Origin of the sequence: Pseudomonas sp. SMSB3, assembly GCF_052041965.1 — a bacterium.
In the GTDB taxonomy this organism is placed as follows: domain Bacteria; phylum Pseudomonadota; class Gammaproteobacteria; order Pseudomonadales; family Pseudomonadaceae; genus Aquipseudomonas.
Window position 1 is genome coordinate 1 of the sequence record NZ_JBKGGV010000010.1, and the last position, 57,234, is coordinate 57,234.

General features: G+C 63.9%; 47 protein-coding genes, 1 pseudogene and 1 riboswitch (1 of these 49 only partly in view). Of the genes and pseudogenes, 34 read left to right on the forward strand and 14 right to left on the reverse strand.

What is annotated here, in order from left to right; all coding sequences use genetic code 11:
- Positions 1-191: 191 nt before the first annotated feature.
- On the reverse strand, positions 192-4,145 hold the full coding sequence (gene putA, locus ACLEJW_RS16710) for a trifunctional transcriptional regulator/proline dehydrogenase/L-glutamate gamma-semialdehyde dehydrogenase (protein ID WP_440777920.1): 3,954 nt from the start codon (positions 4,143-4,145) through the stop codon (positions 192-194).
- A gap of 357 nt (positions 4,146-4,502) precedes the next feature.
- Here putA and putP point away from each other — a divergent pair, with 357 nt between their 5' ends.
- The 8 genes from putP to ACLEJW_RS16750 all read left to right on the forward strand — a co-directional run bounded on the left by putP (position 4,503) and on the right by ACLEJW_RS16750 (position 14,343).
- A complete protein-coding gene (gene putP / locus ACLEJW_RS16715) occupies positions 4,503-5,981 on the forward strand; it encodes a sodium/proline symporter PutP (protein WP_145189842.1) in 1,479 nt (492 codons plus the stop codon).
- Between the two features lie 150 nt (positions 5,982-6,131).
- Positions 6,132-6,968: a 23S rRNA (adenine(2030)-N(6))-methyltransferase RlmJ gene (locus tag ACLEJW_RS16720; protein WP_313645456.1), complete on the forward strand. Its 837-nt coding sequence runs from the start codon at positions 6,132-6,134 to the stop codon at positions 6,966-6,968.
- A 117-nt stretch (positions 6,969-7,085) separates the two neighbouring features.
- Positions 7,086-8,843, forward strand: a complete 1,758-nt coding sequence (locus tag ACLEJW_RS16725) for a carbamoyltransferase family protein (protein ID WP_145189848.1) — start codon at positions 7,086-7,088, stop codon at positions 8,841-8,843.
- Positions 8,827-9,957: a glycosyltransferase gene (locus tag ACLEJW_RS16730; protein ID WP_313301635.1), complete on the forward strand. Its 1,131-nt coding sequence runs from the start codon at positions 8,827-8,829 to the stop codon at positions 9,955-9,957. The genes ACLEJW_RS16725 and ACLEJW_RS16730 overlap by 17 nt, the downstream gene beginning before the upstream one ends.
- Complete coding sequence (locus ACLEJW_RS16735) at positions 9,957-10,853, forward strand: antimicrobial resistance protein Mig-14 (protein WP_440777921.1); 897 nt, start codon at positions 9,957-9,959, stop codon at positions 10,851-10,853. The genes ACLEJW_RS16730 and ACLEJW_RS16735 overlap by 1 nt, the downstream gene beginning before the upstream one ends.
- Positions 10,850-12,253, forward strand: coding sequence for a PIG-L deacetylase family protein (locus ACLEJW_RS16740; protein ID WP_440777956.1), 1,404 nt, complete (start codon positions 10,850-10,852; stop codon positions 12,251-12,253). The genes ACLEJW_RS16735 and ACLEJW_RS16740 overlap by 4 nt, the downstream gene beginning before the upstream one ends.
- 37 nt (positions 12,254-12,290) lie before the next feature.
- Positions 12,291-13,247, forward strand: a complete 957-nt coding sequence (locus ACLEJW_RS16745) for a glycosyltransferase family protein (RefSeq protein WP_313301630.1) — start codon at positions 12,291-12,293, stop codon at positions 13,245-13,247.
- Positions 13,248-13,251: 4 nt separating this feature from the next.
- A complete protein-coding gene (locus ACLEJW_RS16750) occupies positions 13,252-14,343 on the forward strand; it encodes a glycosyltransferase (protein ID WP_313458670.1) in 1,092 nt (363 codons plus the stop codon).
- A gap of 2 nt (positions 14,344-14,345) precedes the next feature.
- Here the strand turns inward: ACLEJW_RS16750 and ACLEJW_RS16755 are convergent, their stop codons facing one another.
- Positions 14,346-14,951, reverse strand: coding sequence for a toluene tolerance protein (locus ACLEJW_RS16755; protein WP_313301647.1), 606 nt, complete (start codon positions 14,949-14,951; stop codon positions 14,346-14,348).
- A gap of 628 nt (positions 14,952-15,579) precedes the next feature.
- Between ACLEJW_RS16755 and ACLEJW_RS16760 the strand changes: the two are divergent.
- The 3 genes and pseudogenes from ACLEJW_RS16760 to hldE all read left to right on the forward strand — a co-directional run.
- A pseudogene (locus tag ACLEJW_RS16760) lies at positions 15,580-15,936 on the forward strand (O-antigen ligase family protein); the annotation flags it as partial.
- 312 nt (positions 15,937-16,248) lie between these two features.
- Entirely contained in the window at positions 16,249-18,057 is a 1,809-nt protein-coding gene (gene msbA / locus ACLEJW_RS16765; RefSeq protein WP_440777957.1) for a lipid A export permease/ATP-binding protein MsbA, read from the forward strand.
- 129 nt (positions 18,058-18,186) lie between these two features.
- Positions 18,187-19,608 (forward strand): bifunctional D-glycero-beta-D-manno-heptose-7-phosphate kinase/D-glycero-beta-D-manno-heptose 1-phosphate adenylyltransferase HldE, encoded by a 1,422-nt coding sequence (hldE, locus tag ACLEJW_RS16770; RefSeq protein ID WP_145189869.1) that lies wholly within the window; start codon positions 18,187-18,189, stop codon positions 19,606-19,608.
- Between the two features lie 36 nt (positions 19,609-19,644).
- On the opposite strand, the gene ACLEJW_RS16775 is transcribed toward hldE, so the two are convergent.
- From ACLEJW_RS16775 to ACLEJW_RS16790, 4 genes are read right to left on the reverse strand one after another with little or no spacing between them, the layout of a single operon-like run.
- On the reverse strand, positions 19,645-20,613 hold the full coding sequence (locus ACLEJW_RS16775) for a metal ABC transporter ATPase (protein ID WP_145189872.1): 969 nt from the start codon (positions 20,611-20,613) through the stop codon (positions 19,645-19,647).
- A gap of 49 nt (positions 20,614-20,662) precedes the next feature.
- On the reverse strand, positions 20,663-21,475 hold the full coding sequence (locus tag ACLEJW_RS16780) for an aldo/keto reductase (protein ID WP_145189875.1): 813 nt from the start codon (positions 21,473-21,475) through the stop codon (positions 20,663-20,665).
- Positions 21,472-22,647 (reverse strand): NAD(P)/FAD-dependent oxidoreductase, encoded by a 1,176-nt coding sequence (locus tag ACLEJW_RS16785; RefSeq protein WP_440777922.1) that lies wholly within the window; start codon positions 22,645-22,647, stop codon positions 21,472-21,474. Before ACLEJW_RS16785 ends, ACLEJW_RS16780 begins: the two co-directional genes overlap by 4 nt.
- A gap of 46 nt (positions 22,648-22,693) precedes the next feature.
- Entirely contained in the window at positions 22,694-23,026 is a 333-nt protein-coding gene (locus ACLEJW_RS16790; protein ID WP_145189881.1) for a DMT family transporter, read from the reverse strand.
- Positions 23,027-23,111: 85 nt separating this feature from the next.
- On the opposite strand from ACLEJW_RS16790, the gene ACLEJW_RS16795 reads away from it, so the two are divergent.
- Together ACLEJW_RS16795 and waaA are read left to right on the forward strand one after the other, a co-directional pair.
- Positions 23,112-24,002 carry a LysR family transcriptional regulator gene (locus ACLEJW_RS16795; RefSeq protein ID WP_145189884.1) on the forward strand — a complete coding sequence of 297 codons (891 nt, stop codon included), beginning with the start codon at positions 23,112-23,114 and terminating at the stop codon, positions 24,000-24,002.
- 11 nt (positions 24,003-24,013) lie between these two features.
- Positions 24,014-25,285 carry a lipid IV(A) 3-deoxy-D-manno-octulosonic acid transferase gene (waaA, locus tag ACLEJW_RS16800; protein ID WP_440777923.1) on the forward strand — a complete coding sequence of 424 codons (1,272 nt, stop codon included), beginning with the start codon at positions 24,014-24,016 and terminating at the stop codon, positions 25,283-25,285.
- 39 nt (positions 25,286-25,324) lie between these two features.
- Here waaA and ACLEJW_RS16805 read toward each other — a convergent pair whose 3' ends face one another.
- A complete protein-coding gene (locus ACLEJW_RS16805) occupies positions 25,325-26,758 on the reverse strand; it encodes a TolC family outer membrane protein (protein WP_145189890.1) in 1,434 nt (477 codons plus the stop codon).
- A 162-nt stretch (positions 26,759-26,920) separates the two neighbouring features.
- Positions 26,921-27,027: riboswitch (TPP riboswitch) on the forward strand.
- Between the two features lie 154 nt (positions 27,028-27,181).
- On the opposite strand from ACLEJW_RS16805, the gene thiC reads away from it, so the two are divergent.
- Complete coding sequence (thiC, locus tag ACLEJW_RS16810) at positions 27,182-29,062, forward strand: phosphomethylpyrimidine synthase ThiC (RefSeq protein WP_440777924.1); 1,881 nt, start codon at positions 27,182-27,184, stop codon at positions 29,060-29,062.
- 105 nt (positions 29,063-29,167) lie between these two features.
- Positions 29,168-30,451 carry a putative hydroxymethylpyrimidine transporter CytX gene (gene cytX, locus ACLEJW_RS16815; RefSeq protein WP_440777925.1) on the forward strand — a complete coding sequence of 428 codons (1,284 nt, stop codon included), beginning with the start codon at positions 29,168-29,170 and terminating at the stop codon, positions 30,449-30,451.
- Here cytX and ACLEJW_RS16820 read toward each other — a convergent pair.
- Entirely contained in the window at positions 30,420-31,166 is a 747-nt protein-coding gene (locus ACLEJW_RS16820) for an RsiV family protein (RefSeq protein ID WP_313458656.1), read from the reverse strand. The genes cytX and ACLEJW_RS16820 overlap by 32 nt on opposite strands.
- Before the next feature lie 185 nt (positions 31,167-31,351).
- Between ACLEJW_RS16820 and ACLEJW_RS16825 the strand changes: the two genes are divergently transcribed.
- The 9 genes from ACLEJW_RS16825 to ACLEJW_RS16865 all read left to right on the forward strand — a co-directional run bounded on the left by ACLEJW_RS16825 (position 31,352) and on the right by ACLEJW_RS16865 (position 40,574).
- Complete coding sequence (locus ACLEJW_RS16825) at positions 31,352-31,969, forward strand: NUDIX domain-containing protein (RefSeq protein WP_313295695.1); 618 nt, start codon at positions 31,352-31,354, stop codon at positions 31,967-31,969.
- A complete protein-coding gene (locus ACLEJW_RS16830; RefSeq protein WP_145189905.1) occupies positions 31,960-32,412 on the forward strand; it encodes a DUF1249 domain-containing protein in 453 nt (150 codons plus the stop codon). Before ACLEJW_RS16825 ends, ACLEJW_RS16830 begins: the two co-directional genes overlap by 10 nt.
- Before the next feature lie 13 nt (positions 32,413-32,425).
- Complete coding sequence (gene cpdA, locus ACLEJW_RS16835) at positions 32,426-33,226, forward strand: 3',5'-cyclic-AMP phosphodiesterase (RefSeq protein WP_440777926.1); 801 nt, start codon at positions 32,426-32,428, stop codon at positions 33,224-33,226.
- 146 nt (positions 33,227-33,372) lie between these two features.
- Positions 33,373-33,981 carry a YqiA/YcfP family alpha/beta fold hydrolase gene (locus ACLEJW_RS16840; protein WP_145189908.1) on the forward strand — a complete coding sequence of 203 codons (609 nt, stop codon included), beginning with the start codon at positions 33,373-33,375 and terminating at the stop codon, positions 33,979-33,981.
- A 35-nt stretch (positions 33,982-34,016) separates the two neighbouring features.
- Positions 34,017-35,921 (forward strand): DNA topoisomerase IV subunit B, encoded by a 1,905-nt coding sequence (gene parE / locus ACLEJW_RS16845; RefSeq protein ID WP_313295703.1) that lies wholly within the window; start codon positions 34,017-34,019, stop codon positions 35,919-35,921.
- Entirely contained in the window at positions 35,918-36,904 is a 987-nt protein-coding gene (locus ACLEJW_RS16850) for an esterase-like activity of phytase family protein (protein ID WP_313458647.1), read from the forward strand. The genes parE and ACLEJW_RS16850 overlap by 4 nt, the downstream gene beginning before the upstream one ends.
- On the forward strand, positions 36,901-37,419 hold the full coding sequence (locus tag ACLEJW_RS16855) for a retropepsin-like aspartic protease family protein (protein WP_145189917.1): 519 nt from the start codon (positions 36,901-36,903) through the stop codon (positions 37,417-37,419). The genes ACLEJW_RS16850 and ACLEJW_RS16855 overlap by 4 nt, the downstream gene beginning before the upstream one ends.
- Positions 37,420-37,429: 10 nt before the next feature.
- A complete protein-coding gene (gene parC / locus ACLEJW_RS16860) occupies positions 37,430-39,688 on the forward strand; it encodes a DNA topoisomerase IV subunit A (RefSeq protein WP_440777927.1) in 2,259 nt (752 codons plus the stop codon).
- Between the two features lie 175 nt (positions 39,689-39,863).
- Positions 39,864-40,574: a PqiC family protein gene (locus tag ACLEJW_RS16865; RefSeq protein WP_145189922.1), complete on the forward strand. Its 711-nt coding sequence runs from the start codon at positions 39,864-39,866 to the stop codon at positions 40,572-40,574.
- Positions 40,575-40,669: 95 nt separating this feature from the next.
- On the opposite strand, the gene serB is transcribed toward ACLEJW_RS16865, so the two are convergent.
- Positions 40,670-41,884 carry a phosphoserine phosphatase SerB gene (gene serB, locus ACLEJW_RS16870; protein WP_313458642.1) on the reverse strand — a complete coding sequence of 405 codons (1,215 nt, stop codon included), beginning with the start codon at positions 41,882-41,884 and terminating at the stop codon, positions 40,670-40,672.
- 135 nt (positions 41,885-42,019) lie between these two features.
- Here serB and ACLEJW_RS16875 point away from each other — a divergent pair, with 135 nt between their 5' ends.
- Positions 42,020-43,474 (forward strand): histidine kinase, encoded by a 1,455-nt coding sequence (locus tag ACLEJW_RS16875; RefSeq protein ID WP_440777928.1) that lies wholly within the window; start codon positions 42,020-42,022, stop codon positions 43,472-43,474.
- A gap of 75 nt (positions 43,475-43,549) precedes the next feature.
- On the opposite strand, the gene asd is transcribed toward ACLEJW_RS16875, so the two are convergent.
- The 3 genes from asd to ACLEJW_RS16890 are packed head-to-tail and all read right to left on the reverse strand — an operon-like array spanning position 43,550 to position 46,816.
- A complete protein-coding gene (gene asd / locus ACLEJW_RS16880) occupies positions 43,550-44,413 on the reverse strand; it encodes an archaetidylserine decarboxylase (protein ID WP_145189931.1) in 864 nt (287 codons plus the stop codon).
- Between the two features lie 14 nt (positions 44,414-44,427).
- Entirely contained in the window at positions 44,428-45,237 is an 810-nt protein-coding gene (locus tag ACLEJW_RS16885; protein ID WP_440777929.1) for a rhodanese-like domain-containing protein, read from the reverse strand.
- A 43-nt stretch (positions 45,238-45,280) separates the two neighbouring features.
- Complete coding sequence (locus tag ACLEJW_RS16890) at positions 45,281-46,816, reverse strand: HDOD domain-containing protein (RefSeq protein ID WP_440777930.1); 1,536 nt, start codon at positions 46,814-46,816, stop codon at positions 45,281-45,283.
- Between the two features lie 130 nt (positions 46,817-46,946).
- Between ACLEJW_RS16890 and motA the strand changes: the two genes are divergently transcribed.
- On the forward strand, positions 46,947-47,798 hold the full coding sequence (motA, locus tag ACLEJW_RS16895; protein ID WP_313295723.1) for a flagellar motor stator protein MotA: 852 nt from the start codon (positions 46,947-46,949) through the stop codon (positions 47,796-47,798).
- Positions 47,799-47,801: 3 nt separating this feature from the next.
- On the forward strand, positions 47,802-48,830 hold the full coding sequence (motB, locus tag ACLEJW_RS16900) for a flagellar motor protein MotB (RefSeq protein WP_313295725.1): 1,029 nt from the start codon (positions 47,802-47,804) through the stop codon (positions 48,828-48,830).
- 49 nt (positions 48,831-48,879) lie between these two features.
- On the opposite strand, the gene rsgA is transcribed toward motB, so the two are convergent.
- Entirely contained in the window at positions 48,880-49,911 is a 1,032-nt protein-coding gene (rsgA, locus tag ACLEJW_RS16905) for a small ribosomal subunit biogenesis GTPase RsgA (protein WP_313295727.1), read from the reverse strand.
- 126 nt (positions 49,912-50,037) lie between these two features.
- Between rsgA and orn the strand changes: the two genes are divergently transcribed.
- On the forward strand, positions 50,038-50,580 hold the full coding sequence (gene orn, locus ACLEJW_RS16910) for an oligoribonuclease (RefSeq protein ID WP_145189948.1): 543 nt from the start codon (positions 50,038-50,040) through the stop codon (positions 50,578-50,580).
- Between the two features lie 124 nt (positions 50,581-50,704).
- The gene (locus ACLEJW_RS16915; protein WP_145189951.1) at positions 50,705-51,316 is read left to right on the forward strand and encodes a trimeric intracellular cation channel family protein; all 612 of its coding nucleotides are present in this window, start codon (positions 50,705-50,707) and stop codon (positions 51,314-51,316) included.
- Positions 51,317-51,346: 30 nt separating this feature from the next.
- Here ACLEJW_RS16915 and queG read toward each other — a convergent pair whose 3' ends face one another.
- Complete coding sequence (gene queG / locus ACLEJW_RS16920; protein WP_440777931.1) at positions 51,347-52,411, reverse strand: tRNA epoxyqueuosine(34) reductase QueG; 1,065 nt, start codon at positions 52,409-52,411, stop codon at positions 51,347-51,349.
- 64 nt (positions 52,412-52,475) lie between these two features.
- Between queG and ACLEJW_RS16925 the strand changes: the two genes are divergently transcribed.
- The 5 genes in view from ACLEJW_RS16925 to miaA are tightly spaced (at most 11 nt apart) and all read left to right on the forward strand, a layout consistent with a single transcriptional unit that may run on beyond the window.
- Complete coding sequence (locus ACLEJW_RS16925; RefSeq protein WP_313295732.1) at positions 52,476-53,336, forward strand: NAD(P)H-hydrate dehydratase; 861 nt, start codon at positions 52,476-52,478, stop codon at positions 53,334-53,336.
- Positions 53,333-53,797, forward strand: a complete 465-nt coding sequence (gene tsaE, locus ACLEJW_RS16930; RefSeq protein ID WP_409520668.1) for a tRNA (adenosine(37)-N6)-threonylcarbamoyltransferase complex ATPase subunit type 1 TsaE — start codon at positions 53,333-53,335, stop codon at positions 53,795-53,797. The genes ACLEJW_RS16925 and tsaE overlap by 4 nt, the downstream gene beginning before the upstream one ends.
- 11 nt (positions 53,798-53,808) lie before the next feature.
- The gene (locus ACLEJW_RS16935; RefSeq protein WP_145189963.1) at positions 53,809-55,239 is read left to right on the forward strand and encodes an N-acetylmuramoyl-L-alanine amidase; all 1,431 of its coding nucleotides are present in this window, start codon (positions 53,809-53,811) and stop codon (positions 55,237-55,239) included.
- On the forward strand, positions 55,236-57,134 hold the full coding sequence (gene mutL, locus ACLEJW_RS16940) for a DNA mismatch repair endonuclease MutL (RefSeq protein WP_440777932.1): 1,899 nt from the start codon (positions 55,236-55,238) through the stop codon (positions 57,132-57,134). Before ACLEJW_RS16935 ends, mutL begins: the two co-directional genes overlap by 4 nt.
- A 1-nt stretch (position 57,135) precedes the next feature.
- On the forward strand, positions 57,136-57,234 hold the beginning of the coding sequence (miaA, locus tag ACLEJW_RS16945; protein ID WP_145189969.1) for a tRNA (adenosine(37)-N6)-dimethylallyltransferase MiaA. 873 nt of this gene lie beyond the right edge of the window; 99 of the gene's 972 nt are visible here — the first part of the coding sequence; the start codon lies at positions 57,136-57,138; its stop codon lies off the right edge, out of view.

Consider the following 57,234-nt stretch of genomic DNA (forward strand, 5'->3'; position numbering starts at 1 on the left):
CGACAGGTGCGCGCGACCGCTTAGGTGGTACGACGCAATATCGCGCCATGCGCCAATAACTGGATCTGGGGAGTATTGCTGGTGTCCTCGGAGGTCATGAAGGGATGGAGTCTATGGTGGATGCGTCGTAAGATCATACGTCCATAAAAAAGGAGAGCCGAGGCTCTCCTTTCGCATCACAACCATCGGCCTCAGCCAATGGTCATCAAGCTGGCATTGCCGCCCGCAGCAGCGGTGTTGACGCTGACCGCGCGCTCGATCACCAGGCGCTCCAGGGCAATCTGGTGGTCACCGCTGGACAGGCCGTGCACACCGACGATGGCGCCGGCACGCTTGGATACCTGATGACAGACCGCACGCAGCTGGTCGGAGTCGCCATGGTGGATGACGGCGTCGAAGGCCACTTCATCCTTGGTCCAATCGCCTACCAGCTTGACCTTGGCCTGCAACTCCTTCGGCAAGCGGGCGCGCAGGGCCTTGCCAGGTTCGGCATCGGCCCACAGCGCCGAGCTGCCTACCGCCAGCACCGCCGCGAACTGCGCCAGCAGGTCGGCTTCGTTGTCGGCCAGGCACAGCACGTGCTCGCGCGGCAAGATGGTGTAGCTGTTGCGCTCGCCGGTCGGGCCAGGCAGCAGGCGGGCGATACCGCTCTGCGACTGGCTGGCGAATTGGCTGCACAGGGCGGACAGGTCTGCCTGCTGGTTGCTCTCGGCCCATGCCTTGAGGCTGTGCAGCGGTTTGACCAGTTGCTCGTGCAGGGCACGGTCAGGCTGGCCTGCGCCGTCTTGCTGCTGGAAGTGGCGGCCAATCGCGTCGGCCGGACGGGTCGACAGCAGGCGGTACAGGTACAGCGGGCCGCCTGCTTTCGGGCCAGTGCCGGAGAGGCCTTCACCACCGAATGGCTGCACGCCCACCACTGCGCCAACGATGTTGCGGTTGACGTACAGGTTGCCGGCGTTGGCGTTCTCCACCACCTTGGCGATGGTCTCGTCGATGCGGGTGTGCACGCCGAGGGTCAGGCCGTAGCCGGAGGCGTTGATCTGCTCGATCAGCTGGTCCAGGTTGCGGCGGTTGTAGCGCACCACGTGCAGCACCGGGCCGAAGATCTCGCGTTTGAGCTCGTCGAAGCTCTCCAGCTCGATCAGGGTCGGCATCACGAAGGTGCCACGCTTGATCTCGGCGCTATCGGCGATGGCCACCTGGTACACCGGGCGACCTTTTTCGCGCATGCCTTGGATGTGTTTTTCGATACCAGCCTTGGCTTCTGCGTCGATGACCGGGCCAATGTCCACGGCCAGACGATCCGGGCAACCCAAACGGCTCTCAGCCATGGCGCCCTTGAGCATTTCGATCACGCGGTCGGCGGAGTCTTCCTGCAGGCACAGCACGCGCAGCGCCGAGCAGCGCTGGCCGGCGCTGTCGAACGCCGAGGACACGACGTCGATGACCACCTGCTCGGTGAGCGCCGAGGAGTCGACGATCATCGCGTTCTGCCCGCCAGTTTCGGCAATCAGCGGAATCGGCCGGCCCTGGTTGTCCAGGCGACCCGCGACGTTGCGCTGCAGCAGGCGAGCGACTTCGGTGGAGCCGGTGAACATCACGCCTTTGACGCGCTCGTCACCGACCAGCCCGGCACCGACGGTTTCGCCGCGACCTGGCAGCAGTTGCAGCACGCCTTCAGGGATGCCGGCTTCCAGCAGCAGGCGCACGGCCTGCGCGGCGATCAGCGGGGTCTGTTCGGCCGGCTTGGCCAATACCGGGTTGCCAGCGGCCAGGGCAGCGGCCACCTGGCCGGTGAAGATCGCCAGTGGGAAGTTCCACGGGCTGATGCACACCACCGGGCCCAGCGGGCGGTGGGCGTCGTTGCTGAAATCGTTGCGCGCCTGCACCGCGTAGTAGCGCAGGAAGTCCACCGCTTCACGCACTTCGGCGATGGCGTTGGCGAAGGTCTTGCCCGCTTCGCGGATCAGCAGGCCCATCAGCGGCTGGATCTCAGCCTCCATCAGGTCGGCGGTGCGCTCGAGGATGGCGGCGCGTTCCGCAGGCGGCGTGGCCTGCCAGATCGGCGCGGCGTTTAGCGCGCACTGGATGGCATTGTCGACGTCGGCAACCGTCGCTTCCTGGACATGACCGACCACGTCACGGTGATCGGCTGGGTTCAGTACCGCTACAGCGGCGCCCTCGCTGGCCGCGCAGGCCAGCAGTGGGGTGGCCCGCCAGTCGTTATGGGCGGTGGCGAGCATGGCGCACGACAGCGACGCCAGGCGATGTTCGTTGGCCATGTCGATACCGGCCGAGTTGGCCCGGTCGCTGCCATACAGTTCACGCGGCAGCGGGATGCGCGGGTGTGGCAGGCCGATGCTGCCTTCCTGGGTGCCCATGCGCTCGATGCTCGCGACGGGATCGGCGACCAGTTCCTGGATCGAGATCGAGTGGTCGGCGATGCGGTTGACGAACGAGGTGTTCGCGCCGTTTTCCAGCAAGCGGCGCACCAGGTAGGCCAGCAGGGTTTCGTGGGTGCCGACCGGCGCATACACGCGGCACGGACGGTTCAGCTTGCCTTCCGAGACCTTGCCGACCACTTGCTCGTAGAGCGGCTCGCCCATGCCGTGCAGGCACTGGAACTCGTACTGACCTGGATAGTAGTTCTGCCCGGCGATGTGGTAGATCGCCGACAGCGTATGGGCGTTGTGGGTGGCGAACTGTGGGTAGATGGCTTCCGGCACTGCCAGTAACTTGCGGGCGCACGCCACATAGGAGACGTCGGTGTACACCTTGCGGGTATAGACCGGGTAGCCTTCCAGGCCTTCGACCTGGGCGCGCTTGATCTCGCTATCCCAGTAAGCGCCCTTGACCAGGCGAATCATCAGGCGATGACGGCTGCGCTTGGCCAGGTCGATCACATAGTCGATCACATACGGGCAGCGCTTCTGATAGGCCTGGATGACGAACCCGATACCGTTCCAGCCCGCCAGGGACGGCTCGAAGCACAGGCGTTCGAGCAGGTCGAGGGACAGCTCCAGGCGGTCTGCCTCTTCGGCATCGATGTTCAAGCCGATGTCGTACTGCTTGGCCAGCAGGGTCAGCGACAGTAGGCGCGGGTACAGCTCTTCCATCACCCGCTCGTACTGGGCGCGGCTGTAGCGTGGGTGCAGCGCCGAGAGCTTGATGGAAATCCCTGGGCCTTCGTAGATGCCGCGGCCATGGGATGCCTTGCCGATCGAATGGATGGCCTGCTCGTAGGACGCCAGGTATTTCTGCGCGTCGTGTTCGGTCAGCGCAGCTTCGCCGAGCATGTCGTAGGAGTAGCGGAAGCCCTTGGACTCGAAGCGAGTGGCATTGGCCAGGGCTTCGGCGATGGTTTCACCGGTGACGAACTGCTCGCCCATCAGGCGCATGGCCATGTCCACGCCCTTGCGGATCATCGGCTCGCCGCTTTTGCCGATGATGCGGGTAAGCGAGGAGGTCAGCCCAGCTTCGTTATGGGTCGAGACCAGCTTGCCGGTCAGCAGCAGGCCCCAGGTCGCGGCATTGACGAACAACGACGGGCTGTTACCCAGGTGCGGATGCCAGTTGCCGTTGCTGATCTTGTCGCGGATCAGCGCATCGCGGGTGCCTTTGTCGGGGATGCGCAGCAGGGCTTCGGCCAGGCACATCAGGGCCACGCCTTCCTGGGACGACAGGGAGAACTCCTGCAGCAGGCCCTGGACGATGCCAGCGCGGCCGCCGGTGCTCTTCTGGTTGCGCAGTTTCTCGGCAATGCCGGCGGCCATCTTGTTGGTCGCCTCAGCCTGAGCGGTGCTCAGGCGCGCCTGCTCGAGCAGCATCGGCACCACTTCTTGCTCGGGGCGGCGATAAGCGGCAGTGATCGCCGAGCGCAGCACCGACTGTGGCAAAATGCTTTCAGCGAATTCGAGGAAGCACTGGTGCGCATGATCGGGTTGGACCTCGCCGGCATCGTCGCTGCCGGTTCCGGCCTGGCCATTGAGTTCGGTCAGGGTAGCGCCACCCTCGAGCTTCTCCAGGTAATTGAAGATCGCTTGCTTGATCAACCAATGCGGCGTGCGGTCGATAGACTGCGCAGCTGCTTTGAGTCGCTCACGGGTAGGGTCGTCGAGTTTGACCCCAAGGGTGGTCGTCGCCATTTCTTATCCTCATTATTGCCACGGTGGTGGCTTAAGCTGGCGCCAAGATTAGCGGGAGCGGATTTTGGGTGCAACCAGGTGCAACCGTATTTTTTCGAAGAAAAGGTGCAACTCGTCTGACATATTTTCCTACAGACTAAAAACGCCGCTTTACGGTGCGTTTTCTTATTAAAAGGTCAGGTTTTGCTCCGATTAGGCGCATAAAACCACTTTTTCCAGGAAAGCACCTAACAGGTGCAACTTGCCGACGAAAAATGGTTGCACCGGCTTTGCGTTGTTGAATAGCATTCGCCGCCTGGGTGCAACCGTCATCGAGGCGGTTGTGCATGAGATAAAAACAAACGCCAGGACACACGCATGGGCAATCCACTTACGATCACCTTCGTGATCTACATCGCGGCAATGGTGCTGATCGGCTTCGCCGCCTATCGCTCCACCAAAAACCTTTCCGATTACATTCTCGGTGGTCGCAGCCTTGGCAGCGTCGTCACCGCGCTTTCTGCCGGTGCCTCCGACATGAGCGGCTGGCTGCTCATGGGCCTGCCAGGCGCCATCTACTTTGCCGGCTTGTCCGAGGCCTGGATCGCCATCGGCCTGACCGTCGGCGCCTACCTTAACTGGCTGTTCGTCGCCGGACGCTTGCGCGTACAGACCGAACACAACGGCGACGCGCTGACCCTGCCGGATTACTTCGCCAGCCGCTTCGAAGACAAAAGCGGCCTGCTGCGCATCATTTCGGCCGTGGTGATCCTGGTGTTCTTCACCATTTACTGTGCCTCGGGCATCGTCGCGGGCGCCCGCCTGTTCGAAAGCACGTTCGGCATGTCTTATGAAACCGCGCTGTGGGCCGGTGCTGCGGCGACGATCGCCTATACCTTCATCGGTGGCTTCCTGGCGGTCAGCTGGACCGACACCGTGCAGGCCTCGCTGATGATCTTCGCGCTGATCCTCACGCCGATCATCGTGCTGATCTCCACTGGCGGTTTCGACACCACCTTCATGGCGATCGAAGCGCAGAACCCGGCCAATTTCGACATGCTCAAGGGCGCAACCTTCATCGGCATCATTTCGTTGATGGGTTGGGGCCTGGGCTACTTCGGCCAGCCGCACATCCTGGCGCGCTTCATGGCCGCCGATTCGGTGAAATCGATCGCCAAGGCGCGTCGCATCTCGATGACCTGGATGATCCTGTGCCTGGCCGGCACCTGCGCTGTGGGCTTCTTCGGCATCGCCTACTTCTCGGCACATCCTGAGCTGGCAGGCCCGGTCAGCGAAAACCATGAGCGGGTATTCATCGAACTGGCCAAGATCCTGTTCAACCCATGGATCGCCGGTGTGCTGCTGTCGGCCATCCTGGCGGCGGTCATGAGTACCCTGAGTTGCCAGCTGCTGGTGTGCTCCAGCGCACTGACCGAAGACTTCTACAAAGCCTTCCTGCGCAAGGGTGCCTCGCAGCGTGAGCTGGTCTGGGTCGGTCGCTTGATGGTGCTGGCCGTGGCGTTGATCGCCATCGCCCTGGCAGCCAATCCGGAAAACCGCGTGCTGGGTCTGGTGGCTTATGCGTGGGCAGGCTTCGGCGCCGCCTTCGGCCCGGTGGTGCTGATTTCGGTACTGTGGAAAGGCATGACGCGCAACGGCGCGCTGGCAGGCATCGTGGTCGGTGCGCTGACCGTGATTCTGTGGAAGCAGATCGACGTCTGGGGCCTGTACGAAATTATCCCAGGCTTCCTGCTGGCGAGCATCGCCATCGTGCTGGTAAGCAAGCTGGGCAAGCCATCGCAGGCCATGTTGCAGCGCTTCGAAACTGCTGATGCGGCGTATCACGCCGAGAAGTAACGCGCGCTGAAGCACGCCGGCTGGCTGGCGTAGGGCCTGCACTGACCTTCAAGCAGTGCAGACCCTGCAGGGCCGGCGTGCGCAGATCGACAGGCAGGCCTGACTCCGCCTGCAAGGCAAGGTAAACTTGCCGTCTTCGCAGGAGTTGCCATGAACTATCGTCACGCCTTCCACGCCGGCAACCACGCCGACGTGCTCAAACATATCGTGCTGACCCGCCTCATCGCCCTGATGTCGCGCAAGGAACAGCCTTTCGCCTATATCGACACACACGCAGGCCTGGGTCTGTATGACCTGCAAGGCGACCAGGCCAGCCGCACCGGCGAATACCTGGAAGGCGTTGCACGTCTGTGGAATCGCGATGACCTGCCGCCCATGGCCGATGACTACCTGCGCATCATCAAGCGCCTGAACGCCGACGGCGAGTTGCGTTACTACCCAGGCTCGCCTGAGCTGGCCCGCCGTCTGATGCGTCAGCAGGACCGCGCCCTGCTCAATGAGAAGCACCCCGAAGACGGGCCGCTGCTCAAGGAGAACATGAAAAAAGACCCACGGGTGATCGTCCACCTGGGCGAAGGCTGGCATGTGCCCAGGGCCTTGCTGCCGGTTCAGGAAAAGCGCGCGATCATGCTCATCGACCCGCCGTTCGAGCAAGCCGATGAACTCAAGCGCTGCACCACCTCCATGAAAGAGGCGATCGGCCGCATGCGGCAGACGGTCGCGGCGATCTGGTACCCGATCAAGGATCAGCGCACCCTCACGCGTTTCTACCAGGACCTCACCAGCACCGGCGCGCCGAAGCTGCTGCGGGTCGAATTGTATGTGCATCATCAGGACAGCCCGCAGGGCCTGAACGGCTCCGGCCTGGCCATTGCCAACCCGCCATGGGGGCTGGAAGAAGAGTTGCGCGAGCTGCTGCCATGGCTGGCCAGGGAGCTGGCGCAGACGGCCGGTAGCTTCCGGATGGACTGGCTGATCGCCGAGTAGGCCGCAGCCCTCGCAGAGGCATGCGCACACTGCGCTTTGCGTTATAATCCCGCCCTTTAGCCGCCAGCCGCCCATGAGGCCGCTGGCGCATCTCTACCGAATGAAGAGGCTAATCCCTTGGCATTGACGATCCTTGGCCTGTCCGGCGCCCTTAGCCATGACCCTTCCGCGGCCTTGTACATTGACGGCAAGCTGATTGCCGCCGCCGAAGAAGAGCGCTTCGTGCGTGACAAGCATGCAAAGAACCGCATGCCCTACGAGTCGGCGAAGTTCTGTCTGGAGCAGGCCGGCATCAAGCCTTCCGACGTCGATGTGGTGGCCATTCCGTTTGCCCCGATCAGTCTGTTCGGCAAGGCCCGCTGGCATTACGCCAAGCGCTACTGGTACGCCCCGGACCGTGCGCTCGACGCCATCCTGATGGGCAACCGCCGCTACAAGCGCTACCGCAAGAAGATCGTCTGGTGCCTGGAGCAACTGGGCTTCGACCCGAAGAAGATCAAGATCGAACCGGTCGAGCACCACCTGGCCCACGCTTCGAGCGCGTACCACTGCTCCGGTTTCAAGGAAAAGACCGCGATCCTCGGCATCGACGGCAAGGGCGAGTACGCCACCACCTTCTTTGGCTACGGCGAAAACGGCAAGATCCACAAGATCAAGGAGTTCTTCGACCCGGATTCGCTGGGCGGTCTGTACGGCGCGATCACCGAATTCCTCGGCTTCGAGATGCTCGACGGCGAGTTCAAGGTCATGGGTATGGCGCCGTACGGCGACGCCAGCAAGTATGACTTCTCGCGCCTGGCCAGCTTCGAAAACGGCGAGCTGGTGATCAACACCGACTACGCCAACGTGATCGGCCTGCGCCGTCATAAAGAGAAGGGCAAGGGCTTCTACTTCTCGCCCAAGCTGATCGAGTGGCTGGGGCCCAAGCGCGAAGGCGACATCGCCGACGAGCCGTACATTCATTACGCAGCCAGCATGCAGGCGTTGTTCGAAAAGATCGCCCTGCAGATGATCGATCACTACCTGGGCGACACCCTGCGCGAAACCGGCAAGCTGGCATTCGCTGGCGGCTGCGCGCTGAACGTCAAGCTCAACCAGAAGATCATCGCCCGGCCTGACGTCAAGGAGCTGTTCGTGCAGCCGGCCTCCGGCGATGCCGGCACCGCTGTAGGCGCCGCAGCCTATGTGTCGCATGCCCGTGGCGTGCCGGTGGAAAAGATGGAGCACGTCTACCTTGGCCCTGCCTATTCCAACGAAGACGTGATCGCCGCCTGCGCCCGTCACCCGCACGCGCCGAAGTGGCGCAAGCTCGACGACATGCCCCAGCGCATCGCCAAGATCATGGTCGACGGCAATCCGGTGGCCTGGTTCCAAGGGCGTATGGAGTTCGGCCCGCGTGCCCTCGGCGGTCGTTCGATCATCGGTTGCCCAAGCGTGCCGGGCGTGGCCAATCGCATCAACGAGCAGATCAAGTTCCGCGAGCGCTGGAGACCCTTCTGCCCGTCCATGCTGGACACTGTCGCACCACAGATGATCAAGGTCGATCACCCCGCACCCTTCATGACCTTCACGTTCGAAGTGGCAGAAGAGTGGAAAACCCGCGTGCCGGAAGTCGTCCATGAGGACGGCACCTCCCGCGCTCAGGTGCTCAAGCGCGAGTACAACCCACGCTACTACGACATGATGAAGGCGCTGGAAGACCTGACCGGCAATGGCGTGTCGCTGAACACGTCGCTCAACCGCCGTGGCGAGCCGATGATCTGTTCGCCGACCGACGCACTGAACATGTTCTTCGGTTCCGACCTGCAGTACCTGATCATGGAAGACATCCTGGTCGTGAAGGACGGCGCCAGCGCCTATGACCAGCCGCTCTGAAGCGCGCGTCCTGCAGTTCTGCCATGGTTACGACGGGCCATTCCTCGATTGCGCCCGTCAATATGCCAGTCTGTTCCAGGGCAGCGGCTACAAGGTCACTACCGTGTTCCTCACCGGCGCCGCCGACCCGCAGGTCGCGGCGGGCTGCGCTTCGGACGAGGTGTTGTTTCTCGAATTTAGCTCCAAGGCCGTGCGCGGCCTCAAGCTCGGTGCCATCCGCGCCCTGCGCCGGATTGTCGCTGAACGCCGTTTCAGCTTCTGCATCGCCCACCGTTTCAAGCCGATCTACGTGGCCCTGCTCGCCACGCGCTTGCCGGTGATTGGTGTGCACCATGCCTTCGGTGATTACCAGCGCAAGGGGCGGCGGCTGTTCGCCAACTTGTTTCGCAAGCGCCTGAGCCTGCTCGGGGTGTCTGACGCAGTGCGCGACGACATGCGCCGCTGCCTTGCGCAGTGGCCGGCCGAGCGCATCCAGACGCTTTACAACCGTATCGACATCGACGCCCTGCAAGCGGCGCTGGTGCCGCGTGCAGAGGCGCGTCAGGCCTTGGGCCTGGACGCCCAGGCCTGGGTGGTGGGCAATGTCGGGCGCCTGCACCCGGACAAGGACCAGGCCACCTTGCTGCGCGGCTTCGCCCAGGCATTGCCAGACCTGCCTGCCGGCGCCCGCCTGGCGATCCTCGGCAAGGGCCGGTTGGAGGACAGCCTCAAGGCCTTGGCGACGCAGCTGGGCATCGCCGATCACGTGCTGTTCCTTGGCCAGGTGCCGGATGCCCGGCGTTATTTCCAGGCGTTCGACGTGTTCGCCCTGAGTTCGGACCATGAGCCATTCGGCATGGTCCTGCTCGAAGCCATGGTCGCGGGGGTGCCGGTCCTGGCCACCGCCTGTGGCGGCGCGCGCGAGGTGGTCGAAGGGGTCGGTGTGCTGTTTGCGCTTGGTGATGCCGGGCAGTTGGCTGCGGCCCTTGCACATATGGCCGAGCTTGATGAGCAACAGCGCGCGACGTGCGCTGCGTTGATGCTGCAGCGCCTGCGCGAGCGGTTTTCCGACCAGGCAGTGCGCGAGATGTTCTGGCGCCTGCCGCAGGTGCGCGGGCTGACGGAGAAAGGCTGATGCTCAATCATTTCCAGGCCTTTCGCGAACGCGGTTGGCAGGCCATCGATGCGCCGACCTATGCGGCGGCGTGGGCACGTTTTGGCGGCAGCGTCGCCACTCACCCTCTGGTGGTCGAGCAGCTGGCCGAGCTTGCGCAGATTCCCGTGCGCTACTTGGGCTGGTATCGCGCCGGTGAACTGCAAGCGGCCATTCCCACCTGGGGGCGGCACCTGGCGCTGTCCAAGGAGGTGCTCAAGCGCGCCGGCAAGAAGGCCCTGTTCGACCTCGGCAACGCGGAGATCATCCTGCCAGCTGCAGCCGACGCTGGGGCGCCACTGCGCCATGCTGCGCGCTACCTGTCGCAGCTGAACCAGGGACGCTTCGACGGCCTCAAGGCGCAGCAAGAGCAACTGGCCATGGCCCGTGCGCCTGAAGAGCTGTCGAAGAAGTTCCGCTACAACCAGCGCCGCGAGTTACGCTTGCTCGAAGAAGCCGGCGGCGTGGTACGGCCGATCAGTAATTTCACCGCGCCGCAGATCGCCGCCATGTACTGCGATCTGTTCGCCCGCCGCTGGGGTTTCCCGGCCACGGGCGCCGAGCGCATGGCCGATGTGTTGGCGCGCCTGCAGTCATTGCTGATCGGCTCGGTGCTGCTGCTCGACGACAAAGCCATTGCCATCCAATTGGTGTACCGGGTAGAAGCGCCGGAATGGGTCAGCGTCGAGTACATCAATGGCGGCGTCGATCCCGAGACCAAGGCGTTCAGCCCCGGCAGCGTGTTGAGTTTTCTCAATACCCAGGCCGCCTGGGAAGACGCGCGCGCGCGCAACAAACCGCTGCGCTTTTCATTCGGCCGTGCCGATCGTGAATACAAGGACCGTTGGTGCAACCCCGTACCGGTATTTCAGGCGTGAGCCGCAAGCAGCAGTTGCTCAAGCGCTACCGGCGAAACAAACGCCTGGGCGTGATCGTCTGCGCCCTGGCATCACTGGTGCTGGCGCTCTTCACCTGGTGGTGGCTGGCGCTGCTGTTGCTGCCGCTGCTGTGGATCGCGCATGAGGCCTGGTTCGCCGATCATCTGTTCTACACCCCGGGCGAGGACTATCGCTACCGTTTTGGCGAGCTGACCCGCGAGGCCGATGTCGAACTGCGCGATGGCCTGCTCACTGTCGACTCGCCGCTCCAGGGTGATGAAACCCTGGTGCTTGAAGTGCGAGTGAAAAGTGGCTGGCTCGGCCGGTTTCTCGACCCTCGTGTCGAGTTGACATGCACAGACGACAACGACCGGCAAACCTTCGAGCGCGGCGTGGACGGGCTGCGTTTTCTCAACCTCACGGGTTTCGCAGCGGCTTTGCAGGCGGGCACCTTGCGCCTGCGCGGGCGTCATTGCCGCCTGCTGGGAAAGCCGCGGTTGTGGATAACGCCTGGGGTCGAGTTGCAGCGCCGCCGAATCATGGTGATCGCGCCCCATGCCGACGATGCCGAGCTTGCTGCCTACGGTTTGTACAGCCAGGCGGACGTGGCCTGGATCGTGACGCTCACCGCGGGCGAAATCGAGGCTGAGCATTACCAGCAGATGGGCTTGGGCAAGGCCGAGGCGGCACGCCTCAAAGGTCGCCTGCGGGCCTGGGACAGCGTTGTCGTGCCGCGCTGGGCCGGCGTACCGGAGTCACGCTGCGTACAGCTGGGCTACTTCTGCCTGCAATTGCCCGCCATGCAGGCTGCGCCTGATCAGCCGTTCGCCTCGCGCGAGGCAGACATGCAGGATATTCGTCCGTTCAGGCAGTTCAATACCTTCTCACTGCCCGGCGACAGCAACGGCGCGCCGACCTGGCGCAATCTGCTTGCCGATCTGGCCGCGTTGCTGGAAATGGCCAAGCCCGACGTGCTGGTCATGCCGCACCCGCAACTCGATCCACATCCCGATCATCTGAGTGCCCAGGCGGCGGTCATGCAGGCTTTGCAGGGTTTAGCCTGGCAGCCGCGGACCCTGTTGTACTACGCCAATCACCTGCATGACAACGACCGCTGGCCCATGGGCGACAGCGGCGATGGCGTCGCCCTGCCGCCGCAATTGAGCGCCGAGCAGGCCTGGGCGCCCTGTGTCTTGCCGCTGGACCTGGCAACCCAGCGCGACAAGGCGATGGCGTTGGGCATGATGCACGACTTGCAGCCCCGTATGCCGTTCAAGCGTCGCCTGCGTCGGCTGTTGCAGCGCTGGCTGGCTGGGCGCCGAGCATCGCCGTATGGCGAAAACGAATTCTTCCGCAAGGCGGTACGTCGTCATGAACTGTTCTGGCGCCGTGAGCTGTGACCCGGACCGCGATGGCGCCGAGCGCCCAAGGAAAGCAATGAAGGTTCTATTCCTGGTACAGAAGGAACAACGCGCGATCCTCGATCGCCTGTATGACGGCGTCGCGGCCAATTGTGAATGCGACCTGCGCTGGTTGAGCAGTGACGAGCAGCGCAACCTGCGCCGCTATTTCAAGGACGAAGTTCAGGCCGAGCGCTACGACCGGATCATCTTCTTCCTGCGCTTCAAGCAGGAGATTCGCCAGGCAGCATTCATTCGCACGGTGCCCAACCTGGTCATTCTCGAGCATGACGCCTACCAGAATTACATCCCATGCAAGTACACGGGCAAGTTCAGCGCGCATTATCGCAAGCTGCCTTGGGCGCGGGTGATCAGCTCTGGCTACACGGTCAGCCAGCGCTTGCGCGAGGAAGGCTTCGATGCGGTATTCGTGCCCAAGGGCTATGACGAGCAGCTGCTCACTGACCAGGGCCGCGAGCGGGACATCGAGCTGGCCTTCGTCGGCAGCACCAACAGCGTGGCCTACAGCGGGCGCAAGGCCTTGCTGGACGAGCTAGGCCAGCTCGAGAACCTGGTGGTGACACGAACCAAGTCAGGCGAAGACTATTGCAACACGCTCAACCGCATCCGCTTCTTCGTCAGCGCCGACGTGGGCATGGGCGAGTACATGATCAAGAACTTCGAAGCCATGGCCTGCGGCTGCGTGTTGTTGGCGTATGATCAAGGCGAGCAGGAAAACCGTGCCTTGGGGCTTGAAGACATGCACAACGTCGTGTTTTACCGGGACATCCCGACACTGCGCGGCAAACTGCGCATCCTGCGCGAAGATCCAGCGTTGGCCGCGCGGATCGCCGCCAACGGGCGCGAACTGGCGGTCACGCGATTCAGTTTCGCCGCAGTGGGGCAGAACATCGTCGAACACATGCGCCCGGCGCTCAGGCCTCACCCGCCTTTGTCTGCCTGGCAGCGCCTGCGGTTGAAGCTAGGCGTGTGAATTCATGAATATCGTCAACATCATGTGGGCCGGCGGTTCGCCATACATTTCCATCCACAACGTGCACCATCAGGTGCTGACCCATGCAGGGCCAGACGCGTCCATCAGCAACTGGCTCTTGCGTGAAGGCGAGCTACGCCATGGACAGTGTGCAACGCGTGAATGGCGCATGCCTCAACGTGCACTCAAAAGCAAACCTGTGTGGCGACTGTTGCGGCCCTGGCTGCGCCTGCGCATGCAGCGCGCATTGCAGGACGTCGACGCCGATGTCGTGCTGCTCGACGGTATCGGCGTAGCCCGCCTGGTGCTACCGCTGCTGCATCGGATGCCCACGCTGCGGGCAAGCGTGCTGTTCCATGCCTGCACCGAATTGAACAGTGCCGACAAATTGCTGCTCAGGGGCTTGCCCGCGCAGCGTCTGCGCCTTGCCGCGGTCTCGCAGACCTTGGCCTGCACGCTGCAAAGCGACCTTGGCCGCCCGGTTCAAGCCTTGCGCGTGGCGTTCGACCCACAGGTGTTCCGCCGCGAGCTGCTCAGCCGCGAGCAGGCACGCGCCGTCCTCGAATTGCCGCAGGACGGCAGGCTACTGCTCGGTGCGGTAGGGCGGCTGGTGGAAAGCAAGGGCTTCGAACTGTTGATCGAAGCATTTGCAGCAGGTGCTTCGACGCGACCTGAGGTTCAGCTGGCAATCGTCGGTGAGGGGCCGCTCTATGCCAGGTTGCAAGCCCGCATTGAGGCATTGGGGCTGGTCGGCCGGGTGCACCTGTGTGGCTATCACGACCAATTGCAGCAGCTGTACCGGGCGTTCGACTGGCTCATGGTGCCGTCGCGGGCTGAAGGCCTGGGGCTGGTGGTGCAGGAAGCCGTCATCGCCGACGTCGCCGTGGCGTGTAGCGACCTGCCCGTGTTTCGCGAGCAACTGCAGGCTGGCGGTTACTATTTGCCGGTAGGGAGTGTGGCGCAGTGGGCACAGGCTATCGGCCGTTGCGATTCCGCCAATGCCCAGGCAATGGCCGCCATGCAACGTCAGGCGCTGGCCCCTGATGCGGCATGGCAGGCATTCTGCGATGGCTCACAGCGCCTGCTGCGCGGTTGAATTCAGCGGGCCAGCAAGGCGGCTTCGAACTTGCCCAGCGGGAACTGCTCGCCCAGGTTTTCCCGCTCGATGTAGCGCACCATGTGCTGAACATTACGGCGGATCATGCGCGCAGACAGGGGCGGGCGCAAAAAGCGCATGTCCGCTACATCGATCAGGCCCAGGTGCTGGTCTGGGGTGACTACTACGTTACCTAGATGCAGGGACCGGAAATACACGCCATTTCTATGCAATTGGCTGATCAGCGTGATCAAGCGCGGTAAATAATTGTCCCAGCTAAAGTCGTTGTTCCGAGACATCTGCAACAAGGTGCGGCCGGGCAGCGGTCGATACAACACCGCCGTGCGGCCAGGTTGATCCAGTTTATACTGGCTGATCACGCGCAAGGTCGGTATACCCAGTTGCGCCAGCCGCGCGGCGTTGTCGACAAATCGTTGCGAGTATGGGCGCAACAACGCAGATGAAATCAGACGCTTCCTACGAAATACCTTAAGGAAATTACCATCGCCAAGCAGGTAGACTTTGGCGCCATGGCTGTCGGCCTCCAGTATCTGGGCGCCGAGTATCAGCTGATCGAAGTCGACCTGATTGAGCCGAGAGCATTGCATGGTTGAGCCTTCTCGTCTGGCGAACAAAAATGACCGGCAATAATGCCGAAAATAACGCTTGAACACCATCTATGGTGTCTGAGACTAAGCAGGAGTAAGGATGTCGTATCAACAAAACTGGGCGCGAGCCTGGTTAGGCCTTGGGTTGATCTGGTTCCTCGGGGCGATCGCCCTGGCCCCGAGCAACAAGGTCTATCAGCAAGGACTGGTCGCGTTCCTGTGGTTGCCCACCCTGCTGCTGGCATGGTCGGCGCGAAATGTACTGCTCGAGGCCTGGCGGCGACAGCCAGGCCTGTGGACCAGCGTATTGTTGTTGATGGCCTGGGGCTGGATCAGCCTGGCCTGGTCGCCTGCTGAGGACATAAAGCGCGAAGCCAAGCGGCTGTTGTACATCCTTATTTTCCTGGCGGCGTTTCCCATTCTTGGCCAAGCCGGGGAGACCCGAATCAGGCACCTTTTGCAGATCGGCAGTGGCTTGCTGGCGGTCGCGGCCTTCATTTCCATCTATCATTTCTACCGGACTGAAGCCAATCCACTGCTTTCACGACTTGAGGGCATTGGTGAAATTTCGCACCCCATTCTGGGCGCCTATGTCGTAGGGGCAGCCGCCTTGCTGTTGCTTTACCAGATGCCAGGCCGTCGGCTCCTGCAGCTGGGCTGGCTGGCGGCCATAGCTTGCTTCGGCGCGTTCGTCATCCTTAGCCAGAGCCGCGGTGCTGCTCTGGCACTCGTGATAACCGTAGTGCTCGCGCCTTTCTGGCTGCGGGACAAGCACAGCCAGGTGCTGGCCGTGGGGGCGCTGCTTGTCACCGCATTGGCCTTCTATGGCATGTACGATCTGCTGACGGTGCGGGGCGCGTCTTTTCGTCCGGAGATTCTCTGGCAATCCTTGAGAATGGTCGCCGCTCACCCACTGACCGGCCTTGGCATCGGCGCGGACTACGACGTCACTGTTCCAGCACTGGGCATGACGTTTGACCATACGCACAACATGTTCACCCACGTTGCGGTGGAGCTGGGCCTGCCCGGCATGCTGCTGTGGGTTGGCGTGTGGCTGTTCGCGCTGCTCGAAATTCTTCGTTCGAGGCACTTGCTGCTCGGTAAGATTCTGCTTGGCCTTTGGGTCTACTCGAGCATGGCGATGCAGTTCGATGCTGCCAGCCTGACCGCAACACCGCGTGCAGAGTGGTTCATCAGCTGGTTGCCCGTGGGCCTGGCCATGTTGTTGCCCTGGGTACGTGCCGAAAATGACGCCTGTGATAAAATTCGCTGTTCATCCCGAACAGTGAGACCCACGATGTCCGAAACACCCCGACCGGCGGAGCGCAGCTCCAGCCTGAAGATCTACTTCCGGCTGTTGAGCTATGTGAAACCCTATGTCGGCATTTTCCTGCTGAGCATTGTCGGTTTCGTGATCTTCGCCTCGACTCAGCCGATGCTGGCCGGCATTCTCAAGTACTTCGTCGACGGGCTGAGCAATCCGCAGGCGGTGCTGTTCCCCAATATCCCCTATCTGCGCGACCTGCAGCTGCTGCAGGCCGTGCCGCTGTTGATCATCCTGATCGCGGCCTGGCAGGGGCTGGGCTCGTTCCTCGGTAACTACTTCCTGGCCAAGGTGTCGCTGTCGCTGGTGCATGATCTGCGCGTGCAGTTGTTCAACAAGCTGCTGGTGCTGCCCAACCGCTACTTCGACAACCACAACTCCGGCCACTTGATTTCACGGATCACCTTCAACGTGACCATGGTCACCGGCGCTGCCACCGATGCGATCAAGGTGGTGATCCGCGAAGGCTTGACCGTGGTTTTCCTGTTCGGTTACCTGCTGTGGATGAACTGGCACCTGACGTTGGTGATGGTCGCCATCCTGCCGGTGATCGCGTTGATGGTCAGCGTCGCGAGCAAGAAATTCCGCAAGCAGAGCAAGAAGATTCAGACGGCGATGGGGGATGTCACGCACGTCGCATCCGAGACTATCCAAGGTTACCGGGTGGTGCGCAGCTTCGGCGGCGAAGCGTACGAGCAGCAGCGCTTCGACAAGGCCAGCCAGAGCAACACCAACAAACAACTCAACATGACCAAGACGGGTGCGCTGTATACCCCGCTGCTGCAGCTGGTGATCTACAGCGCCATGGCCGCGTTGATGTTCCTGGTGCTCTATCTTCGCGGCGACTCCACCGCCGGTGACCTGGTGGCTTACATCACCGCAGCGGGCCTGTTGCCCAAGCCCATTCGGCAACTCTCGGAAGTCAGCTCGACCATTCAGAAAGGCCTCGCAGGTGCCGAGAGCATCTTCGAGCAGCTCGACGAAACGCCCGAGGTCGATTCCGGCACGGTCGAGAAAGCACGCGTCGAGGGCCGCCTCGAGGTACGCAACCTGAGCTTCACCTACCCGGGCACTGATCGCCAGGTGCTGAGCGACATCAGCTTCGTTGCCGAGCCCGGACAGATGATCGCCCTGGTCGGCCGCTCGGGCAGCGGCAAATCGACATTGGCGGCGTTGATCCCGCGCTTCTACCACCACGACCAGGGGCAGATCCTGCTCGACGGCGTGGAGATCGAGGATTACCGCCTGCGCAACCTGCGTCGCCACGTGTCTCAGGTGACCCAGCATGTCACCCTGTTCAACGACACCGTTGCCAATAACATCGCCTACGGCGACCTGGCCGGGGCGCCACGGGCTGATATCGAGGCGGCAGCGGCCGATGCCTACGCCAAGGAATTCGTCGACCGTCTGCCCAACGGCTTCGACACCGAGGTCGGCGAGAATGGCGTGCTGCTGTCCGGCGGCCAGCGCCAGCGTCTTGCGATTGCCCGGGCGCTGTTGAAGAACGCGCCGCTGCTGATTCTCGATGAGGCCACCTCGGCCTTGGATACCGAGTCCGAACGGCACATCCAGGCTGCCCTCGACCACGTCATGCAGGGGCGCACCACGTTGGTGATCGCTCATCGGCTGTCAACCATCGAGAAGGCCGATCAGATCCTGGTCATGGACCAGGGGCGTCTTGTCGAGCGCGGCACGCACAGCGAGTTGCTTGCGGCTAATGGCCATTATGCGCGCCTGCACGCAATGGGCCTGGATGAGCCGGCCAACGCCGACATCACCTGACTGACTTCGCTCGGGGCCGCGCAGGCCCCGATTGTCAGCGGGTTTTTTCAAGGTGTATCTGGCTTTAAAGCCGCTGCCTGCCCTGTGTTAATATCCCGTCCCTGTTCATTATTTCCATATGGGTTGCCCATGAAGTTGTCCCTGCCGCGATTCGATCAAGCCCCGGTACTGGTGGTCGGCGATGTCATGCTCGACCGCTACTGGCATGGCGGTACTTCGCGTATCTCGCCAGAAGCGCCAGTGCCGGTGGTCAAGGTCGATCAGATCGAAGATCGCCCAGGCGGTGCGGCCAACGTTGCCTTGAACATCGCAGCCCTTGGCGCCCCCGCTTCGCTGGTCGGCGTCACCGGTCAGGACGAGGCCGCCGACAGCCTCGCCAACAGCTTGCAGGCCGCGGGCGTGCGCTCGGTGTTCCAGCGCATTGCGCACCAGCCGACCATCGTCAAGCTGCGAGTCATGAGCCGGCACCAGCAACTGTTGCGCATCGATTTCGAGGAGCCGTTCGCCACCGACGCCCTGTCTCTGGGCGCGGAAGTCGACACGCTGCTCGAAGGCATCAAGGTGCTGGTGCTGTCCGACTACGGCAAGGGCGCGCTGAAAGACCACCAGAGCCTGATCCAGGCCGCTCGGGCCAAGGGCATCCCGGTGCTGGCCGATCCCAAGGGCAAGGATTTTTCCGTCTACCGCGGCGCCAGCCTGATCACGCCGAATCTCAGCGAGTTCGAAACCATCGTCGGTCGTTGCGCCGATGAGGCCGAGCTGGTCGCCAAGGGTCTGCAGTTGCTGCAAGACCTGGACCTGGGCGCGCTGCTGGTCACCCGTGGCGAGCATGGCATGACCCTGCTGCGCAGCGGCCACCCGCCGCTGCACCTGCCGGCTCGGGCCCGCGAAGTGTTCGATGTCACCGGTGCCGGCGACACCGTGATCTCTACCTTGGCTGCGGCCATCGCCGCAGGCGAAGACCTGCCGCACGCGGTAGCCTTGGCCAACCTGGCTGCAGGCATCGTGGTGGGCAAGCTGGGTACTGCGGCCATCAGTGCCCCGGAGCTGCGCCGCGCCATCCAGCGCGAAGAAGGCTCCGAGCGCGGTGTATTGGGCCTGGAGCAACTGCTGCTGGCCATCGACGATGCCCGGGCGCACAAAGAGAAGATCGTCTTCACCAACGGCTGCTTCGATATCCTGCACGCCGGGCATGTCACCTATCTGGAGCAAGCCCGGGCACAGGGCGATCGCCTGATCGTCGCGGTCAATGACGACGCTTCGGTCAGCCGTCTCAAGGGGCCAGGCCGGCCGATCAACAGTGTTGACCGACGCATGGCGGTGCTGGCGGGATTGGGTGCAGTGGATTGGGTGATCAGCTTCTCAGAAGGCACGCCGGAAAACCTGCTGAGCCAGGTCAAGCCCGACGTCTTGGTCAAGGGCGGCGACTACGGCATCGACCAGGTGGTGGGCGCCGATATCGTCAAAGCCAACGGTGGCACGGTAAAGGTGCTGGGGCTGGTGGAAAACAGCTCTACCACCGCGATCGTCGAAAAAATCCGCAAGCATTGAGGCTACACGGGAGGGGCTGCATTGCAGCCCCTTCATTCATTTGTGCAGGGATGTTCGGGCACGCTGCAGCAATGCCCGGGCCTTGTCGCCAATACGCTTGAGGTGCGACGCGCGTTTAGCCCGGCTTTCGATCAGGCCCTGCTGCCTGAGCCAATCCTTCCAGCGAATGCGCTCGTCTCTGACCACCCAGCCATCCTGTTGCGCGAAGCTTTCAGCCAGGTACAGGCCGCGCGTGCTGGCGGGCAGCAACTCGTCCTTTCTAAGCGTATACAGCTCAGCCAGCGGCCGGCCGTCCTGCAGCGGCATCAGGTACAAGTCTGGCCGCTTGCGGTTCAGACGTGCCACCAGCTGGTCGCCCTCGAGGCGCTCATCGACATGGAACAGGCTGAGTTTCTTGGCATCGCGCGGCACCTGCAAGCGCAGGTCATAGATCAACTGCAACGAAGCAGTGGGCAGGTGCACGTAGGCCCGCGGGCGCTCCAGCAAGGTGAGATTGGCAGCCTGCACGGGGCGCGCCGCGCCGGACTGCGGCGCCAGCTGGAAATGCGGCGTCTCGCGGTAATGCAGGGCGGCGCTGTAGGGCGCCGGCAGCCACGTGTCATTGAAGCGTCCACTCAGCCAGCCCTCCGGGGTTTCCAGCAGGCACTCTTCTGCAACCTCCTGCACGGCGGTGTGCAGCGGCAGGTTCAATTCGTGCGCCGGCACGTAACCGGAAATCAGTTTCAGCACCACATCGCCGCGGTCCTGCCGGCGTTGGCGCACCAGCACCCAATAGTCGCGGTTTTGCCAATGCAAGGTGAGGCGCACCGACACACCCAGGTTGGCCAGCTCGACCACGAAGCGCTGGGGGTCGGCCAGTTGAATCGCCTTGCGCCGCTGCTGGGTCTGAGCAAAGTTCAGCGGCATGCCGATGCTCTGGTAGGTCAGCCCGTCGGCGCTGGCCTCCACATGCAGGGGCAGGGTCTTGAAGTTGCTCGGGTTCTTGCGGATCAGCGTTCGCGCCACGAGGCTCCTCCTTGCTTCGGGTCAGTGCCTCGGCCGGTGGCCGGAGCACTCATTGCCGGCCCAGGATGCGGGCGACGACGCCCACGTTGTGGGCCAGGTGCAATGGGTTGATGGTGCCGACGATAGCACTGCTGACGCCCGGGTGGGCGAACAGCAGCTCGAAACTGGCCTGCACGGGATCGATGCCGGGTGCCAGGCAGATATGTCCACTGGCCAATGCCTTCTTCACCAGGATGGCCTTGCCGTGCTCGGCAGCGTAGTCGAGCACCGGGCGCTCTGCCTGTTCGTTGAGGTTGTAGGTGACCATGGCGCAATCGCCCTGCTGCAGCGCCAACAGCCCGCCAGCGGCCGTCTTGCCAGAGAACCCGAAGCCGAGAATCTTGCCCTCGCGCTTGAGCTCGGCCAGGGTCTGATAGACCTCCTGCTGCTCGAGGATGGCCAGGTCGTTGCCATCGGAGTGCACCAGCACCAGTTCGATGCGGTCGGTTTCCAGGCGCTGCAGGCTGCGCTCCACCGAAAGTCGGGTATGGGCGGCGCTGAAGTCGAAATGCGATTGCCCGACGTCGAACTCCTCGCCCACCTTGCTGACGATCACCCATTCATCGCGCTGGCCGCGCAGCAGCGGCCCGAGGCGCTCCTCACTGCGGCCATAGGCCGGTGCGGTGTCGATCAGGTTGATCCCCAGTTCGCGGGCCTGGGCCAGCAGCAGGCGAGCCTCGTCATCGTCGGGGATGGTGAAGCCGTTGGGGTATTTGACGCCCTGGTCGCGGCCCAGCTTGACCGTGCCCAGGCCGAGGGGCGACACCTTCAGACCGGTGCTGCCCAGCGGGCGCCGTAGGCCATGCAAGGTTGGCAGGGTCATGGCAGCAGTTGCTCCCAGGCTGGCACGCCCACGCTTGGCCGGGGCAGGCCGCTCAGGTCCGGCTTGGCCGCGGGGTGGATACCGTCGCGTTCGAGGCTGGCCAGAACCCGGTCGCTGAAATCCGGTGCCAGCGCCAGCTTGGTCGGCCAGCCCACCAGCAACCGCTGCTGCTCGGCCAGAAACGCGTTGTCCGGGCGCACCAGGCCAGATTGTGCCGGCTCGGCGCGATCGACGCGCAGGGTGGCCCAGCGCACCTGGCTCTGATCGATCCAAGGCAGCAGGCTGGCGACTTCCTTCTGGGCCGCCGCGATCTGCGCTGCAGGCTCGCGGGCAACGCCGTCGGCCTCGGCCAGATCGCCACCGAGGTACCACACCCATTGGCCGTCGGCGGCCGGGTGAGTGGTAACGGTCACCCGTGGCTTCGGTCCACCGCCCAGGCAATGGGCATACAGCGGTTTGAGGTTGGGACCCTTGGCCAGAACCATGTGCAGCGAGCGGGTCTGCATGGCGGGTTGCTCCAGGCCCAGCGCCTGCAGCAGATCGCGCGTGCCTGCCCCGGCGCTGAGCACGATGCGTTGCGCGCGGATCTCGCGGCCATCGACACGCAGACCGACCAGCGCGTCGCCCTCGCGCAGCGGCTCGACGCGCTCGCCTGCCAGCAGGCTGTCGCCGGCGAGTTGCGCCAGGTTGGCCAACAGGCTGGGCACGTCGATGACCAGTTCGGCCAGGCGATAGACCTTGCCCTTGAAGCCCTGGGCTTGCAACGCCGGTGGCAACTGCTCGCCCTTGACCTGGTCGACCCGACCGCGCACGGCTTTGCTGGCGAAGAAGCTGGTCAGGTTGCCGGCCAGTGTACCGGGCGACCACAGGTAGTGGGCGTCGGACAACAGGCGGGTGTGGGTCAGGTCCAGCTCGCCGCTGCCGGCGATGGCTTCGCGCCAGCGCCGGGGCATGTCGGCGATGGCCTCCGAAGCCCCGGTCAGAGCGCCGTGCAAGGCATATTTGGTACCGCCGTGGATGATGCCCTGGGACTTGACGGTCTGCTCGCCGCCAAGGGTCGAGCGCTCTACCAGCACCGTGGAATAGCCCAGCCGGCGCAGCCGTGCATTGAGCCACAGGCCTGCGACCCCGGCGCCGACGATCAGCACGTCAGTGGTAATGGCAGATGGCATGGCGGTACCTCGAAATGTCAGTCAGGCGGCAAGTATACAGACTGCCTCAGTGCCCAGCAGTTTTGGAGAACAGCTGAATCACCACCACGCCACCCACGATCATGGCCATGCCGAGCATGGCCGGCATGTCCAGTTTCTGCCCATAGAGCACCAGCGCCGCCACGCTGATCAACACGATGCCAAGGCCTGACCAGATGGCGTAGGCGATGCCCACCGGAATGCTGCGTACCACCAGGGTCAGCATCCAGAAGGCGATGGCATAGCCGACCACCATCAGCAGCAAGGGGAGTGGTGTGCTCAGGCCCTTGACCGCTTTCATGGAAGCCGTGGCGATGACTTCGGCGCAGATGGCAATGGCGAGATAGGTGTACGCATTCATGACGGATTCCTCGGTTATTGGCCGGCATTCTAGTAAGTTCCTGATTGCGGTAAAGTCATTACCTATCAGAACTGGAGATAGGTTGATGGCCGAGCAATGGAACTTGGAGCAGCTGCGGATCTTCCTGCGCGTGGCCGAATTGCGCTCGTTTTCGGCCGTGGCCCGCGAGCAGCGCAAGGCGCAGTCGGCGATCAGCCAGGCAGTCGCGCTGCTGGAGGCGGACCTCGGCGTGACGCTGTTCGAGCGCAGCAGTGGCCGGCAGCCGAAGTTGACTGCAAACGGCGCAGCGTTGCTTGAAGATGCGCGCGAGCTGTTGCGCCAGTGCGAGCGTCTCGATGGCCGTGCGCTGGCGTTGATGCGCGGCCAGGAGGCGCTGCTCAGGGTGGCCCAGGACGAAGCCATGCCCTATCAGCCGGTCATCGACAGCCTCGACGAGCTGGCTAGCCGCTATCCCTCCCTGGAAGTGCAACTGGCCAGCGGCGCGCAAGGGGATGTCGCACGTAAGCTGGCCGAGCGCCGCGCCGACCTGGGGTTGTTCTTTCATCATGAGCGCATGCCTGCCGCGCTGGAGCGGCGGGCCTTGGGCAGTGTAGAAATGGTTACGGTGTGCGCCGTCGACCACCCGCTCGCTGGCGAGCGCCGGGTCACTCGGCAACAGCTGGCCCGGCATCGTCAGCTTCTGATCACCCCGCAGCAGAGCGGCTACCCCGGCGGCGAGGCGATCAGCCCGCAGGTCTGGCGCGCCGACAGCTTCTACGCCATGGCCGAGTTGCTGATGCGCGGCCTGGGCTGGGCCTGGCTGCCCAGGCATGTGGTGCAGTACCCGACCTACCAGGCCCACATGGTCGAGCTGGACAGCGAGTGGCGGCCACCGGCGCTGGTGGTGGAACTGGCCTGGCGACGCGACGAGCCGCTCGGCCCTGCCGCGCAATGGTTGGCCGAGCGCTTTGCAGTGCATTTGCGTGCGATCGGGTAAACTTCGCCGCCATGAACAGAACGCTCTATACCTTGTTGTTCCACTTGGGCCTGCCGCTGCTGGCGCTGCGCCTGTACCTGCGTGCACGCAAGGCACCGGCCTATGGCCAGCGCATCGCCGAGCGCTTCGCCTGGCAGATGCCGCCGATGCGTCCGGGTGGCATCTGGGTGCACGCGGTATCGGTGGGTGAAAGTATCGCCGCCGCCCCCATGGTACGGGCACTGCTCAAGGCCTACCCGCATCTGCCCATCACCCTGACTTGCATGACGCCGACCGGCTCCGAGCGCATTCGCGCGCTGTTCGCCGACGAGCCACGGGTCCAGCACTGCTATCTGCCCTACGATCTGCCCTGGGCGGCCGGGCGCTTCCTCGACCACGTGCAGCCCAAGCTGGGCGTGATCATGGAAACCGAGCTGTGGCCCAACCACATCCACCAATGTGCCAAGCGCGGCATTCCTGTAGCGCTGGCCAATGCACGCCTGTCCGAGCGCTCGGCCCGTGGCTATGGGCGTTTCGCCGGGCTGACCCGGCCGATGCTCGCTGAGATGAGCCTGATTGCCGTGCAAACCGAAACCGAGGCCCAGCGTTTTCGCGACCTGGGCGCGCGACCCGAGTGCGTGCAGGTGACCGGCTCGATCAAGTTCGACCTGAACATCGCCGCCGACCTGCGGCCCCGTGCCCAGGCCCTGCGCGCAGCATGGGGCGCCGAGCAGCGTGCGCTGTGGATCGCTGCCAGCACCCATGAGGGTGAAGATGCATTGATTCTGCAGGCCCACCGGCAACTGCTGCAGGTGCATGCCGATGCGCTGCTGATCCTGGTGCCGCGCCATCCCGAACGATTCGACGCGGTGCACAGCCTCTGTGCCGGGCAATTTGCCACCATCCGGCGCTCGGCCAGTCAGCCGGTGACCGCGCAGACCCAGGTGTTGCTCGGCGATACCATGGGCGAGCTGCTGTTTCTGTATGCCCTTGCCGATGTCGCTTTCGTCGGCGGCAGCCTGGTCGCCACGGGCGGGCACAATCCGTTGGAGCCAGCCGCGCTGGCAATGCCGGTGATCATGGGGCCGCACGTGTTCAATTTCCTCGAGATCAGCGCCATGCTGCGAGCGGCAGGAGCGCTGCAGCAGGTCGACGACGCCGAGGGCTTGGCCGAGGCAGTGCGGCGCCTGATCGAGCTGCCGCAAGATGCCCAGCGCATGGGCGCGGCGGGCAGGGCGGTGATGCTGGCCAATCAGGGCGCGTTGCAGCGCCTGCTGGAGGGCTTGGCTCGGCTCATGCGCTGAATCCGAGAGTGCGCAGCCCCGCACCCCCTGCCGTTGGTTTCAGGGGCGGCGCTCGAAGTTCTTGGCAGCCGCCGCTGCCAGGTCCGGTGGCAGAAAATCCTTGTCCGGGTTGTAGTCGGCTTTCAGGTAGCGTTTGAGGTCCTGCAAGTCTTGCGGGCTGAGTGTGCCCGCAGCCTGCTTGAGGCTGAGATTGTCGAGGATGTAGTCGTAGCGGCTGTTGTTGTAGTCACGTACCGATGTGTACAACTGGCGCTGCGCATCCAGTACATCGACGATGTTGCGGGTGCCGACCTGGTAGCCGATCTCGGTAGCCTCCAGGGCGCTCTGGTTGGAAATGATCGACTGCTTGCGCGCCTGCACCTGCTCGACGTCGGTGTTGACCGCCCGATGCAGGTTGCGCGTGTTCTCCACCACCTGGCGGCGCAGGCTTTCGCGCTGCTGCTCGCTCTGGCTCAGGCGCTGATAGGCCTCGCGCACCTGCGAGCTGGTCAGCCCGCCACTGTAGATGGGGATGTTGAGCTGCAGGCCGACGCTGGTCTGTTCGACGTCACCGCTGTAGCGCACGCCCAATTGCGAGGGGTTGCTGAAGCCCAAGCTGTCGTTATCGCCCTTCTGATACTTGGCCACGGCGTCCAGGGTTGGCGCATGACCGGCCTTGCGTTGGCGCAGGGTTTCCTCGGCGGCGGCCACCGCGTAGTTGGTCGCCTGCAGATTGAGGTTCTGGCGCCCGGCGGTTTCTACCCAGGCCTTGGCGTCGTTGGGCATCGGCACCTGCACCGGCAGGCTGTGGACCACGCCTTGAATGGCCGTGTATTCGCGGTTGGTCAGGGTGACCAGGGCCTCGAAGGCGTCCTGCACCTGGCGATCGGCGATGATCCGGTTGGCCCGCGCGGTGTCGTAGCTGGCCTGGGATTGCAGCACATCGGTCTTGTCCGAGAGGCCAACGTCGAAGCGTTCGTTGGACTGATCGAGCTGACGCTTGAGCGCCGCTTCCTCGGCCTTGGTCGCCGCCAGGTTGTCCTGGGCGCGCAGCACGGCGAAGTAGCTTTGTGCCGTTTGCAGGATCAGATTCTGTTCGGTGGCCGACAGCTCGAGCGCGGCTTGTTCGTTGACTGCCTCGGCGGCTTGCAGCTGGAACCAGCGGTCGGCGCGGAAGATCGGCTGGGCCAGGGTCGCGCTCCAGGCGTTGCCGCTGCGGTTGGAGGTGATCGAAGGCTCGTCGAGCTTGGTCCGCGTGTGCATCATTTCGGCGCCTGCCGAAAGGTTTGGCAGCAGGCCGGCACGTGCCTGTGGCACGACCTCCCGGCGAGCGCCGTAGTCGGCACGCGCCGCTGCCAGGTCGGCGTTGTTGTCGACCGCTTCCTGGTAGACGCTGACCAGGTCGGTTCTGACCGTCATGGGCACGGCCGCTGCCCAAACCACTCCATTGGACGCACAAGACACGGCAATCGCCAGTGAGAGTTTGCGCAGCATAAGAGGCAATCCTTGTACGAAATTTTATTACTGAACTGTTGAGTATCGAGCGATGGGCCAGTGTAGTGCCATGCGCACTGGCCAACAATCGCCGCTTGCGCCTTTCATCACCCTTGCGCGTTACCCGCTTGGCTTTGCCAGGCACTCCAGTCTAGACTGCGCCTGTTCTTGTCGGGGTGCCTTGAAGCAAAGGCTGAGATCGCAGAGGTGCGGATCCCGTTGAACCTGATCAGGTTAGCGCCTGCGTAGGGAACAAGATTGCTCGCCTTCCCGGGGAGCCTCTTGTGCCAGGTCCGGGAATGTCGCAGCTGCATGCAGCGCGCGGCACCCGTGTATCCGGCACTGCATCCGCCAGGGTGCGTGCGCGCCGTTCAGGTTCAGCTCCGACATTCCACCGCCAGGAAGCTGTCTGGAGAGCCTGTAATGAGCCAACAAGAAAAACCGATCAACCTCAGCGAATCGGCGCAAGTCGATCAGCAGTCCGTGCAACCTCTGCCCCGTTCGCGCAAAGTCTATGTACAAGGCTCGCGCCCGGACATCCGCGTGCCCATGCGCGAAATCAGCCTGGACGACACCCCCACCGATTTCGGCGGCGAAAGCAATGCGCCGGTGCTGGTCTATGACACGTCCGGCCCCTACACAGATCCCACTGTCATCATCGATGTGCGCAAGGGCCTGCCCGATGTGCGTTCGTCGTGGATCGACGCGCGTGCTGACAGCGAACGCCTGCCGGGCTTGAGCTCGCACTTCGGCCAGCAGCGCCTGAACGATGCCGAACTGGCCAAGCTGCGCTTTGCCCATGTGCGCAACCCGCGTCGGGCCAAGGCCGGTGCCAACGTGTCGCAGATGCACTACGCACGCCAGGGCATCATCACCGCCGAGATGGAATACGTCGCCATCCGCGAGAACATGAAGCTGCAGGAAGCTCGCGCTGCCGGTCTGCTCGATCAGCAGCACGCTGGCCACAGCTTCGGCGCCAGCATCCCGAAACAGATCACCGCCGAATTCGTGCGCGAAGAAGTCGCCCGTGGCCGCGCCATTATCCCGGCCAACATCAATCACCCCGAGCTGGAGCCGATGATCATCGGCCGCAACTTTTTGGTGAAGATCAACGGCAACATCGGCAACAGCGCCCTGGGCTCCTCGATCGAGGAAGAAGTGGCCAAGCTGACGTGGGGCATCCGCTGGGGCTCGGACACGGTCATGGACCTGTCCACCGGCAAGCACATTCACGAAACCCGCGAGTGGATCATCCGCAACTCGCCCGTGCCGATCGGTACCGTGCCCATTTACCAGGCGCTGGAAAAGGTCAATGGCGTGGCCGAGGACCTGACCTGGGAGCTGTTCCGCGACACCCTGATCGAGCAGGCCGAGCAGGGCGTGGACTACTTCACCATCCATGTCGGGGTGCTGCTGCGCTACGTGCCGCTGACCGCCAAGCGGGTCACCGGCATCGTCAGCCGCGGCGGCTCGATCATGGCCAAGTGGTGCCTGGCGCATCACCAGGAGAACTTCCTGTACACGCATTTCGAAGAGATCTGCGAAATCATGAAGGCCTATGACGTGAGCTTCTCGCTCGGTGACGGCCTGCGCCCAGGGTCCATTGCCGACGCTAACGACGCGGCGCAGTTCGGCGAACTGGAAACCCTTGGCGAGCTGACCAAGATTGCCTGGAAGCACGATGTCCAGTGCATGATCGAAGGCCCTGGTCACGTGCCGATGCAACTGATCAAGGAGAACATGGACAAGCAGCTCGAATGCTGCGACGAGGCGCCGTTCTACACCCTCGGCCCACTGACCACCGACATCGCCCCAGGCTACGACCACATCACCTCGGGCATCGGCGCGGCGATGATCGGCTGGTTCGGCTGCGCCATGCTGTGCTACGTAACGCCCAAGGAACACCTGGGCCTGCCCAACAAGGACGACGTCAAGACCGGCATCATCACCTACAAGATCGCCGCCCATGCCGCGGACCTGGCAAAAGGCCATCCAGGGGCGCAGATTCGCGACAACGCCTTGTCCAAGGCGCGTTTCGAGTTTCGTTGGCAAGACCAGTTCAACCTGGGCCTGGACCCGGACACGGCGCGCGCTTTCCACGACGAGACGCTGCCCAAGGAGTCGGCCAAGGTCGCGCACTTCTGCTCGATGTGCGGGCCGAAGTTCTGCTCGATGAAAATCACCCAGGAAGTGCGCGAGTACGCCGCGAAGATCGACACCGTGGACGTGACGATCGAGCAGGGCATGCGCGATCAGGCCGAGCGCTTCCGTCAGGAAGGCAGCCAGCTTTACCACAAAGTGTAAGAACCCGGGGCCGTTCCTACGTCCTGTAGGAGCGGCCTTGCGTCGCGATTCGAGGACCAAGTCCTCGCCAAGAACACCTACAACATTGCCGGCGAGCGCCAATACATGACATCCCCCAGCCAATTCTCCCCCGACCACCCGGTCCCCACCCATCAGCGCATTTTCGGTGCCCGCGACCTGTTCTCGCTGTGGTTTTCCCTTGGTATCGGTTTGATGGTTCTGCAGGTCGGCGCCATGCTGGCGCCTGGCCTTGGCCTGGCCGGTGCACTACTGGCCATCACCCTTGGCACCGGCGTCGGCGTTCTGCTGCTCGGCGCTGCCGGTGTCATCGGCAGTGACACAGGCCTGTCGGCCATGGGCACCTTGAAACTGAGCCTCGGCCGCCACGGCGCACGCCTGCCGGCCTTGCTCAATCTGCTGCAACTGGTGGGTTGGGGCGCGTTCGAGATCATCGTCATGCGCGATGCCGCCAGCTTGCTGGGCGCACGGGCGTTCGGCGAAGACAGCGCCTGGAATAGCCCGATGCTCTGGACCCTGTGCTTTGGTGGCCTGGCCACCCTGCTGGCAGTCAGCGGCCCATTGGCGTTCGTGCGCAAGGTGCTGCGCGTCTGGGGTATCTGGCTACTGTTGGGCGCGTGCCTGTGGCTGACCTGGAACCTGTTGGCCAAGGCCGACCTGGCTGAACTCTGGAACCGCGCCGGGGATGGTTCGATGTCGCTGGCGGTGGGTTTCGACATCGCCATCGCCATGCCGCTGTCATGGTTGCCGCTGATCGCCGACTATTCGCGTTTCGCGCGTAACGGCAAGCATGTATTCGGTGCAACCGTGCTGGGCTACTTCCTCGGCAACACCTGGCTGATGAGCCTGGGCGTGGCATACACCTTGGCGTTTGCCGCCAGTGCTGAAGTCAATGCGCTGTTGCTCGCCCTCGCCGGCGCCGGGATGGGCATCCCGTTGTTGCTGATTCTGCTGGACGAATCGGAAAAGGCCTTTGCCGACATTCACTCGGCGGCGGTTTCCACCGGCGTGCTGCTGCCGTTGAAAGTCGAGCACCTGGCCCTGGCCATCGGTGTGCTGTGCACCCTGATCGCCTTGCTCGCGCCATTGGCCCAGTACGAAAACTTCCTGCTGTTGATCGGCTCGGTGTTCGCCCCGCTGTTCGGCGTGGTGCTGGTCGACCATTACGTGGTCCGCCGTCGCCGTCTGCCTGGGCAGATCGAGGCCTTGCACTGGCAGGCGCTGCTGGCCTGGGCAGTGGGGGTGGCAGCCTATCACCTGATCGCCGCCACCGCGCCGCAGGTCGGCGCCACCCTGCCGGCGCTATTGCTGGCAGGGGCATTGCACGGCTTGATGAGCCTTAGCCGCGGCCGGGAAACAGTTCGGGCTTGAGCACGCCATTGAGGCGCGGGTAGGGGATTTTCAGTTCGACGTGGCCCATGGAGTACGGGGCGATGGCGTAGACTTCGTACTTCACCACCACCGCGCCGTAAGTCAGGGCGATGTGCGGCGAGCGCTTGAACGGCCAGGTCTTGACGAACTCGGCGTCCTTGTCCATGCCCACGCTCATCAGCCAGGCGCGGTGGGATTCTTCGACGGTCTTCCAGAAGGTGTCTTCCTGACCGGGTACCAGCATGTCCTGCAGGGTCAGGACCTTGTCCAGCTTGCGCGAATAGTTGATGAAGGCCCGCCCCGGCATGCCGTGGGCGCCGCCGCTGTCTAGGTAGCTGGACAGCTCGATGATCACCAGCCCGTCATGCTGCTCGCGTACCTTGGCTTGCAGGTAGCTGCTGTTGCGTTTATCGGCATTGGCCAGGTATTGCTGCTCATACGCCTGCAGAGTGCGCGGGGCGGTGCCATGCTGATTATCTTCGGTGAGCTGCAAGAGGCGCTGCTCGACGATGGCATCGAGTTTGGGCTGGGCCGGGAAGTGCACGGTATCGATATTCACCAAGGGGCAATCGCTTGCACTGCAGCCAGGCTTGAGGTGTTCCCAGGCCTCGCGCTTGACCTCCAGCGGAGTTCGGTAATTGGGCGCGAACAGGCTCTGGCAGGCGCCCAGTGCGAGTGCCAGCAGCGCCACGGAAGTCAGTTTGACCAGTGTCATGATGATCCTTGCAGAACAGGGAAAAGTCGGCCTTTGACCGTCTGTACGGCCTTCAGTTCGCCACTAAGCTATCAGAGTGAAGACTTGCTGTCCCGAGTGTGCGAACGGTGGCCGGAAAGGGGTGAAACGCTCAGGCGTGCAGAGTAGGATGGCGCGAAGCGGTAAATGAGGTAATGAGGATTTCCATGTCAGATACGATCAACTCGGTGCCCAAGGCGGTCGAAATCGTCAAGCGGGACAACTGCTTCCAAGGCTTCTACAGGCTCGACAAGGTGCACCTGCGCCATGAATTGTTCGCCGGCGGCCTGGGTCGCCAGATCAGCCGCGAACTGTTCGTGCGCCACGATGCGGTCTGCGTGCTGCCCTACGATCCGCAGCGTGACGAAGTGGTGCTGATCGAGCAATTTCGCGTCGGCGCGCTGGACAAGATCGACAACCCGTGGCTGATCGAGATGGTCGCCGGGCTGATCGACAAGGACGAGCAACCCGAGGAAGTGGCTCACCGTGAAGCGCAGGAAGAAGCCGGGCTGACCTTCAGCGCCCTGTGGCCGATGACGCGCTACTTTCCCTCGCCCGGCGGCAGTGACGAATACGTGCACCTGTTCCTCGGACGCTGCAGCAGCGAAGGGGCCGGCGGCCTGCATGGCCTCGAGGAAGAGGGTGAAGACATCCGCGTGCGCGCATGGTCGTTCGAAGACGCCCTGCAGGCCGTGCGCGACGGGCGCATCTGCAACGCAGCGACCATCATTGGTTTGCAGTGGCTGGCGCTGAATCGGGATGAAGTGCGAGGTATGTGGAAGTGAACCTGCTGCGTGAGCGTTATCGGGTCGATCTTGCCGGGCTGCAGGCAGCCTGCGAGGCCAACTACGCCCGGCTCATGCGCCTGTTGCCCGATATGCGCAGCAACCAGAGTTCACGGCGCATCGGCATGACGCAGGGCGACCAGATGATCGGGGTGCTGGTGCTCGAGGTCTTGCTTGCGTGCCCCTACACCACCACGGTGCGGGTAAGCCAGGAACACAGCCTGCCCTGGTTGCCGGTGCCGCATCTGGACGTGCAGGTGTACCACGATGCGCGCATGGCCGAGGTGATCAGTGCCGAACACACCCGGCGCCTGCGCAGCATCTACCCCTACCCGAACGAAGCCATGCACCAGCCGGACGAAAAAGCCCAGCTCAACCTGTTTCTCGGTGAATGGCTGAGCCACTGCCTGGCCTGCGGTCACGAACTGGCCAGCGTACGCTGAAAGGAGACGGCCGTTGCCACACCTGGACCCCTCGCACCCCGTGCTTGCGGTGCAACTGACCGACCCCCACCTGTTCGCCGATCCTGGCGGCAGCATGCTCGGCCTCAATACCCGTGACAGCCTGCGCCACGTGGTGGCCCAGGTGCGGCGCGAGCAGCCGGATATCGACCTGCTGCTGTGCACCGGCGACCTGTCCCAGGACGGCAGTGGCGCTTCGTATGAAGCGTTCCGTGAACTGACTGCGCCGTTGGCCGTGCCGACCCGCTGGTTGCCCGGTAACCACGATGAGGCGCAGGCCATGGCGCAAGTGGCTCCGCAGCTGGTGCAGACGGTGACCGACATGGGCGCCTGGCGCATCATCATGCTCAACACGGCCGTGCCCGGTGCCACCCACGGCTTTTTGCAGGATGATCAGCTGGCCTTGCTCGATGGCGCCTTGGAAGCGGCGGGTACACGGCATTGCCTGGTGTGTCTCCACCATCAGCCGGTGGACATCGGCTGCGCCTGGATCGCGCCGATCGGCTTGCGCAATGCCCAGGCGCTGTTCGATACCATCGATGCTCATCCACAGGTGCGGGCGCTGCTCTGGGGGCATGTGCACCAGGAGTGGGATGAACTACGCGACGGAAGGCGTTTGCTGGCCACGCCCTCGACCTGCATCCAGTTCGCTGCGCGCAGCGAGGACTTTCGGGTGAGCGAAGAACAACCAGGCTACCGCTGGTTGCGCCTGCACGCCGACGGGCGGCTGGAGACCGGGGTAGAGCGAGCGTTGGATTTCCAGGTGAAGCTCGACTTCGACAGCCCAGGGTACTGAGCATTCGAGGCAACGCTCGCCCCTTTGAGTCCATTGAACAATGTGTTGCTAAACCCGCCTGCGGCGCCAAAACCCTGCCAACGCGCTACACTGCGCGTCCCTGCGCTCGTGAGATCGGGCGCTACGCCACAGATTCCGGGGGCAGCGTGTCAGGTTCCATCCTCTATATCCATGGCTTCAACAGCTCGCCGCTGTCGACCAAGGCGCGTCAGCTCGAGGCGGTCATGCAGCAGCTGGGCCTGGCGCAGCAACTGCGCCTGCCGGCCTTGCATCATCACCCGCGCCAGGCGCTGCTGCAGCTCGAGGCCGCCATCGCCGAGCTGGGTGCGCCACTACTGGTCGGCAGTTCGCTGGGTGGCTACTATGCCACGCACCTTGCCGAGCGGCATGGGCTCAAGGCCTTGCTGGTCAATCCGGCGGTTACGCCGCACAAGCGTTTCGACGGTTATCTGGGCACCCAGCGCAACCATTACACCGGTGAAAGCTGGGAACTGACCCTCGATCACGTGCAGGCCCTGGCCGAGCTGGAAGTACCGCCTCCGGCGGACCCGGCGCGCTATCAAGTGTGGCTGCAGACCGCCGATGAAACCTTGGATTACCGCCATGCCGAGCAGTATTACCGCGGCTGCGCCCTGCGCATCCAGGCCGGAGGCGACCACAGCTACCAAGGCTTCGCCACGCAATTGCCGGGCTTGCTGGCCTTTGCCGGGATTGCCCGGGGGCAGTATGCGGCGCTCGATTTTTCTGTATTTTGACTTTTTCGCATTCACCAGACTGACGACGAGAACCCATGGCCAATCCCAGCGCTAGCGCCTATAACGCAGACGCCATCGAAGTCCTCTCCGGCCTCGACCCGGTGCGTAAACGCCCGGGCATGTACACCGATACCAGCCGGCCCAACCATCTGGCCCAGGAGGTCATCGACAACAGTGTCGACGAAGCCTTGGCCGGGCATGCACGCTGCGTGCAGGTGATCCTGCATGCCGACCACTCGCTGGAAGTCAGCGACGATGGCCGCGGCATGCCGGTGGACATCCACCCTGAAGAAGGTGTCTCCGGGGTCGAGCTGATCCTCACCAAGCTGCACGCCGGCGGCAAGTTCTCCAACAAGAACTACCAGTTTTCCGGCGGCCTGCACGGGGTCGGCATCTCGGTGGTCAACGCCTTGTCGACCCAGGTGCGGGTGCGCGTCAAGCGCGATGGCAACGAATACCAGATGACCTTCGCCGATGGCTTCAAGGCCAGCGAGCTTGAAGTCGTCGGCACGGTCGGCAAGCGCAACACCGGCACCAGCGTGTACTTCAGCCCGGACCCGAAGTATTTCGACTCGGCCAAATTCTCCATCAGCCGTCTCAAGCACGTGCTCAAGGCCAAGGCGGTACTGTGCCCTGGCCTGTTGGTGAGCTTCGAAGACAAGTCCAGCGGCGAAAAAGTCGAATGGCACTATGAAGATGGCCTGCGCTCGTACCTGGTCGACTCGGTCAGCGAGTACCAGCGCCTGCCCGATGAGCCGTTCTGTGGCAGCCTGGCCGGCAACAAGGAAGCGGTCGACTGGGCCTTGCTGTGGCTGCCCGAAGGCGGCGACAGCGTCCAGGAAAGCTACGTCAACCTGATTCCCACGGCCCAGGGCGGCACCCACGTCAACGGCCTGCGCCAGGGCTTGCTCGACGCCATGCGCGAGTTCTGCGAATTCCGCAACCTGTTGCCGCGGGGGGTCAAGCTGGCGCCCGAGGACGTTTGGGAACGCATCACCTTCGTGCTGTCGATGAAGATGCAGGAGCCGCAGTTCTCTGGCCAGACCAAGGAGCGCCTGTCCTCGCGCGAGGCAGCCGCCTTTGTGTCCGGCGTGGTCAAGGATGCCTTCAGCCTGTGGCTCAATGGCCACCCGGAGCTGGGCATGCAGCTGGCGGAGCTGGCCATCAGCAACGCCGGCCGGCGCCTCAAGGCGAGCAAGAAGGTCGAGCGCAAGCGCATCACCCAGGGTCCGGCACTGCCCGGCAAACTGGCCGATTGCGCAGGCCAGGACCCGATGCGCGCCGAGCTGTTCCTGGTCGAGGGTGACTCGGCCGGCGGCTCGGCCAAGCAGGCCCGCGACAAGGAGTTCCAAGCCATCCTGCCGCTGCGCGGCAAGATCCTCAACACCTGGGAAGTCGATGGCGGCGAAGTGCTCGCCAGCCAGGAGGTGCACAACATCGCCGTGGCGATCGGCGTCGACCCTGGCGCCGCCGACCTGTCGCAGCTGCGCTACGGCAAAATCTGCATCCTCGCTGACGCCGACTCCGACGGTCTGCACATCGCCACCTTGCTCTGCGCCTTGTTCGTCCAGCACTTCCGCGCCTTGGTCGAAGCCGGTCACGTCTACGTCGCCATGCCGCCGCTGTATCGCATCGACTTGGGCAAGGAAATCTACTACGCCCTCGATGAAGCCGAGCGTGACGGCATCCTCGATCGCCTGGTGGCCGAGAAGAAACGCGGCAAGCCGCAGGTCACCCGCTTCAAGGGCCTGGGCGAGATGAACCCGCCGCAACTGCGCGAAACCACCATGGACCCGAACACCCGGCGCCTGGTGCAGCTGACCCTGGACGACGTGCAAGGCACGACCGAAATCATGGACATGCTGCTGGCCAAGAAGCGCGCCGGTGATCGCAAGCAGTGGCTTGAAACCAAAGGCAACCTGGCCGAGGTGCTGGTTTGATTCGTCTGCTGGTCGCCGCGTGCGTGGCAGTGCTCGCCTTGCCGAGCCTGGCTGAAGATTGGGCGGAATTGAAACTGACCTCGGAACACCCGATCGAGGGTATGCACGGCGGTAACCTGTCGGGCCTGGCCGAATGCCGCGGCGCCTTGTGGGGCGTGTCCGATCGCGATGACGATCGAATCTATCGTTTTGACCGACAAACTCCCGTGTGGAGCGCGCAGGCGCTGGCGTTCACCGCGCCGCCGGTGCCGGAGAGCGGGCTGCCCTGGGGCCTGAAGGTGCGCAATTGGGCAGCGTCTTTCGTGCGTGGCGGCGAGCTGGACTACGAGGGCATCACCTGCGACCAGGCTGGTAACCTCTATGTGGTCAGCGAGGCGCACGCGGCGGTGCTGCAAATACCGACGGCAGGTGAGCCGCAGTGGCTGAATATCGACGCGGCCATGGTGCGCCAGGCACGCGCCAGCGGCATGCTGCTCAACTTCAACGCGCTGTTCGAAGGCCTGGCGATCAACCCCGCCGGTGATCGTCTCTGGCTTGCCGCCGAGCGCGAGCGGCGTGGGCTGGTGGCGATCGAGAAACAGCAAACGATGTGGACCTGTGGACGGCGCTGCGTGCTGCTCAGCGAAGCCGGGGTGGAAATGCAGCCGCCGCAGGTGCCTGACCCGGTTGCGCTGCCGCGTGATTTCGCCGACCTGGCGTGGTTCGAGGGCAAGCTGTTCACCCTCGAGCGCAACGCCTACCGCATCTGTCGGCGTGCTGCCGACACGGGCGAGGTCGAGCGCTGCTGGTCGTTCGCCAGCGAGGCCTTGCAGCCGCAGCGCCGCTATGACCAGCCGTTTGGCCTCGCCGAGGCGCTGGTGATCGATGCCAAGGGCGCGTGGATTGGCCTGGATAACAACAATACCGATCGCGCCGATGGCGAAAGCCGGCCGATCGTCTGGCGCTTTGCCGCACCCCAGGGCGGCTGGAGCGCCAATCCATGAATCAGGCGCCGGGCAAGCGCGCCGGCAAGGTACTGCTGATCGTCGCCTGGGCGGCGGGGCTGTTCCTGGCCACGCGTTTCTTCGGTCAATGGGAAGACCAGCAGCGCAACCCCAATGCCCAGGTGCAGTCCGAGCACGGTGACGGCTACGTGGAGGTGCGCCTGCTGGGTAATGGCCAGGGGCATTTCGTGCTCGACGGAGCGATCAATGGCCAGCTCGTGCACTTCATGCTCGACACCGGCGCGACCGATGTGGCGATCCCGGAGGCGCTGGGCCGCCAGTTGAACCTCAAGCGCGGCAGCCCGGTGTTGCTCAGTACCGCCAATGGCCGCACCGAAGGCTACCGCACGCGCCTGGATAGCCTGCAGCTGGGCGACATCCACTTGCAGGGTGTGCGCGCCATCGTGGTGCCGGGCCTGGACGGGCAGACCGTGCTGCTGGGCATGAGCGCCCTGAAACAACTTGAATTTACCCAGCGCGGCGGCACCATGCTGCTGCGCCAGAACCTGAAATGACGAGGCCCGCATGAGCGACTCACTGGAACTCAGTCTGGATGGCGTCGAACGCCGTTCGCTGGCTGACTTCACCGAACAGGCCTACCTCAACTATTCGATGTACGTGATCATGGATCGCGCCTTGCCGCACATCGGCGACGGCTTGAAGCCCGTGCAGCGCCGCATCGTCTATGCCATGAGCGAGTTGGGGCTCGACGCCGATGCCAAGCACAAGAAGTCTGCCCGTACCGTCGGCGACGTGCTCGGCAAGTTCCACCCGCACGGCGATTCGGCCTGCTACGAAGCCATGGTGCTGATGGCCCAGCCGTTCAGCTATCGCTACACCCTGGTCGATGGCCAGGGCAACTGGGGGGCGCCGGACGATCCGAAGTCGTTCGCCGCCATGCGTTATACCGAGGCGCGCCTGTCGCGCTATTCGCAGGTACTGCTGAGCGAAGTTGGCCAGGGCACCGTCGACTGGGTGCCCAACTTCGACGGCACCCTGCAGGAACCTGCGGTACTGCCGGCGCGCCTGCCGAACATCCTGCTCAACGGCACCACGGGCATCGCCGTGGGCATGGCCACCGATGTGCCGCCGCACAACCTGCGGGAAGTGGCAGCCGCCTGCGTACGCTTGCTCGACGAGCCCAAGGCCACCATCGAGCAGCTGTGCGAGCACATCCAGGGTCCGGACTATCCGACCGAAGCCGAGATCGTGACCCCGCGTGCCGAGATCCTGAAGATCTACGAAAGCGGTCGCGGCTCCATTCGCATGCGTGCGGTGTACCGCGTCGAGGATGGCGATATCGTCGTCACCGCGCTGCCGCACCAGGTGTCCGGTGCCAAGGTGCTGGAGCAGATCGCAGCGCAGATGCAAGCGAAGAAGCTGCCCATGGTCGCTGACCTGCGTGACGAGTCCGACCATGAAAACCCATGCCGCATCGTCATCATTCCGCGCTCCAATCGGGTCGATGCCGATGAGCTGATGCAGCACTTGTTCGCCACCACCGAGCTTGAGAGCAGCTACCGCGTCAACGTCAACATCATCGGCCTGGACGGCCGTCCGCAACTGAAGAACCTGCGTGCGTTGCTGCTTGAGTGGCTGACGTTCCGCACCCAGACCGTGCGCCGCCGCCTGCAGCACCGTCTGGACAAGGTCGAGAAGCGCCTGCACCTGCTGGAAGGTCTGCTCACTGCGTTTCTCAACCTGGATGAAGTGATCCATATCATCCGCACCGAGGAGCACCCCAAGCAGGCATTGATCGAACGCTTCGCGCTCAGCGAGATACAGGCCGAGTACATCCTCGAGACCCGTCTGCGCCAGTTGGCGCGTCTTGAAGAGATGAAGATCCGCGGCGAGCAGGACGAATTGCTCAAGGAGCAGGCCAAGCTCCAAGGTCTGCTGGGCAGCGAGGCCAAGTTGCGCAAGCTGGTGCGCAGCGAACTGATCAAGGATGCCGAAACCTACGGCGATGAGCGCCGTTCGCCGATCGTCGCGCGCGCCGAAGCCAAGGCCTTGTCGGAAAACGAGCTGATGCCGACCGAGCCTGTGACCGTCGTCCTGTCGGAAAAAGGCTGGGTGCGCTGCGCCAAAGGGCACGACATCGATGCCACTGGCCTGTCCTACAAGGCCGGCGATGGTTTCAAGGCCGCCGCCGCTGGGCGTTCCAATCAGTTTGCCGTGTTGATCGACTCTACCGGGCGCAGTTACTCGGTCGCCGCACATTCCTTGCCATCGGCGCGCGGCCAGGGCGAGCCCTTGACCGGGCGTCTGACCCCACCGCCAGGGGCGACCTTCGAGTGCGTGTTGCTGCCCGAGGACGACGCGTTGTACGTGGTGGCTTCCGATGCGGGCTACGGCTTCGTGGTCAAAGGTGAAGATCTGCAGGCCAAGAACAAGGCAGGCAAAGGCTTGCTGAGCCTGCCCAACGGCGCCAAGGTGATGACCCCGCGGCCGGTCGCCGACCGCGAGCAGGACTGGCTGGCGGCGGTGACCACTGAGGGGCGTTTGCTGGTGTTCAAGGTGGCCGACCTGCCGCAACTGGGCAAAGGCAAGGGCAACAAGATCATCGGCGTGCCAGGCGACCGGGTGGCCAGCCGCGAGGAATACGTCACCGACCTGGCAGTGGTAGCCGAAGGGGCGACCCTGGTACTGCAGGCCGGCAAGCGCACCCTCTCGCTCAAGGCCGACGACCTTGAGCACTACAAGGGCGAGCGAGGTCGCCGAGGCAGTAAGCTGCCGCGTGGCTTCCAGCGCGTCGATGCCTTGCAGGTCGAGCGCCCGGGCTGACCCGACGAAATGTCTGGAACGGCAATTTCAGCGCCGTTCCAGGCAGAAATGCTGGAGTCGAACCAATATTTCGCGGATGATAGTGCCCCTGCGGTGCCGGCGTGGCCGTGTGCCTGATTGAGTCTATATCAGTATCACTGCGGTTTGCCTGGTGGCGACCGCCTGGATGGGTTGAATGAAATTCCTGCGCCTTCCATTTGCGCTGTTGATGACGGGTCTACTGGGACTGGGCGGGTGCAGCATGCACCAGCCGGTTGCCCTGTACCAACTCGACAGCGGTGATCCGGGCCAGCCTTCGCAAAGTGCGGGCATGGCCGTGGTGCTCGGCCCGGTGTCGGTTGCCGATTACCTTCAGCGTGAAACCTTCTTGCAGCGTCAGGCCGACGGCAGCCTGAGCTCGGCGACGGACGGTCGCTGGGCCGGCAGTCTGTCATCCGACATCGACCAGCTGCTGGTGCGTCAGCTGGCGTGGCGCCTGGACAGCCAGCGTGTGGTGCTGGCGCCGGCGAGCAGTGGGTTCTCAGCCGATGTGCAAGTTCTGCTGTCGATCACTCGCCTGGATTCGGGCAAGGACCAGCCAGCGATCCTCGACGCCCAGTGGCGTCTGCTCGACCGCCGAGGCCGTGTGCGCGACAACCGTATCGTGCACCTTGAGCAACACCACGAGGGCAGCGAATCGTCGCAGGTGCAGGCGCAGGGGCAGCTGCTGCAAAAGCTTGCCGAGCAGCTGAGCACAGCGCTCAAGCCATTGGCCAATCAGCCTGCGCTCGCCGAAGACACGCCGAAGAAGCCAGCGGCCCCGGTACAGGTCAAGAAAGCACCGGAAAAATCGAAGATTCCGATGGCCTCGCCGATTCGCACCGATATGGAAGTCTATCGGTTCTGATCTCCCCCGCGCCCACGAAAAAGCCCGCATGTTCGCGGGCTTTTTTTATCTGACGCAGCAAGCCTGAGCGGCAAGGCCACCCAGGCCGGTACCGATTACTGGCGCAAGTCGCGATCACGCAGGCCCAGTAGATACAGCACGCCATCCAGGCCAAGGGTCGAGATCGCCTGCTTGGCCGACTGGCGCACCAATGGCTTGGCACGGAAGGCCACGCCGAGGCCGGCCAGGGCCAGCATCGGCAGGTCATTGGCACCGTCACCCACGGCGATGGTCTGCTCCAGCTGCAAGCCTTCTTCACTGGCCAACTGTTGCAGCAAAGCGGCCTTGCGCTGGGCGTCGACGATCGGTTCGACCGTTTCACCGGTCACCTTGCCGTCGACGACGGGCAGTTCGTTGGCGAATACGTAATCGATGCCCAGTCGCGCTTGCACCTGCTTGGCGAAGTAGGAGAAGCCACCAGACAGGATGGCTGTCTTGTAGCCCAGGCGCTTGAGCTCGGCGAACAGGTGCTCGGCACCCTCGGTCAGGCGCAGGGATGCGCCAATTTCGTCGAGTACGCTCACATCCAGGCCTTTGAGCAGTGCCATGCGCTCCTTGAAGCTGGCGCGGAAGTCCAGCTCGCCGCGCATGGCGCGCTCGGTGATGGCCGCGACCTGCTCGCCGACACCGGCGGCCTTGGCCAACTCATCGATCACCTCGGCTTCGATCAGCGTGGAGTCCATGTCGAATACCGCCAGGCGGCGGTTGCGGCGGAACAGGTCGTCTTTCTGGAAGGCGATGTCGACGTTGAGCGCTTCGGACAAGGCGAAGAAGTCGGCGCGCAGGGCCTGGGCATCGCTCGGCACGCCGCGCACGGAGATCTCCAGGGCGGCCTTGGCGGTTTCGCTTGGCGCATCCAGCGCCACGCGGGCCGACAGGCGCTCGATGCGCTCGATGGTCAGGCCGTACTGGCTGATGACGGCGCTGACGCGCTGCAACTGTTCAGGGCTGATCTTGCGGCTGAGCAGGGTGACGATGTGGCGCGCCTCGCCCTGGGCATCGGCCCAGTGCTGGTAGTCGGCTTCCGATACGGGCGTGTAGCGCGCCTGCAGGTTCAGCTCATGGGCCTTGGACTGCACGCTCTGCAACAGGCGGGTGGCCACTTCGTTGTCGGGGATGTCGACCAGGATGCCGAACGACAAGGTGCCGTGCATGACCGCCAGGCCGATGTCGAGGATGTTCACACCGCCCTGGAGCAGGACGCCGGTGATAGCCGCAGTGAGACCGGGACGGTCTTCACCGGTGATGTTGATCAGGACGATTTCGCGCAAAATCGGGCTCCGACTTCGATGAAAAATGCGCATTCTACCGATTTTCCATGACCATCGGGTGCTTACGCTACTTTGCCGACAAAACCCGGCTCGCTATACTGCGCAACACTTTTATGCCATTAAGAGCCTAGCTCTGTGAACCGGCCCACGCCCGTCAAACCAGATAACTTCTTCCTGATGATCTTTCGTGCCCTGCGCCAACGTCGTGTTCCACTGGCACTGCGTATCGCCAGTACCAACATATTCCTGGTCGCCCTGGCGCTGGTGATCTATGCCTGCGTGATGGGCCTGCAGTTCAAGCAGGCCATGCATGAGCAGGCCGATGCCCTGGGCCAGAGCCTGACCACGCAGACCGCCACGTCGGCCACCGAGCTGCTGGTGTCCAACGACATCCTCAGCCTCAACGTCCTGCTGGGCAACCTGGTGAAAAACCCGCTGGTGGCCCACGCGGCCATCTACAGCGTCGACAACCGCATACTCGCCGAAGCTGGTCAGCGTCCGCGCAACAGCCTGCTGGGCGAAGCCGAGGGGCTGTACCAGACCAAGATCACCTTCCAGGACGTGACCGCGGGGCAGTTGCGCATCAGCCTGGACATGGGCCAGTTCCAGCAGCCGATGCTGATCAGCCTGCAGAGCATGGGCATTCTGGCGGCGATCCTGCTGGCCTTGGCCTTGAGCCTGAGCCTGCGCCAAGGTCGTCACATCACCTTGCCGCTGTTGCAGTTGCGTGTCTGGCTGCGCGACCCGCATCCGTACACGCCGGCCATCGACCGTCAGGATGAGATCGGCGACATCGCCCGCCAGCTGCACGCACGCCTGGCGCCGCCACCTCCGCCTGAACCTGAGCCTGAGCCGGAGGAAGACGAGTTCGAAGACCTGCACGATGACGTGCAGGTCTTGCCGGCGCAACGCGCCAAGGCCGTGGTCCAGGCCGACGAGGACGACGACGCAGCCTTTGCCGGACTGCTGGATGACGAGCAAGCGGGGGTCAAACCTGCCCCCGTGATCAGCGATGAGCCGCAGTACAGCGCAGTGCTGGCCGTGCAACTGGGCTCGCAGGAACAACTGCGGCGCCTGCCGCGTACCCGCCTGAGCGAGCTGATCGAGCGCTACGAGGGTTGCCTGGAGCAAGCCGCGTCGCTGTACGAAGGTGAGATTCACGCGCTCAACGACGGCAGCACGCTGGTGCTGTTCCACAGCCGCGAGTGTGGCGAAGATTACCTGACCAATGCCATCTGCTGCGGCGAGCTGCTGCGAGCCCTTGGCCACGCCTTGCAGATCGAAGTGGCCGACAGCGGCATCACTTTGCAACTGCAGTTGGGTCTGGCCTTGAGCGATGACCTGCAAGGGCTGGAGCAGGTCGATCTGTTGATGGCCGAGAAAGCCCAGGACGCCTTGGCGCTGTCACAGCACAGCCGCAACCTGCTGCTGGTGGAGCGGCAGATCAGTGATGATGAGCTGATTCGCAAGCGTGCACGGATTCGTCCGATCGCCAGCCCCGAAGGGGCCTGCTGCGTGGAACGCTTGATGGAGCCGTATCCATCGATGCTGGAGCGGCAGCTGGCGCGGATGCACGAACGCCGCGCCTGATGCACGTGCGCCGCCTTGCCCAAGGGCAGCGGCGGCGCAGTGTGTTCCCCGGCGCTAACCGGGGCGTTGCCAGATTCAGACCTGTTGCGGTTGGGCGAGCAATTCACCCATGCGCACCGCCGAGCCGGCACCGAGCAGCTCGGCCCACTTCACCTGCTGCGGGCCGAACAGCACGATCGCAGTCGAACCCAACTTGAAGCGCCCGAGCTCGGCACCTTTCTCCAGGTGGATCGGTGCGCGGCTGGCATCGTCGTAGCGGAAGGTTTTCAGTTCGCGCTTAGGCGGCGTTACCAGGCCAGCCCACACCGTTTCGACCGAAGCGACGATCATCGCACCGACCAGCACCACGGCCATCGGCCCGCGCTCGGTATCGAACAGGCAAACCACTCGCTCGTTGCGGGCGAACAGTTCCGGCACGTTCTCCGCCGTGGTCTGGTTCACCGAGAACAGCCGGCCCGGCACGTAGACCATCTCGCGCAGGGTGCCGGCCAGGGGCATGTGTACGCGGTGATAATCCTTGGGCGACAGGTAGATGGTGGCGAACTCACCGCCCATGAACGGCGCCGCCAGGGCCGGGTCGCCGCCCAGCAGCTCCAGGGCGCTGAAGCTGTGACCCTTGGCCTGGAAGATGCGACCGTGCTCGATCGGGCCCAGTTGGCTGACCGCGCCATCGGCCGGGCAGAGTACGGCACCTGGGCTCTGGTCCAGCGGGCGAGCGCCGGGCTTCAGGGCGCGGGTGAAGAATGCGTTGAAGTGCTCGTAGGCGCTGAGGTCTTCGACCAGGGCTTCGCTCATGTTGACCTGGTAGCGCTTGGCGAACCAGGCTGTGAAGGCATTCTTGAACCAGCGTACGCGGCATTCGGCGATGCAGCCGGCCAGGCGCGACAGCAGATGATGCGGCAGCAGGTGCTGGCTGATGATGAACAGGCGGGATTTCATTGTAGGCAGTGTCCTTAAACTTCGACAGGCGTGTCCGGGTGGTTGCCCCATTCGCTCCACGAACCGGCATAGGCCTTGATGCGTGGGTAGCCGAGGGCCTTGGCCACCAGGTAGGTAAAGCCGGAGCGGCGGTGAGTCTGACAGTGGGTGATCACTTCCTTGTCGGGGGTGATACCCAGCTGCGCCAGTACGTCGGCGATGTCGTGACGGATGCGCAGGTGATCATTGAGGTCCATGCCGGCGGTCCATTCGAAATTGACCGCGCCGGGTATGTGCCCGCCCTTGGCGGCGAGGACTTTTTCGCCGCTGAATTCCTGCGGCGCACGAGCGTCCCAGACCACCAGGTCGGCGGCGCCCAAGCGACTTTGCAGGTATTCGCGGGTGGCCGTCGGCTCGCTGTGCAGGTGCAGGTGCACCGGGACAGTGCCGGCGGCCGGGACTGCGGTGCTGAGCTGGTCGGCCGGCCAGGCCTGGATGCCGCCGTTGAGGTAGTGATAGTGCGGATGACCGATGACATCGAGCAGCCAGATGAAGCGCCCGGCCCAGCCGCCGCCTTCATCGTCATAGACCACGTAGACGGCGTCGTCTCGGTGCCCCAGTTCGCTGAACAGCCTTTCCAGCTCGCCCAGGCCTGGCAGCAAGCCAGGCGCCGGCGGTTGCCCGAGCTGGGTGCGCTTGCCCTCGACGAAGCGCGCACCTGGGATATGCCCGCTGACATAGCGGTTGGCGCTGCTCAAGTCGACCAGGATCAACTGCGGGCAGTCCAGGCGCGGTAGCAGGTCCGCGGCTTCGATCACCAGCGGCAGACCGGAAAAGTCAGTCATCCACGTTCTCCAGGGGCAAAGAGCAGCGATTGTAGCGCATGCCCTAGGCTTCGCGGTTGCCAAACACCGCCAGCGCCCGCTCGATACATTGCGCGGTTTTACCGAACGCTTGCACGCTGACATCGGCCAGGGGCTTGCCGCCTTGGTCGGCGATCACCAGCATCAACACCTGATCGTTGACCGCCAGCGAACGCAGCAGCACGTGTTCGCTGCGAAACAGCGCGCGTATCGGGGTTGGCAGCAAAGGCGCGAACTGGCCATGGTTGTCAGGCGTCAGGCGCAGTTGACCGGCCTTGCTCAGCAGCCTTTGCAACAGCTTGCTATCGGCGACCGGCAGCGTCACGGCGTCGGCCTGCTTGGGCAAACCGGCGCTCTGCTGCACCCGTAGTACTTCGCTGTTGCGGTCCAATGCCAGTAACAGCACGCGCTGCATGCCGCCAGCGAGCAGGGCGTCGCGTGCGTGCGTGGCCAGGTGCACGGCGTTGGTGAAGCGGCTGGGCTGGGCCAGCAGGTCTTGGCACAGCGTGCGCCAGCGGCCGAGGTCTTCGCTCGACGGCGGTGGTGGCGCGAGCATGTCTGGGTGAGGGCGGCGTTGCTGCCACGGCCAGATCAGCGCTTCGGCCGGATGGAACAGGGCATGTCGGGCATGGCGCCGGGCACTGGCGGCGGCCTGCTGGTGCACTTGTTGCTGCACATCGTCCAACGAAGTCTGCAGGTACAGCGCGGTCAGCAGCTGCCAGCGCAGCAAGTGTGGGTTGTCCCAGCCCACCTGCGCCGCCAGGGCCAGGTTGTTGGCCAGCAGCACGGTATTGGCCGGCTCGTTGAACCAGCGGCGCAGGCCCGGCGCCTCGTCCAGGCGATGCTGCTGGGCGAGCAGGTCGTCTTCACGCGCGATGCTCAGGACCTGGGCCAGTTGCTCACGTTCTTCGAGCAGCAAGCGGTAGCCTTGGGTGACCCAGCGCGGCAGGCGCCAGTGCTCGGCTACTGCCTGGCACAGCGCCATGATGCGCACGCCGAACAGTTCATGTTCGACCTCGGCCGCTTCCTCGCCTTTGTGAATGACCCGCAACTCCCAGGCATCGAGCAGCTTCGGATAGGCCAGCGCCATGGGCCAGAGCGGCGCCAGAAACAGCAGGCTACCCCAGTGGATCTCCTGCCACAGCCGCGCCAGGCGGCTGGCGAACAGCCCACTGGCCTGCTGGGCCGCATGCTGGCTGATCATCAGGAACTGGCACAGCACGGGCGGAATGTCGTCTTCGAGCACTGCCGGCAGGCGCAACAGCAATTCGCGGGTGCGGGTCAGACCCAGGCGGTTGAGGGCGATTTCCAGGCTTTCGGCTGGCTCGGCCTGGCTGGCATTGGCCGGATGATTGGCTTCGCGCATGGCGGACAACACCAGCGCGGGGCTGTCCTGCATCAGTTCGGCGATGTCACGCAACGAGCGGCGGCTGTCATTGATGGCATTCATGACCCGCTCGTAGCTGTGCTTGGGCACCGGGACGCGCAGCCCGTCGAGCAGCTTCACCCAGGCCTCTAGCGTACGCGGATTGTCAGTAGGCACCTTGGATTCCATTGGCATTTTGACATCAGTCCAAACTGGCTTTTCGCTTTGAGTGGCTATAGTCTGGCGCAGTTCTGCCGATAAGTAGAAGAAGAGTTTTAAAGCTCCCGTCCCTCACCCTGACCACGACAGCAAGTGCTTTGATCCTATGGCTAAAATTATCGGCATCATCGTCGTATTCGCGAGCGTGCTCGGCGGATATGTACTCTCCCACGGCAAGATCGCGGCGCTGATCCAGCCGTTCGAAGTGCTCATCATCGGCGGTGCGGCGTTTGGCGCTTTCCTGCAGGCCAACCCCGGTTACATGACCATGCATGTAATCAAGAAGTCGCTGAAGATGTTCGGTTCGCGCTTCACCCACACGTTCTACCTCGAAGTGCTCGGCCTGGTTTACGAGATTCTCAACAAGAGCCGTCGGGAAGGCATGATGGCGATCGAGGGCGATATCGAAGACGCCGCAGCCAGCCCGATTTTCGCCAAGTACCCCGCGGTACTCGGCGATGAGCGCATGACCGCGTTCATCTGTGATTACCTGCGCATCATGTCGACCGGCAACATGGCGCCGCATGAGCTCGAAGGCCTGTTCGACATGGAGCTGCTGAGCATGAAGGAAGAGCTCGAGCACCCCTCCCATGCGGTCAACGGCATCGCCGATGGCATGCCAGGCTTCGGTATCGTCGCGGCGGTACTGGGCATTGTCGTGACCATGGCGTCGCTGGGTGACGGCGATCAGGCCTCGATCGGTCTGCACGTCGGTGCGGCGCTGGTCGGTACCTTCTTCGGTATCCTCGCGGCCTATGGCTTCTTCGGCCCGCTGGCCAAGTGCCTGGAGCATGATGCCAAGGAAGAAATCAACCTCTATGAGTCGATCAAGGCTTCGCTGGTGGCCTCGGCTTCGGGCATGCCGCCTTCGCTGGCGGTGGAATTCGGGCGCAAGGTGCTGTACCTCAAGCACCGTCCGAGCTTTGCCGAGCTGGAACAAGCAGTTCGCGGTCGCTAAGCCATGGAAAACAATCAGCCGATAATCATCAAGCGCGTCAAGCGCTATGGTGGCGGCCACCACGGTGGCGCCTGGAAGATCGCCTTCGCCGACTTCGCCACGGCCATGATGGCGTTCTTCCTGGTGCTGTGGCTGCTGTCCACGGCCACCCCTGAGCAGAAGATCGCCATTGCCGGTTACTTCAAGGACCCGATCGGCTTCTCCGAAAGCGGTACGCCCTACGTCATCGATCTGGGCGGCTCGCCGCAGCTGGCGCCGGACAAGACCATCAACCCCGAGGAGAAGTCCGAGCCGACGCCTGACACCAGCATTCAGCTGGACAAGGACCGGGTCGAGACCATGGCCGAGCAGGTCGAGCGCGAGCGTCTGGAGCTGCTGTTGCAGGAGCTGCAGAACAAGGTCGAGGAAAACCCGCAGCTGCAGAAGTTCAAGGATCAGATCCTCTTCGAGATCACCCAGGACGGCCTGCGCATTCAGATCATGGACGCCGAGAACCGGCCCATGTTCGATATCGGCAGCGCGCGGTTGCAGCCGTATTTCGAAGACATCCTGCTGGCCATGGCCGACACCATCAAGGCGGTGCCGAACAAGATCAGCATCAGCGGTCACACTGACGCCAAGGCCTATTCCGGCACCGGTGATTTCGGTAACTGGGAATTGTCGGCCAACCGGGCCAACGCCGCCCGTCGCGCGCTGGTCGCCGGTGGCTATCCAGACGGCCAGGTGGCGCGGGTGGTGGGCTACGCCTCATCGTCGCTGTTCGACCGCAAGAATCCGTTCAACCCGGTCAACCGCCGCATCGACATCATCGTGCTGACCAAGAAAGCCCAACGCAACATCGAGGGCGAGCAGGGCACGGAGCAAGCGCCGCCAGCGCCGTCGGCCGAAGCTGTGCCTGGCGCAGCCGCGCCCGACACTGCAGCGCCAGCGGATCCTGCAAACCCGGCACCGATGCAGCCGCGGGAGCTGCGGCAGAAGCTGAACATTTTCGAGGATGGGACTTTGAAGATGGACGAAGCCAAGGACCAGTAAACTGCATGGAGCCGCCGTGCGGCTCCATGAATGCCTGACGGCCTGGTTCCTAGTAGCTGTCTTCGGGCAGGCTGGCGATGATCGAGCGGTAGCTGTGCATGCGTTGCGGCTTGATGCGCCCCTCGTCGAGGGCTTTGAGCAGCGCGCAGCCCGGCTCGCGGTCATGCTTGCAGTCGCGGAAGCGGCAGGTGCCGAACAGCTCGCGAAACTCGATGAAACCTTCTTCCACATCGCTGCGGCTGACATGGCCGAGCCCGAATTCGCGGATGCCCGGTGAGTCGATCAGGTCGCCGCCGTTGGGGAAGTGGTACAGGCGCGCGGTGGTGGTGGTGTGGGTACCCTGGCCGGACCACTCGGACAGGTCGCCGACGCGCGTGCCTGCCGCTGGCAGCAGGCTGTTGACCAGCGACGACTTGCCCACGCCGGATTGGCCAACGAACACACTGATGTGGCCGTCGAGCATGTGCTGCAAGCGTTGCATGCCGTCGCCCTGGTGTGCGGAAACTTCGAGCAGCGGGTAGCCCAGGTCGCGGTAGACTTCGAGCAGCGCGTGCAGACCGGGGCCGTTTTCGTCGTCGATCAGGTCGGCCTTGTTCAGCAGCAGCAACGGCCGGATACCGGCATGCTCGGCGGCGACCAGATAGCGGTCGATCAAGTTCGGATGTGGCTCCGGCGCGGGCGCGAAGACGATTACGATCAGGTCGACGTTGGCCGCCACCGGCTTGAGTTGACCGTGGTTGTTCGGCCGGCATAGCTCGGTGCTGCGGGGCATCTGCGCGACGATCACGCCGATGCCCTGGTTGCCGGCGCGCCATACCACGCGGTCGCCGGTCACCAGTGCCGGCAGGTTGGCGCGCAAGTGGCAGCGCACGACCTGGCCTGCGGCTTCGCCATCCTGGGCTTCTACCTCGACCTGCACGCCGAAGTGGGCGATGACCAGGCCCAACTGCTCCGGCCCCAGGTCGCCGCCCTCCAGCTCCTGCAGCACGTGCTGCTCGCGTTTGGCGGCGCGAGCGGCGCGTTCGTTCTGGATTTTTTCGATCCGCCAATTTTGGCGACGATTGAGCTGGCGTTTGGCCATGAACCTTCCAAGGTGGGGCAAGTTGAAAACGGCAGGCAGTTTAGCACGCCGTGGTGCCGACCATTCTGCTTACCTGTGGGAGGCGACGCTAGGCTACTATGACGGCCTATACGAGGAGTTCCGTTCATGCATAACCCACAGAACCTGATCTGGATCGATCTTGAGATGACCGGTCTGGACCCGGACCACGATGTGATCATCGAGATGGCCACCATCGTCACCGACAGCGAGCTGAACACCCTGGCAGAAGGCCCGGTGATCGCCATTCACCACAGCGATGAAGTGCTGGCACGGATGGACGAGTGGAACACCCGCACCCACGGCGCCTCGGGCCTGACCCAGCGCGTACGGGACAGCCGCGTGAGCATGGCCGAAGCCGAAGCCCAGACCATCGCGTTCCTGGAGCAGTGGGTACCGAAAGGCAAGTCGCCGATCTGTGGCAACAGCATCTGCCAGGACCGCCGTTTCCTGTACCGGCACATGCGCGAGCTGGAAAACTATTTCCACTACCGCAACCTGGATGTCTCCACCCTCAAGGAACTGGCCGCCCGCTGGGCCCCGGAGGTGCGCGACAGCTTCAAGAAAGGCGGCACCCACCTGGCGCTGGACGACATCCGCGAATCGATCGCCGAACTGCGCCACTATCGCGAGCACTTCATCAAGTTCTAAGCGGCAAGCTGCAAGCTAAAAGCTAAAAGCCAGGCGGTGCGCTTTGCGCTGGACGGGGTTTTCCAGCCTCCGCGCACCGCTTGCAGCTTGCAGCTAGCAACTTCTTCTCCCCCTGGGTTCTGTCATGTTGTTGATGTTGTATTTGATTGCCATTACCGCCGAGGCCATGACCGGGGCGTTGTCCGCGGGTCGGCGTGGCATGGACTGGTTTGGCGTGGTGCTGATCGCCTGTGTCACGGCGCTTGGGGGCGGGTCGGTGCGGGATGTGCTGCTGGGCCATTACCCGCTGACGTGGGTGAAACACCCTGAATACCTGGTGCTGACCAGTTGCGCGGCACTGTTGACGATTTTCATCGCGCCAATGATGCGGCGCTTGCGCTCGCTGTTTCTAGTGCTCGATGCCCTGGGGCTGGTGGCCTTCACCCTGATCGGCTGCATGACCGCGCTGGAAATGGGGCAGGGCATGCTGGTGGCATCGATCAGTGGGGTGATAACCGGCGTATTCGGCGGCATCCTGCGGGATATCTTCTGCAACGATATCCCGCTGGTATTCCGTCGCGAACTGTACGCCAGCGTATCGTTCGCCGCGGCCTGGTTTTACCTGGGCTGCGTGTACTTCCAGGTGCAGGCTGAACAGGCGACGCTGCTGACCCTGTTTGGTGGATTTCTGCTGCGCTTGCTGGCTATCCGCTTTCACTGGGAAATGCCCAAGTTTCACTACAACGACCAGCAGTAGCCCGGCCAGGCCGGTAAACGGCGCGGGTGGTCAGTCTGCGCCGTGGCGTGCCAGCGCCCACTCGACATGCTCGCGCACCAGCGCCGAATCGTCTTCGCGACGCGCCTTAAGCGCCTCGATCACGGGGATGGTCGACGGCGCATTGCCCAGGCCCACCGCCAGGTTACGCAGGAAGCGCTCATAGCCCGCGCGGCGCAGCGGCCCACCTTCGGTCTTGCGCAGGAACGTGCGTTCGTCCCACAGGAACATCTCGGCCAACTCGGCGTTCTCCAGGCCGTGCCGCGGCTGAAAGTCCTGCTCCTGGCTGGGCGTGGCGAAGCGGTTCCACGGGCAGACGATCTGACAGTCGTCGCAGCCGAACACCCGGTTGCCCATTTTCGAACGCAGCTCCAGCGGAATCGACCCGCGCAGCTCGATGGTCAGGTAGGAAATGCAGCGCCGCGCATCCAGTACGTAGGGGCCGACGAAGGCTTGGGTCGGGCAGATGTCCAGGCATGCCTGGCAGCGTCCGCAATGCTCGCTGACATGCGGCGGGTCGACCGGCAAGGGCAGGTCGACGAACAGCTCGGCCAAGAAAAAGTAACTGCCGGCTTTGCGGTTGAGCAGCAGTGTGTTCTTGCCGATCCAGCCCAGCCCGGCCTGTTCGGCCAAGGCCTTTTCCAGGACCGGGGCACTGTCGACGAAAGCCCGGTAGCCGAACGGGCCGATCGCCTCCTGGATACGGTCGGCCAGAAACTGCACGCGCTTGCGCACCAGCTTGTGGTAGTCCCGGCCCAGGGCATAGCGCGAGATATAGGCCTTTTCGGGCTGGGCGAGACGCTGCGCCATTTGCGTGTCGCCGGGCAGGTAGTCCATGCGCAGCGAAACCACGCGCACCGTGCCCGGAATCAATTGCTCGGGGTGGGCGCGCTTGCTGCCGTGTGCCCCCAGGTACTCCATCTCGCCCTGGTAGCCGGCGTCGAGCCAGCGTTGCAGATGATGTTCATGCTTGCCAAGGTCGACGCCGGCGATGCCAACGTGGGCAAAGCCGAGTTCTTGGCCCCACATCTTGATCGATTGGGCCAGTTGGACGAGGTCGGGTGTAGAAGCAGGCATGGGTGGGCAGGCAATACGGGCTCAGGTGCGTATAATTCTGCCAGACATTGGAGCCTTTGACCCCATGGCGCAGACCAAACACACCGGTAGTACCCCACAAGTGCTCAGTAGCGCCACCGTCGCGCGCCTGCCGGCACGTCCGCTTGATGCGCAAAAAGGCGATTTCGGCCACGTCCTGGTGGTTGGCGGCGACCTCGGCACCGGTGGCGCCGTGCTGCTAAGCGCCGAGGCCGCCCTGCGCTGCGGTGCTGGCCTGGTCAGCGTCGCGACCAGGGCGCAGCATGTGCCTGCTGGCTTGACGCGGATGCCGGAATGCATGTGCCTGGGCGTCGAGTCGGCCAATCAGCTGATGGCGCTGCTCGATCGCGCCTCGGTGCTGGTGGTGGGCCCGGGCCTTGGCCAGGCCGCCTGGGGGCGCAGCCTGCTGTCGGCGGCTGCTACGGCGCGCTGCCCGCAAGTGTGGGACGCCGATGCCCTGAACCTGCTGGCGCGCGCGCCGTTGGCCCTGCCCAGTGGCAGCATTCTCACGCCGCACCCAGGCGAGGCAGCGCGCTTGCTGGGGATTTCCACCGAAGCGGTGCAGGCCGACCGCGCTGGCGCGGCGCGCAAGTTGGCGCGTCGGCATGACAGTGTCTGCGTGCTCAAGGGCGCCGGCACCTTGGTGGCAGACCCCAGCGGGCAGTTGGCCCAGTGCCTGCGCGGGCACCCGGCCATGGCCGGGGCAGGGCTGGGCGATGTGCTGACCGGGGTGCTGGCAGCCTTGCTGGCGCAAGGGCTCGATGCCTGGCAAGCGGCAGGTCTGGGCGTCTGGCTGCACGCCTGCGCCGGCGAGCGCCTGGGTGTAGAAGGTAGAGGCCTGGCGGCCAGCGATCTGGCGCCGGTCATTCGTGAGTTGTTGGAGGAACATTCTGCGTGTCTGGCATAACCCTGTTTCTGGCCGATGAAGCGGCTACGGTTGATTTCGGTGCGCATTTGGCTGCGGTAACTGGCGGTCACGGCGTGATTTTTCTGCAAGGCGACCTGGGCGCGGGGAAAACCACGCTCTCGCGTGGTCTGATCCGAGGCTTGGGCCATACTGGTGCAGTGAAAAGCCCGACCTTTACCGTGGTCGAACCCTACGAGATCGGCGAGCTGCGGGCGTTTCATTTCGACCTGTATCGCCTGGTCGATCCCGAGGAGCTGGAGTTCATGGGCATTCGCGATTATTTCGAGGGCGACCCGCTGTGCCTGTTCGAGTGGCCAGAAAAGGGTGCGGGCGTTTTGCCAAAGCCTGACCTGACCATTACCATAAGCCCCCAAGCGGGCGGCCGCTCGCTTGAGCTCGTGCCGCAGGGGGCTCGCGGCGAGGCCTGGTGCACTGCACTGGCCGCACACCATAAACAGTAAGTGGGGTAGGTATGCGCATACGCGCACTGGTCGCTTTGGTTGGATTGCTGCTGACTGCGGTGACCGTTGACGCTTTGGCCGTTACGCAGGTCAAGAGCATGCGCCTGTGGCGGGCGCCGGACAACACGCGGCTGGTTTTCGACTTGTCAGGCCCGGTGCAGCACAGCGTCTTTACCTTGAGCGCGCCGGATCGCCTGGTCATCGACATCAATGGTGCAACCCTGGCGGCGCCGCTGAACGTGGCCACCTCGAACACCCCCATCAGCAGTGTGCGCTCGGCCCAACGCACCGCCACCGACCTGCGCGTGGTGGTCGACCTGAAGAAATCGGTTACCCCCAAGAGCTTCACCTTGGCGCCCAACGCCCAATATGGCAACCGCCTGGTGGTCGACCTGTACGATCAGGAAGCCGACGCTGTCGCTGCCACCGCGCCGACCCCGCCGCCGACGCCAGTGCCCACGCCTGCAACCACGCCCGCGGTGCCAGTGACCCCGGCCCAGCCAGCCATCAAGCTGCCCCCGGTGCCGAGCGGCAAGCGCGACATCGTGGTCGCCATCGACGCTGGCCATGGTGGCGAAGACCCGGGTGCTTCCGGCTCGCGCGGTCAGCATGAAAAAGACATCGTGCTGCAGATCGCCAAGGAGCTGCAACGCCAGATCAACAGCGAGAAAGGCTATCGTGCCGAGCTGACCCGTACCGGCGACTATTTCATCCCCTTGCGCAAGCGCACCGAAATCGCGCGCAAGAAGGGTGCCGACCTGTTCATCTCGATTCACGCCGACGCCGCGCCGTCGCGCGCCGCCTTCGGTGCGTCGGTGTTCGCCCTGTCCGACCGTGGCGCCACCTCCGAGACGGCGCGCTGGCTGGCGGATACGGAAAACCGCTCCGACCTGATCGGTGGCGCCGGTAATGTCAGCCTCGACGACAAGGACCGCATGCTCGCCGGGGTACTGCTCGACCTGTCGATGACGGCCACGCTGAGTTCGAGCCTGAACGTCGGGCAGAAGGTGCTGGGCAACATGGGGCGGGTGACCTCGCTGCACAAGCAGCGGGTGGAGCAGGCCGGGTTCATGGTGTTGAAATCGCCGGACATCCCGTCGATCCTGGTCGAAACCGGCTTCATCTCCAACAACAGCGAAGCGGCGAAGCTGGCCACGGCCAGCCACCAGCAGGCGCTGGCGCGCTCGATTCATACCGGCGTGCGCCAGTACTTCCAGCAAAATCCGCCGCCAGGCACCTACGTCGCCTGGCTGCGTGACAGTGGCAAGATTGCCCAGGGCCCGCGCGAGCATACGGTACGCCCCGGTGAAACACTGGCCATGCTGGCTGTGCGCTACCAGGTGAGCGTGACCAGCCTGCGCAGTACCAACAGCCTCAAGACCGACGAATTGAAGGTCGGCCAACACCTGGATATCCCTGCTACGACGCTGGCTGCACAATGAGTGGTGGCGCCCGCATCCAGCTGCTGACGCCGCGGCTGGCCAACCAGATCGCCGCTGGCGAGGTCGTCGAGCGGCCTGCCTCGGTGGCCAAGGAGCTGCTGGAAAACAGCCTGGACTCCGGTGCCCGACGCATCGATGTGGACGTCGAGCAGGGCGGGGTGAAGTTGCTGCGCGTGCGTGACGATGGCAGCGGTATTTCAGCCGACGACTTGCCACTGGCCCTGGCCCGTCACGCCACCAGCAAGATTCGTGAGCTCGAAGACCTCGAAGGGGTCTTGAGCCTCGGCTTCCGGGGCGAGGCCCTGGCCTCGATCAGCTCGGTGGCAAGGCTCACCCTGACCTCGCGCACCGCCTCGGCGGGCGAGGCCTGGCAGGTGGAAACCGAAGGCCGCGACATGACCCCGCGGGTGCAGCCAGCGGCGCATCCGGTCGGCACCTCGGTCGAGGTGCGTGATCTGTTCTTCAATACCCCGGCCCGGCGCAAATTCCTCAAGGCCGAGAAGACCGAGTTCGATCACCTGCAGGAAGTCATCCGGCGACTGGCGCTGGCGCGCTTCGATGTGGCGTTTCATCTGCGCCACAACGGCAAGAGCATCCTCAGTCTGCACGAGGCCCATGACGACATGGCGCGAGCGCGCCGTGTAGGCGCCATCTGCGGAGCGGGGTTCATGGAGCAGGCGCTGCCGATCGATGTCGAGCGCAACGGCCTGCGCCTGTGGGGCTGGGTCGGCTTGCCGACCTTCTCGCGCAGCCAGGCGGACCTGCAGTACTTCTTCGTCAACGGGCGAGCAGTGCGCGACAAACTGGTCGCCCATGCCGTGCGCCAGGCTTACCGCGACGTGCTGTTCAACGGGCGGCATCCGACCTTCGTGCTGTTCCTGGAGCTCGAACCGAACGGTGTCGACGTCAACGTGCACCCGACCAAGCATGAAGTGCGCTTCCGTGAGGGCCGTTCGGTGCACGATTTCCTCTACGGCACCTTGCACCGGGCCCTGGCCGATGTGCGTCCGGAAGATCAGCTGGCAGCGCCCGCCGCAGTGCCCGAGCCACTGCGTCCCAGTGGCCAGCTGGCCGGCGAATTCGGCCCGCAAGGCGAAATGCGCCTGGCCTCGCCATTGCTCGAGCAACCTCAGACGTTGCAGTCGGGTATCTCCAATGGCGGCAGCGGGGCAGGCTACCAATACTCGTACACACCGCGCCCGGCCCAGGCGCTGCCGGCCGCCGAGGCAAAAGCGGTATATCGCGAGTTCTACAAGCCGCTGAACGATGGTGCGGCTACGGCACCGGCCCTGCCGCAGAGCGAGGGTGATATTCCGCCGCTGGGCTACGCCCTGGCGCAGCTCAAAGGGATCTACATCCTCGCCGAGAACGCCGTGGGGCTGGTGCTGGTGGACATGCATGCGGCTCATGAGCGCATCATGTACGAGCGGCTCAAGGTGGCCATGGCCAGCGAGGGGCTCAGCGGCCAACCGTTATTGGTGCCTGAAACACTGGCCTTGAGCCAACGAGAGGCCGATTGCGCCGAGGAGCACGGCGCCTGGTTCCAGCGCCTGGGGTTCGAACTGCAGCGCCTGGGCCCGGAAACCCTGGCCATCCGCCAGATCCCGGCACTGCTCAAGCAGGCCGAGGCCAATCGCCTGGTGCAGGACGTGCTGGCCGACCTCATGGAGTACGGCACCAGCGACCGGATCCAGGCGCACCTCAACGAGTTGCTCGGCACCATGGCCTGCCACGGCGCGGTGCGGGCCAATCGACGCCTGGCCATTCCCGAGATGAACGCTTTGCTGCGCGACATGGAAAACACCGAGCGCAGCGGCCAATGCAACCACGGTCGGCCTACCTGGACCCAGATGGGTCTTGACGATCTGGACAAACTTTTCCTGCGCGGTCGATGAAATGAGCGGCAAGCCTCCGGCAATATTTCTCATGGGCCCGACGGCGGCCGGCAAGACCGATCTTGCCATCGAGCTGACCCAGGCCTTGCCCTGTGAGTTG

What these genes read in the sequence shown, in the direction of transcription:
- putA (WP_440777920.1), bottom strand. Translation starts at nt 4,145, where the DNA reads ATGGCGACGACCACCCTTGGGGTCAAACTCGACGACCCTACCCGTGAG.
- putP (WP_145189842.1), top strand. Translation starts at nt 4,503, where the DNA reads ATGGGCAATCCACTTACGATCACCTTCGTGATCTACATCGCGGCAATG.
- ACLEJW_RS16720 (WP_313645456.1), top strand. Translation starts at nt 6,132, where the DNA reads ATGAACTATCGTCACGCCTTCCACGCCGGCAACCACGCCGACGTGCTC.
- ACLEJW_RS16730 (WP_313301635.1), top strand. Translation starts at nt 8,827, where the DNA reads ATGACCAGCCGCTCTGAAGCGCGCGTCCTGCAGTTCTGCCATGGTTAC.
- ACLEJW_RS16735 (WP_440777921.1), top strand. Translation starts at nt 9,957, where the DNA reads ATGCTCAATCATTTCCAGGCCTTTCGCGAACGCGGTTGGCAGGCCATC.
- ACLEJW_RS16745 (WP_313301630.1), top strand. Translation starts at nt 12,291, where the DNA reads ATGAAGGTTCTATTCCTGGTACAGAAGGAACAACGCGCGATCCTCGAT.
- ACLEJW_RS16750 (WP_313458670.1), top strand. Translation starts at nt 13,252, where the DNA reads ATGAATATCGTCAACATCATGTGGGCCGGCGGTTCGCCATACATTTCC.
- ACLEJW_RS16755 (WP_313301647.1), bottom strand. Translation starts at nt 14,951, where the DNA reads ATGCAATGCTCTCGGCTCAATCAGGTCGACTTCGATCAGCTGATACTC.
- msbA (WP_440777957.1), top strand. Translation starts at nt 16,249, where the DNA reads ATGTCCGAAACACCCCGACCGGCGGAGCGCAGCTCCAGCCTGAAGATC.
- hldE (WP_145189869.1), top strand. Translation starts at nt 18,187, where the DNA reads ATGAAGTTGTCCCTGCCGCGATTCGATCAAGCCCCGGTACTGGTGGTC.
- ACLEJW_RS16780 (WP_145189875.1), bottom strand. Translation starts at nt 21,475, where the DNA reads ATGACCCTGCCAACCTTGCATGGCCTACGGCGCCCGCTGGGCAGCACC.
- ACLEJW_RS16785 (WP_440777922.1), bottom strand. Translation starts at nt 22,647, where the DNA reads ATGCCATCTGCCATTACCACTGACGTGCTGATCGTCGGCGCCGGGGTC.
- ACLEJW_RS16790 (WP_145189881.1), bottom strand. Translation starts at nt 23,026, where the DNA reads ATGAATGCGTACACCTATCTCGCCATTGCCATCTGCGCCGAAGTCATC.
- ACLEJW_RS16795 (WP_145189884.1), top strand. Translation starts at nt 23,112, where the DNA reads ATGGCCGAGCAATGGAACTTGGAGCAGCTGCGGATCTTCCTGCGCGTG.
- waaA (WP_440777923.1), top strand. Translation starts at nt 24,014, where the DNA reads ATGAACAGAACGCTCTATACCTTGTTGTTCCACTTGGGCCTGCCGCTG.
- ACLEJW_RS16805 (WP_145189890.1), bottom strand. Translation starts at nt 26,758, where the DNA reads ATGCTGCGCAAACTCTCACTGGCGATTGCCGTGTCTTGTGCGTCCAAT.
- thiC (WP_440777924.1), top strand. Translation starts at nt 27,182, where the DNA reads ATGAGCCAACAAGAAAAACCGATCAACCTCAGCGAATCGGCGCAAGTC.
- cytX (WP_440777925.1), top strand. Translation starts at nt 29,168, where the DNA reads ATGACATCCCCCAGCCAATTCTCCCCCGACCACCCGGTCCCCACCCAT.
- ACLEJW_RS16820 (WP_313458656.1), bottom strand. Translation starts at nt 31,166, where the DNA reads ATGACACTGGTCAAACTGACTTCCGTGGCGCTGCTGGCACTCGCACTG.
- ACLEJW_RS16825 (WP_313295695.1), top strand. Translation starts at nt 31,352, where the DNA reads ATGTCAGATACGATCAACTCGGTGCCCAAGGCGGTCGAAATCGTCAAG.
- parE (WP_313295703.1), top strand. Translation starts at nt 34,017, where the DNA reads ATGGCCAATCCCAGCGCTAGCGCCTATAACGCAGACGCCATCGAAGTC.
- ACLEJW_RS16855 (WP_145189917.1), top strand. Translation starts at nt 36,901, where the DNA reads ATGAATCAGGCGCCGGGCAAGCGCGCCGGCAAGGTACTGCTGATCGTC.
- parC (WP_440777927.1), top strand. Translation starts at nt 37,430, where the DNA reads ATGAGCGACTCACTGGAACTCAGTCTGGATGGCGTCGAACGCCGTTCG.
- ACLEJW_RS16865 (WP_145189922.1), top strand. Translation starts at nt 39,864, where the DNA reads ATGAAATTCCTGCGCCTTCCATTTGCGCTGTTGATGACGGGTCTACTG.
- asd (WP_145189931.1), bottom strand. Translation starts at nt 44,413, where the DNA reads ATGAAATCCCGCCTGTTCATCATCAGCCAGCACCTGCTGCCGCATCAT.
- ACLEJW_RS16885 (WP_440777929.1), bottom strand. Translation starts at nt 45,237, where the DNA reads ATGACTGACTTTTCCGGTCTGCCGCTGGTGATCGAAGCCGCGGACCTG.
- ACLEJW_RS16890 (WP_440777930.1), bottom strand. Translation starts at nt 46,816, where the DNA reads ATGCCAATGGAATCCAAGGTGCCTACTGACAATCCGCGTACGCTAGAG.
- motA (WP_313295723.1), top strand. Translation starts at nt 46,947, where the DNA reads ATGGCTAAAATTATCGGCATCATCGTCGTATTCGCGAGCGTGCTCGGC.
- motB (WP_313295725.1), top strand. Translation starts at nt 47,802, where the DNA reads ATGGAAAACAATCAGCCGATAATCATCAAGCGCGTCAAGCGCTATGGT.
- rsgA (WP_313295727.1), bottom strand. Translation starts at nt 49,911, where the DNA reads ATGGCCAAACGCCAGCTCAATCGTCGCCAAAATTGGCGGATCGAAAAA.
- orn (WP_145189948.1), top strand. Translation starts at nt 50,038, where the DNA reads ATGCATAACCCACAGAACCTGATCTGGATCGATCTTGAGATGACCGGT.
- ACLEJW_RS16915 (WP_145189951.1), top strand. Translation starts at nt 50,705, where the DNA reads ATGTTGTTGATGTTGTATTTGATTGCCATTACCGCCGAGGCCATGACC.
- queG (WP_440777931.1), bottom strand. Translation starts at nt 52,411, where the DNA reads ATGCCTGCTTCTACACCCGACCTCGTCCAACTGGCCCAATCGATCAAG.
- ACLEJW_RS16925 (WP_313295732.1), top strand. Translation starts at nt 52,476, where the DNA reads ATGGCGCAGACCAAACACACCGGTAGTACCCCACAAGTGCTCAGTAGC.
- ACLEJW_RS16935 (WP_145189963.1), top strand. Translation starts at nt 53,809, where the DNA reads ATGCGCATACGCGCACTGGTCGCTTTGGTTGGATTGCTGCTGACTGCG.
- mutL (WP_440777932.1), top strand. Translation starts at nt 55,236, where the DNA reads ATGAGTGGTGGCGCCCGCATCCAGCTGCTGACGCCGCGGCTGGCCAAC.